Source organism: Vibrio wakamikoensis (genome assembly GCF_050337275.1).
In the GTDB taxonomy this organism is placed as follows: Bacteria; Pseudomonadota; Gammaproteobacteria; order Enterobacterales; family Vibrionaceae; genus Vibrio; species Vibrio chaetopteri.
Window position 1 is genome coordinate 1 of sequence record NZ_JAKJST010000014.1, and the last position, 57,671, is coordinate 57,671.

A 57,671-nucleotide genomic window follows, 5' to 3' on the forward strand; every position below is an offset into this window, starting at 1 on the left:
AGTCTCCTCGACCATTCCCCAATCAATTACCTCCGCTGGAATACCCTAGCGAACATGAAGTCAGAAAGGTGAAATGTGGCGGCTATATTAAACTTAACGGGCAAGCCATTTACGTCACGAGAAGACTATTAGGTGAGTACGTTAGTTTGGAATATATCGACAATCGATGTTGGTTGCTTCGATTTGGAGAAATGAGATTAGGGATTGTAGATGAAGTTGTTGGAAAAGTAATTCGGCCAACATAGGGTGTTACCTATGTGGCCGGTTTAAAGTGTTACCTATGTGACCATCAGTACATTTTGAAGATGGCTTGAAGCACAAAACGGGGCAAAAATAAGCTATCCTCGTTACTCAGTTTGGGGAGTTGACGATATGATTCAGTGGGCGCGGCCAGTAGATTCCTGCCTTCGCAGGAATGACCGGATTTGGATTTGGGTTATTGACACAGAAAGGGGAAAAGTCGTGTTTGCTATAGCCGGTTCACACAACGTCTACCAAGTGAACTGACAGAGGAAAAGTGACAAACTCTACTGTCTTCTGACAAGAGCCTACTTCACAGTCGGCTTTTTAGTGGCCTGTCTGCATCATTTCTTTTCTATCATTCCAAAACGTTATGAAAATCATAATATATGATAATTTCACGTACTTTCCCTTTTGTCGTAACCTAGCGCCAGTTGGAAATCACCATTTCGCTTATGTCGTCGACGCTCCTATGCTGGTGAGCGTCCGCATAAGATTCAGGCGAGGGTAAATATGAAAGTTTTGCACACAATGATTCGCGTAGTGGACTTAGATAAGTCCATTAAATTCTACTCAGAAGTTCTTGGTATGAAGGTGTTAGACCGTTTCGAGAATGAAGAGTATCGCTATTCACTCGTTTTTGTTGGCTACGAGGGTCAAGATGCAGGCTCTACCATCGAGCTGACTTATAACTGGGACACAGACCAGTACGACCAAGGCAATGCTTGGGGACATATTGCGATCGGTTGTGAGGACATTTATGCAGCATGTGAGCGTATTGAACAGCTTGGTGGCAACATCACTCGCGCGCCGGGTCCAATGAAAGGCGGCGTAACTCACATCGCGTTTGTGAAAGATCCTGATGGTTACTCTATTGAGCTAATTCAATCGAGCAAATAATAGAGAACAGATAGAGGTAAATGATTATGACAGATTCAATGTTTCAACCAATTCAACTTGGTTCGCTTACTCTAAAAAACCGTATCGTGATGCCGCCGATGACTCGCTCTCGTGCATCGCAGCCAGGCAACGTAGCCAACGACATGATGGCCGAGTATTATGCACAGCGCGCTCAAGCAGGTCTTATTGTTGCAGAAGGCACTCAGATTTCTCCAATGGGTCAAGGTTATGCTTGGACACCAGGCATCTACTCGCAAGAGCAGATTGCGGGCTGGAAAAAAGTAACAGATGCGGTACACGCTAAAGACGGCGCAATTTTCGCTCAGCTATGGCATGTAGGCCGTGTTACTCACCCAGATAACATCGGTGGTGAACAGCCAATTTCATCGTCTGCGCTCAAAGCAGAAAACGTGAAAGTGTTTGTTGATAATGGTAGCAATGAGCCAGGTTTTGTTGACGTTGTAGAGCCACGTGCAATGACCAAACAAGATATTGAAGAAGTGATTGGTCAATACCGTCAAGCGGCTTTAAACGCTGTTGAAGCGGGCTTTGATGGAATCGAATTGCACGGTGCAAACGGTTACCTCATTAACCAGTTTATCGACTCAGAAGCGAACAACCGTGATGATGAGTATGGTGGTTCAATCGAAAACCGTCTTCGCTTCCTAGATGAAGTGGTTGCGGCAGTTGTTGACGCGATTGGTGCGGACAAAGTGGGTGTGCGTCTAGCCCCATTTACTTCACTTAACGGGACAGTCGATAAAACACCAGTAGAGACGTACACTGCAGCTGCACGCGTACTGGACAAACACAATGTGGTTTACATGCATATCGCTGAAGTGGATTGGGATGATGCGCCAGACACACCTGCTGAGTTTAAAACAGCAGTGCGTGAAGCGTACCAAGGTACCATTATTTATGCTGGTCGCTACAACCAAGAGAAAGCTGAGCAAGCGATCCTTGGCGGTCTTGCGGACATGGTAGGCTTCGGTCGTCCATTTATCGCAAACCCAGATCTGCCGAGTCGTATTCAGCACGGTTACCCGCTAGCACCGCACAACCCAGAGACTCTGTTCGGTGGCAACGAGGTTGGTCTTTTAGACTACCCGGAATACCAGGCGTAATTGACTATCTAACGCAAATTAACAAGATTAGGCTCGAGGCGAGGGGGCATCCTATTTATGGGAATGGCGTCTCGGGCTTCCTCTTTCTTGTTATCTCTAATACACTCTTCGTACCTTCACTTCTCTTTTCGGCTGCAATGAGCTTTACCGATATCCAAGACAAACTGGCCACTTTCTCTGCTCTTGAGCAGGTCTTCGACTATTTTGAAGTCGACTATGACCGCAAGTTTCTCGATGAATATCGTCTGCCACTTCTCAAGCGCTTTAATGGTTATCTGTTAATGCAAAAACCAGATGATTGGTTCGCTGCGAGGCGAGTTTTGCGTAACGCGTATTGCAAAATCCAGCGAGGCCGTCTCGATCCAGCAACACGCTCTGCATGCCGGGGATGTACGTCTTGTATTAGACGCTAACAAAAGCCGTAAACAGAAAAAGGCTCATAACCTAGTGGTTATGAGCCTTTATTTTATATCGTGTTTTGGATATTTAGCCGCTTCGCTTATTTGTCGTCAACGTTCACAAACATCATGGTTAGCGTGAAGGCCAGTGCAAATACACCGACAACGCCCAGTACTGCTTGAATGAAGTTCTGAGTACCGCTCGCCAAGTACGCTGGAAGGCTGAACACAGAAGACAGAATGTAGCTGGTTAGGTGAGTATCAATGGTCACTGAAATCGCACCTACGATACCTGCTGCTAGGCTCGCCATAAACAGAGCTTTTGTGTACTTAGTCAGTACGCCAAATAGCGCTGGCTCTGTGATACCAAGGATAGCGGTGATACCTGAACCTACTGTTACTGAAGATTGCTCCTTTGAAACGCGGCTGCGTTGTTTGTACCATACCGCCATGGTTGCACCAGCAATTGCTAGGTTACCTAGACACATAATTGGCATCAGTAAATCTTTTCCGTACAACGCAAAGTTGTTTAGGCTGATTGGTGTCATGCTGTGGTGGATACCAAACACAATCGTAATAGGACGAGTGATACCGAACACAAAACCAGTAAGCGTTGGTGAAATCTCTAGTAGTGAGCTCACTACCCAACCTGCGCCATTACTTAGCCACATACCTGCTGGAGCAACCAATGACAGTACAATGGTCGACGTCACTGTGAAGGCCAGTAGGGGGGTAAATACAGGCTTCGCAGAAGATGGCACAAAACGGTCAACGAACGGTGTCACTTTAGACAATACCCAAACCGCTAGGATTGCTGGCACGATAGCACCGCCATAGTTGAGCAGTTCGATAGGCACGAAGCCCAATACGGTAAGCTCAGGAGCGCTGCCCACTTCTTTTAACATTGCCGCTTTATCAACAAGCTTTGGAGCCAGCATCGCAGATGAAACCGCAAGAGCAATGTACTCGTTCACTTTAAATACTTTAGCGGCCGAGAAAGACACCAACATAGGAAGGAAGAAGAACACCGCGACTGAAATCGAGCGGAAGAAGAATACCGTGTCCGACGACTCTGAAATTACATTGGTTGCAATAAGGCCTGAAAGCAGGCCCATCAACATACCTGCGCCTGCAATCGCTGGAACGACAGGGCCAAAGATACCCGCGACGACTCGCATGGCATTTTGGAACAGTTTGCCTTTCTCTGCTTCTGAAATAGGCTCGTCAGTGGTCGTGCTTACGCCGGAAAGAGCGTTGTACCACTTCTCGACATCGACACCGATGACGATTTGAGTTTGACCTTGAGCAAGCACCACACCTTTGACACCTGGGATGGCTTCTAGTACGTCCTTGTTGGCTAGAGATTCATCGGCAAGCTTAAAGCGAAGGCGAGTCATACAGTGCGTGATGTTGATGATATTGTCATCCCCACCCAGCGCAGCGACAAGCGACTGTAGGCTGTCGTTGAAACGGCTTTGCTCGCTATTGGTATTAGTTTTTGAGTTCACGTCGTTTAGCGTTTCGGTTAGTTGCATAGTAGGATTTCCTATCTTCTACCGTTATTCGATGGGGCTATCATATCCAGCGATAAGATTTGTCCCAATCGAAAAAACAGAGAGATTCATCACATTAAATGCGTGAATTTACTAATTTTAAGCTATTTTTGGCGATTGGTTCGTTTTTCTTTAAAAAATCACATCGATAACGAACCAGTTAAAATTGGACATAAATTAGCGCTTGAATTTCATTATTTTTCGCTGTTAGATAGAATGAGATTTCATACTAAGAGCCCATATCGTGAAAGAAAACATCATTACAAATGTCCAGTGCATCATTACGAAACCGGACAGACATAATCTTATTACTGTTATCGTTGAAACAGAATCAGGCGTTACTGGCTATGGCTGTGCAACCTTTCAGCAGCGTCCACTTGCTGTAAAAACTATGGTTGATGAATATATTAAGCCTTTAGTTGTTGGTCGAAATGCAAATAATATTGAAGATCTGTGGCAAATGATGATGGTGAATTCATATTGGCGCAATGGCCCGGTTATTAATAATGCAATCTCTGGTGTTGATATGGCACTTTGGGATATTAAAGCTAAGCTTGCAAATATGCCTCTGCATCAATTGTTTGGCGGTAAATCTCGCGATGCTATTCAGGTTTACACTCACGCGACCAGCGACACAATGGAAGGTTTATACCAGCAAGTCGAAGAGTTCTTGGAGCAAGGCTACAAGCATATTCGCTGTCAGTTAGGATTCTATGGTGGCGTTCCAGAAAACATGCACACGACTGAACAGCCAACGGCAGGATCGTATTACGATCAAGACCAGTACATGGCGAACACCATCGATATGTTTAAAAAGCTTCGCGAGAAGTACGGTAATCAGTTCCACATTCTTCACGATGTGCATGAACGACTGTTTCCAAATCAAGCGTTGCAGTTTGCCAAGCAAGTTGAGCAGTACTATCCGTACTTCATCGAAGATATTCTGCCACCCAATCAAACGGAATGGTTGACGAACCTGCGCAGCCAAACATCTGTGTCGCTGGCACTTGGTGAGCTGTTCAATAATCCAGAAGAGTGGAAGTCGGTGATCATTAATCGCCAGATTGACTTCATCCGTTGTCACGTCTCGCAAATCGGTGGTATTACACCAGCACTTAAGCTGGGTCACTTATGTGAAAGCTTTGGCGTGCGCATTGCGTGGCACTGTCCACCAGATATGACACCGATTGGCGCAGCGGTGAACACGCACCTGAATGTGCATCTGCATAATGCCGCTATTCAAGAGCACGTGCATTACAAAGAGAATACTCGCCGCGTATTCCCGAATGCAGCAGAGCCGCGACAAGGTTTCTTGTATGCCAGCGAAAAGCCGGGTATCGGCGTGGAAATGGATGTTGAGGCAGCAGCGGACTTCCCGGTGGAGTATCGCGCTCATGAATGGACACAAAGCCGACTGCCGGACGGTTCAATTCATACGCCTTAATAGTTGGCAAATAAGAAATAAATCAAAACGACCGCTAATTTAGCGGTCGTTTTGATCTCGGTACTGTAAACTTTCGTTATTAAATTTGGTGTGATAAGTGCACTGGTAGTTAATATCGATAATGTCGCTGACAATAAACGCTTCACCAGAGGTTAAAAAACCTCGGTTGGTAATATTCATTGCAGAGGTTGAACGCTTGCACTGTAATATTTTTGCATCTTCTGATGATACGCTAACCGCCTTGTAACTAGTCAGGTAGCTGTCTATTCCTAACCCAAGCGAAAGCGCTAACTTTTGCAGCGAGCTTTCCACCAGGGTATCGTTCATCTTTGGGAATAAATGCACGGGTAAAATAGTCTCTTCAATTTGGGTGATTTTATCTTGCACTAGCCTTAAGCGTTTGATGTGCCAAAGATAATCATCTTCTCCGATAGAAAATACTTGCATCTCATGATGAGTGGGTACACGTTTATTGAGCTGAACTTTCTTATAAGAAATATGCTCAAAACTGTTTTCTGTGATGGAGTTATAAATTAATGGCGTGCCAATAATAGCAGTATTAACGTAATAACCGGATCCTGTTTTAGGCTTTACCACACCAATCGCTTCGAGTTTTGCTAGTGCCTTTCTAATTGAGAACCTCGACAACTGATACTTGTCGGCTAGCTCCCTTTCTGAAGGGAGTTTTTGGGTGATCACGCCTTGGCAGATTTTGCTGATTAGATCTTGAACCAGCTGTTCGTGCTTTTTCATTGAGGAGGGCAACAGTTGCAACAGATAAGGTTAATGATAGCGATGAAGGGGCTAAGTTGGCAAACGTATTCGCGGGATGAGATCGACGTTTTAGAACAAAGGCTGGATGCCAAGCGAGCAGTGCTCGCTCAGCACTAGAGATTTATTGGCATTGGTTAAGACTAACAGCAATAGGGTTCGCTTTTTCGTCAAATTTCACAGACCAAACGTATTTGCCAGTTGCTTCAATGGTTGACTTGGTATCTTTCCCGTAGCCACCCCATTTCAGTACTTTCGTTTCGCCAACGTTAAGGACTCGACCGTCTGCGGTGAACTGCGGTTTCCAGTCAGCAGCTGCATACTGCATTGAGTATTTACCTGGTTGCTCTTCGACTACGGCTTGATATAGGCCATCGCCTTTGTGTTCAAATGCGCGAGCGTCGATGTGTTTCCAGCTTGCACCAGGAAAGGTGCCAACGACATAAAGCTTTTTACGTACAGGGCCTGCTTCCGAAACTGTCGGGTTGTCACAGGCAGCCATCATGGCTGTGTCAACACCTGCTGGAGCTGCAGCTACTGCCGCCGTTGTTGCGGTTGCCGTCTCATTCGCTGAAGAAGTCGCTGGATCTGACGCACAGCCAAACATAAGTGCACTCATCACTGCCATAGACAGAGCAGATTTTATTGATGTCATGGGTTGTCCTTTTTTATTTTTGGTTAGGGCATCACCAATTTAATGTGCGCAATATCTAAGCAGCTCATCCTTTTGATTGAAGAGAAGGGGATGAGACTCAAGGATGAGAGTAGTAGGTCACAAAGCGTGCAACTATCTACTGGTGGATTTTTATGGCTTTCAGAATGATAGGTTGAAACTTGTTGGTATTACTATATTTGTCGAGATTTTACTCCTTTGGAAGTGTTGTTGTTAGAGATAAAAACCATTCGTATCAGATTGATAACAAGATCGGTTTTGGTGCATGTTAAGCAAAGGGGGGTTCTTGTTGGTCTCACAGCAATGATAAAGCAGGCTGGGTGAACAGAATGGCTCTTATTGCGTAGATAACAGAGCAAGTGACTGAAAAGGAGAACATCATGCGTCTACCAATTTTACTATTTGTGTTCGCTTTATCTTCGTTTGGAGCGTGGTCCGCGGGTTCCAGCTCTAGTTATAACTCGTTGAACAAAGCCGAGCGCACTTACAATCAAGGCGTGGAACTTATGAAAGACAAACAATTTCTCGATGCTGAGAAAAAGTTTCGAGCTGCCCTCAAACGAGATAAAAACTGGGCGCAAGCACACAACAACCTCGCTTATACCCTACGTAAACAGGGGGCAGATCATTACAACACTGCGCTATTTCATTACAACAAAGCGATTTCTATCGCACCGTCGCTCCCTGAGCCATACATGTACCGAGGTGTACTTCATGTGCAAATGGGGAATCCATCACTTGCCAATGACGACCTCACCAAGCTGCGTGCACTCAAATCGCAACTGGCTGATGAACTTGAGTTTGTGATTGAAAACGGCGAAGAGAAAGCGCCAGAGCGGTTTTTTGGCGTCTCTGAGAAAGTTAAGGGTTAACCTTTGAATCAAGCAAGATGCCTTCGTCCTGGGTACATATTGATGTATTGAACGATTCTTGGGCGCACTCCTAAATTGGGACGGCTGCCGTGAGGGAGATGATGGTGCCAGATAATCATATCTCCAGCGTTGGCGCCAATTGGGACTGAACCTAAAGCGTGTAGGTCTTGTTGGTTAGGATCGGTATCTGTGGGCAAGCTTTGTAACCAGTTTGACAGTTTATGATGAAACCCCGGAATTAGGGTCTGGGCACCTTGTTCTGGTGGGGTATCGGTGAGGTAGAGTATTCCCTGTGTCGCGAAATCGAGTGGCTGATCAAAGTCGACATCCCAGTGTAGATCTGGCCCCGGAAATGGGTGACTTTCTCGCTGCGGGGCATGGAATCCGCATCGATCTGCTGTCACCCAAAGAGCGGGCGTATCCCAGAGCTGAGAGAAGGCTTTATGAATTCGCAAAGAACGGCGATTGGCTTCTAGCGCTTCGCTTTGTATCAGTTCTACCATGATCCCGGATGCTGTCTTTTGATACCAAGAACAGTGGTCATCAGACTTTGCGCCAACCGCTTTGTAAATCACCTTCTCAGCCTCTTGGCAGGCATTCAAATCCACAGCGTTTCTGATAATTACATAGCCATTTCTCTGCCAAAATGCGAGATCTTGCTGTGACAATACAGGTGGAGCGTTGTCAATCGCACTCAGCCAATCGTGAGTCTCTCTACTGTATGCTGAACCTGCTATATCGGCGTTAAGTCGCTCAATGCGACTTTTGCTTGGTTTGCCTGCCGTTGCGACAACCCAATCTTCAAATTCATCGAGTGAGGGCTTTTGAGCGTATAGAAACTGATAAGCTTGATTCAGCCCAATGCCAAGAGCATCTAAGACTAATCGATCAAGGTGTACATCTTGAGGGAAAGACTGGGTTTGTTGGTACCGCTTAGCGAACGTTGATGACCAGAGTCGCTTTAGGTGATAGACCCCAATTGGTGAAAGTTCGTTTGATGATGCGAGGGTAATGGGTAGTTCCATAGGTTTTAACTGTGTACTCAGAAGCTATTTGATGTCTATTTTAGGCGGTATTTTCATACTTATCTTATAGGTAAACGATAACCTAAGGTCCGGTCACAAAATGTCTAAATTGTAGATGGTGAATTTCACACTCTCTGTGTCAAATTCGCCATGTCAGAGAAGGTGTTAAAAATCTCAATGCTTTAACTTATTGATTTTTATTAATCTAAAAGTTGGCACCACATGTGCAACAGGGAATGGGCAAGTAAGGTAGTCTGCACATTTACCAATAACCAATCCCAAAGGGGCATATTATGAAAAGCTTACTCGTATCTACTCTTGGTGTAATCGCTATCACGTCTTCGGCTTTTGCCGCCGCTAACACGCTTGATAAACAGGAATGGAGCGAGGATTTGCATCATGATATGACGGCAATGAAGCATGAGGCAGTCGCCGATATTTCACAACTGAATCTGACAGAGATAGAAGCGCGCGACGAACGAATTGTAAAGCGCATCAAAGCTGAGCAATCTCAGCTGGTCAATAGTCATTGCCAAGGTGACGATGCCCCAAAGTCGTAATTGTGCCTTACTCGACGTTACCTAAGAATGTTTAACAAGCCAAAAGGTCTTAAGTAATGATCGTCTTATCGATGTTGTAGCTATCGCAGTGATTGAATGAGGCAAAGGAAGACAGCTCTTTTGCTAGGGCATGTTTGAACTCATCATGTCGCGATACTTGTGGCTCGATATAGAGTTTGGACACTTGAAGATGAGCACGATTTCGATGAGTCTTGCAATCCACTCGAGCGACTAATCGACCGTCCCATAAAATCGGCAGCACAAAATAGCCAAACTGTCTTTTGGCTGCCGGAACGTAACACTCGAGCAAGTAATCGAAGTTAAAAAACTTCCGCAGTCTATCGCGCTGGATGATGAAGCTATCGAAGGGTGAAAGCAGCTTCGCTTGACGACGGTTTAATCGCTTGTCGAGCAGTTCAAGGGATTCGGGAAGCACAAAATAGGCTTCACCGTTGACGGTCACTTGCTTGATTTTGCCCATCTCTTCTAGTTCTAGCAGCGCTTTTTTTACTAACGGTTTGGTCCCTTTTCGTAAATAACTCATCTCCAATATGGTGGCGATACCATGGATTTTAAGTGTGTTTAATACCAAAAATTGAGCGTATTCATCATCGGTGGGCATCCGTGTATCTACCCCATTTACGAGGACTCTCTCGGTCAAATCATACACTTTGTGAAACTTTCGACGCTCGGTGATCATCAGATCACCTTGCATGTACAGTGTTTCCAGAGCTTGCTTTGTGGGTTTATTTTCCCAGCCTTGCTTCTTTATGGTATTGACGTTAACCGCATCTTGAGCAAAGTCTTTAGCCATCAAAGGGCCATCAATGGTGATTTTACTCAGTACTTCTGCCATCAGCTTGGGATTCTTCTTAAACCAATGGTTTTGCTTACCCGACTTGAGCGCATGTTTTTGAGGTAAAGAGAAGCGATAGTTTTGCATATCGAGGTATGAAGCCGCGTGAGACCAATATTCATAAGCCACTTTATCTCGCACCATGCGATCAAGATGATCGGGTGAATAGCGGTGGTTTCGACTCCAAAGTGTATGGTGATGGGCACGCTGCACCACCGAAATAGTATCAATCTGAACATACCCCAAGCCTCTCATCGCTTGCACTGACTGCTGATAGGCTGTTCCAGAAACCGGCTGAGAAGGAAGGCCTTGTGACAGCAGCGCTAATTTTTGAGCTTGATTGAGAGACAAAGACTGCATGAACACCTCATTTATGACTGGTTGAACACGGGACGCTTTTTGTTGCTGAAGTAAAAGAACACGCTGAGCCCGATAAACAACGCGGTAAAGTAATAGAAAAACGATGACAGTGACGCTAAAAAGTCGAGGTGTTGCGCGATTTCTTGATCGCTATAACGTTGAGAAACCATCTTGTAGTAGTACGCATAGAGCATACCAATCATGCCGTATCCAAGGTTGAACATTAAGCCTTTGAAGCTGAGTGCGGTGGCTCTGTTGTGTGATTCGGTCTTTCTATTGAGATGATAGCTAATGAAGATATTTACCGTCATGGTAATGAACACCAATAACAGAGCCGGAATCACGCCATAAATTGGCCAGCCACGACTTATCCAGAAATAGGTTGCCATGGCGGCAAGCCCCATTAGCGTAATGAAGGACTTAGGTTCCACGCGCTCGGCCAGTCTGCGACTTTGTCCAGCCAATAAGATTTGGAATAGGCTAATGCCAGCGCCAATAAAACCGATATAGATGATCGGGATCTCAATGGCGCGGTAGTATTGACTGTTCATGGTCAAAAACATGCGTGAGGTGTGCTCAAATAAGCTGTAATAGAGCAAGATGAACATCACGTAAGGTGTTGATATTACCCATTTAGCCGTATCCATTGTTAGCCTTAGGCTGGCCATCGTCGATGCGACTTTTCCATCGGCATGTGGCGCGACTTTACGCTCTTCCTGCATGCTAGTGGCGGCATAGATGGCAACGAGCGCAACGAGTAAGGTGGCGTAGACTGGAATACGCATGATGTCTTGGGTGCTTTCTGGTCTTGCGAGACCAAACCATTCAGCGATACTACCCATCACGTTCACATCGTACATAGCAGCGCCAACTAAGGTGACAACGATGCCAACACTGGATGCGATGCGCAGCTGTATTTGAAGAACCTGCGGCCAAATTTCTTCCTTGCCCTGTTCTTTTAGCGTGTCGTAGGCGAGCGCTTCATCGGCGCCGCTGGCTAGCGACATAGCTAACCCACTTAACACCCGATTGACCAAAAATACCGCGAAGACCAAGTTAGCGTTCCCGGTGGGAACAAAGGCAATCATGGCGATCTCTACAAACATGACGATCGATGACAGCACCACGAGTTTTTTGCGACCCAAAGTATCTGCGAACGCGCCAGAAGGAACTTCAGAAATGACGATGGTCGCTGCCCAAACCACATTAAGCATGGCAAATTGAGAGAGGGTTAGGCCGTAGTCCAGATAAAGTAGAGTAAAAACCGGGTAGTAGAAGCGTGCAAAATAGCTGCTGCGAAACATCAAAAAGTAACGTACGTTTTTTATCTGAAGTATTTCTTTGACTGTCATTGAGTCTTCCGCTGTGAAGTTGGTATCTGAATGCGATATGGGTATAGGTATAGCCTGTTTTGGATGAGGATTAAAGTTTCTGCCTTTAAAATCAGTTAATTGCCTAATTTAATCTATAAAACGTGTCAGATAATCCGCTAGACTTCATTGCTTTAGTTGATAAAATAGACAACCTAAATTCAACCGAAAAGACAAGGAGGTAACCCATGAACCAGTGTGCATTATATTTTGCATACGTTTTTGCTTTTCAAGCTCGCTCAAGTTTTACCAGTATCGTGCTGCGATAACTGAGCTTGAGCGAGGACGCAATTTATACAGACTAACGAGAATCTCTTCTCTCTAGCTTACAGAGTTATTGTCAGCCCATTTTGACAATAGGTGCTTTGCGCCTTGAAAAACTTGAGTAAGCCATGAATACATTACTATCTGCACAATCCATTCATTTTCATACATCTTCAACACCGCTGTTTGAAGCAATCTCTTTCACCCTAAAGCAAGGTGATCGTATTGGCCTTGTCGGCCACAACGGTTGCGGAAAAAGTACCTTACTTCAACTGCTTTGTGGAAACAAAGAACCGCGTTCAGGGGAAGTTACGCTAGCGAATCATTGCCTCATGGAACAGGTAGAGCAGCATCTTCCACATGAGCTTGAACACGTTACCATGCTTGATGCTGTCGTTGCCAAACTACCAAAGGATGATCGCCAACAAGAGCTGTGGCGCGCGGAACTTATTTTGTCCGATATGGGGTTTACGGCAGCGCAATGGACGCTAACGGCGGGCACATTGAGCGGCGGTCAACATACTCGCTTGCTGTTAGCAAGAGCACTCATTAATAAGCCGGACTTGTTGCTTCTTGATGAGCCGAGTAACCACTTGGATTTGCCAACACTGCTTTGGCTTGAGCGGTTCTTAATTAACTGGAAGGGCAGTTTTGTTCTTGTGTCTCACGATAAGCGCCTGCTGGATAAGGTTACGAACTGCACCTGGATTTTAAGAGACAAATCTCTACATTACTTTCAACTGCCGTGTTCCGCTGCGCTGGTGGAACTCGCAGCCGACGATGAAACGGCCAAGCTGCGAAATCAGGCAGAGCAAAAGGAAATTGATCGGATCGAGAAAAGTGCTAAGCGACTGTCAGTTTGGGGGCGGGTTTACGACAATGAAGATCTTGCCAGAAAAGCCAAACATATGGAAAAGCGAGCTGAAAAGCTCAAAGATGCGCAAACGGAACTAACAGAAGGCACGCCTTGGAGGTTAATGCTAAACGGAGAAGCGATGAAAGCGAATCGCTTACTTGGTCTCTCAAATTTGGCGGTTAGACCGACGAATGACGCACAGACTTTATTTTCCGTGGACGAGCAAAGTGTCAAAAGTGGCGATCGTATTGCCATTATTGGCTGCAACGGTAGCGGTAAATCTTCGATGCTCAAGATGCTTTGGCAAACATACTCGCAAGCTATGAGTCTTTCTGACAGTGTTCAGTTTCACTCTCGCTGTCGATTAGGCTTTTATGATCAGAGCCTTAAACAGCTAAGTGACAACGAGACTTTAATCGACGCACTTGATGTGTTTACCGATGAGAATGAAGAGCGGCGAAAAATGGCACTGATTAGTGCGGGTTTTGCATTCAACCGTCATTCTCAACGTGTAAACGAGCTCAGTGGAGGGGAGCGCTCCCGACTCTTGATGCTTGGTTTGTCGCTGGCAAATTACCACCTCCTAATGCTTGATGAGCCGACCAACCACTTGGATTTGGATGGTAAAGAGGAGTTGGCCTCAACGCTTGGAACATTCGATGGTGCAGTACTTTTGGTGACCCATGACAGGGAACTGATTGAAAAAAGCTGTAATCGCTATTGGTTGATTAAAGACGGGGCGTTGACACAGTGGCATGACTTACAGAGGTTGTATGACGAGATTGACAGTGGTGAAACAGAGAGTACCAGTGACAACTCAACTCAATTGAGTTCTTCAGATTCTAGTACTCTTTGTGCAGCTTCAAAAATCATCGATGAAGATTGGTTGCTGGATAAACTATTTCAGCTCGAAAGCTTGTTAGAGGCCGATGTACAACGTAAGCCAAAACATCAGAAACCAGCGTTACAGCAGCAATGGCGAGATGAAATTGAACAAATTACGTTGAGACTGCATTTGTAGCATCGTCTGCTCTTAATTAGACCGATAAGCTAGAGTCCTAACCAAGGTGCATCAGGTGAAAGCCTTGATGCACTTTTTGTATGTCGAGGAGCCTGAAATAAGCGGATGAAAATAACTATGTGTAACCCCCATTCATGTTTGGCTCGTTTGTGGTTTAATAGCGTCTCTTAGTCACGCTTTTAACAGCAGTAGGTAGATATGAAAGCAGTAACTATTTTAGATGGTGGTATGGGGCGAGAGCTAGAGCGTATCGGTGCGCCGTTTTCTCAGCCTTTGTGGAGTGCCCAAGCGCTGATTGAGTCGCCACAGTTGGTTAAACTGGCGCATCATGCTTTTATCGATGCGGGCTCCGAGATCATTACAGTGAATAGCTACGCTTGCGTGCCGTTTCACCTTGGCGATGAGGGATACGCTCAGCAAGGTGCAGCGCTTGCCAATAAAGCCGCAAAACTGGCTCGTGAAGCGGTTTCTGAATCGACGCACAACGTGCTTGTTGCAGGATCGCTGCCGCCGGTATTTGGCTCCTATCGACCAGAGCTGTTTCAATATGAGCGAGCGAAAGCGATCACTTCCGAGCTGATGCAAGCGCAAGATGAGTATGTTGATTTGTGGCTAGCTGAAACCGTTGCCAGTGTTGCAGAAGCGAAAATGTATCTAGAGCTGTTTAACGCAACTCAAAAAACCGCCTACCTTTGCTTTACCTTGCAAGATGAATTAGACCAGCCTGCATTGCTTCGTTCCGGAGAAACAGTGGAAGAGGCCGTCGAGCAATTATTAGAGGCTGGTGGGAAAGGGCTATTCTTCAACTGCTCTATCCCAGAAGTGATTGCCCAGGCGATTGAAGTCGTGAATAGCATCACCAAGCGTAACAACAAGAGCTTGGAAATTGGCGTGTTTGCCAACAGTTTTACGCCGATTAAATCGGGACATCAAGCCAACGAAGCGATACAAACCGTTCGTCACTTTTCTCCTGAAGAGTATCTCGATTTTGCCAAACGTTGGCATGAATTAGGGGCGACTATTATTGGTGGTTGCTGCGGTATTGAACCGAGGCATATTGCGCTGTTATCCACTTGGAAGCAAGAAAGCTAGGCAAGGTTAGAGTGATAAAGACACTTGCCAAATTACGCTTCTAGCTGCTTTACCCTATGCGGTGTGGTGCTGTTGCCATTGCACCACTTTTGCAGCATGTCGACGAGCTTGGCTTTATCCGCTGGCTTATGGATATAGTCATCCATAAGCGTCGCAATGGACTGGCGAGCATCCGATCCGCATTCGCCTGATAGTGACACAATTGGCGTTGATGCAGTGAATTTTCGAATTTCTTTGCATGCTTCAAAGCCATTCATGTTGGGCATGCGGATATCCATGAAAATGAGGTCGAACTTTGTCTTTTTCGCCTTTTCAATGGCTTCAATGCCGGAGGCCGCTTGCTCAACTTTTACCCCCTCTGTCACTAGATAACTTTGTACCAGTAGACGATTAACGTGGGTATCGTCGACAACCAATACTTTCTTACCCATGAGGGATTCTTTTTTCTTCAACGCGCCAGCTTGTTCGGCTTTAACGAAAGTGCTCCAAAAGCTGTACTTACTGAACGTCAGCAATGTTGCTTGAAATGCATCAACATAGCTCAATTCTTCTTCTGTACGAGTGGTACAGAAAAGTGTCGGGATAGTACCTTGCTGATTGGCGTCATGGATGGCATTTGCAGTTTCACTGGCCGCTGAAGGCTCGAGGTCGGCAACCAGCACAAAATCAACGTCAGTATTGGCCAAGTAGCCCAGTGCTTGTTGCTGCGCAGAAACATAATGAACCGAAAGTGCAAACTCGTCATCGAGACATTGTCGTAGCCATGCCTGTGAGGTGTGCGGGGCGATCACCAACGCCTTTTTGTTTGTTAAGATGGATTTTAGCTGAGTATGCAGTCTGGCTTCGTATGCGGATTCATCGATGACAGGAAAAGTAAGCTCAAACGTTGTGAATTTGCCTAGCTGCGACCGACATTGGATATCACCACCAAACGCTGCCATGACGCGTTTACAATACGAAAGTCCAAGTCCGGTGCCGGTTCCTTTGCCTTGAGTAAACAAGTCATCGAAGATTTGATCGAGGTGGGTCTCCGCGATGCCGGGGCCAAAATCGGTAAATGACAACGTATTGATGTTCTCTCGTCGCTGAAAACCGATGTCTATTTTACTGTGTGAATATTGCTCAAAGTAATAAGTGGCATTTTTAAGTAGGTTGTAAATAACAAAGCTGAATAGGGTATCGTCACCCCAGAATGCGAAGTCTTCAATATTCACATTGACCCGTTGACGATCCTCAGGTTTGTTAAAGCTGAAGTCATTGATAGCAGCCAACGTTAACTCGCCAGCAGAATGGGATGAGAAGCGATCGGTTTTGAGCGATTCACCTCTTAACTCCGACAACATAGCATCGATAAACCGTGTGCCAGATTGAACGGCACGCTTACTCTCATGCAACGCTTGGTGCAGCTGTTTGATTTCTTCTGAGTTGTGGTTGCCTAAATCTGTGGGATCATTACCCAAGACTTTGGTGTCAATTTGCTCGAATTGATATTTGAGCTTGCTAAACGGATTACGTATTTCATGGGCAATGGAGCCCGCCAGAATTTGGCTTTTTCGCACTTTATCTTCGGCGATGATCCAACGACTGGCCTCTTTAAACAGTAAGAGCAGCCCAACCACTTGATCCGCGGTGATTAGCGGATGCTGCTCTGACTGGTTGGCAAGGTATAGGTGGGATATTCGCTTTCTATTATCAAAAATAGGCACGATAAGTGATATCTTGTTGGCGACCATATAGTCGATGATATCGCCCATGCTCTCTTTAGCGTCAATATGATGATTGAGGATATAGATAAGCTCATCTTTCACGAGAATGCGCTCGCCTTTTTGCAGAAATTCCAATACCTGAGCATCTTTCTCGGCGATGGTTTGGCGCACATAACCGTTCGAGACACCTAATATGTGGTTGAGTCGCTCTATCGCTTCAGTACATGAAAATCGAAACTCTGAATCAAGACTGCAGATCTGATCGATGCTGTTACCAGCGCTTCCGTACAACAAACGATTGAAGAACCAATAGACCTTTTTGAGAGATTTTTGATAGAAAAGGCCAGTAAAGACAACCCACCCAAGTAAAGTAATGTTTTGATAGCTACCGGTGGATGCGAGAAGCACGGCGGGAATGATGAACAGAGCGATATTGGTCAGTGAGCTGATGCCTACTAGAGCAATATACCGCCCGCTGTAAAAGCGGTTAAATAGCAGAGCATAGCCGATTATCATCAGCTCAAGCACCGATAGCGTGGGCGCTACCCATACCAGTGAAAAGTCATTTAAGAAATAAGGAATGACGATCATTACAACTAAGGTGGATGCCATAAAGACAATCACACCAGCCATCATATAGCCGGACTTGAGCTGTGTTAGCCTGAGATCACTTTTCCATGCGCGAACAAAGTTGAGAAAGGTTAGTGCGATGATAAACGGAGCGGTGAGGAAAAATATTTTGTTGTACTCACCAAAGAGAATTAGGAATTTACCAGATGAATACACTTCAACATCGATGACCGTCATGTCAGGAACTAAGTTAACGATCAGAGAATGAACTGACAATCCTATTAATATAATGGATTGTAATCTAGAGATATTTCTATTTTTAGCTTTAGAGATAAGCTTACAAGAAAACCAATATGCCGACAAAATAGCAAGAGCACAGAAAATATTTGCCCCTATAGCCATTGCTAGGGCGACATCAGGATCATAATAAGTGATTAAATCCGATTGGAAATAAGCATTGGTATAAATCCAACATGCGATGAAAAATGCATAAAGACAGTAAGGAAGGTAGATCGATTGATCTACCTTAAACTGGTTCTTCACCATCTTGTATGACATGTAAATCGCCCAGACCAATACACCAGTACCGATCATAAACATGATAAGTCCTGGTGTATCAGAGCAAGCTAATTTTAGAATTTCAGGCATGATGCAAAATGAGTCGTGCTCTTCTTCCTTGCTGACAACACTTGCTTATAGTACTGCTTATAATTGCATTCTCCAATAGCTTTAACCATTGGAACACTTAAAATTAATCCTTTATATGTGTAAGGTTTTGTCGGGGTTATTTGCTGATACGTCATTGGAACGTAACAATCTGGATCATCACTATATAAGTTGACTGATTGAAAGAAGTACAACAGAGCAGGCTGTTCCGTGATGACATACACACCTTTCATGCCTACCAGTTTCATGAACAGAGCGATGTGTTTAATAGATAGGTATAGAATTGTATTCAAACGACTTGTGGAACCACTTACAGCCATCCTAATTAGCTCACAGCAATCATCACCAAGTGCCAAGCTTTGTGAAAACGACTGATCGAGATGTTGCGGTGTTGAAAGCTTGAGGCGGTTGGATAAAGAGCCATCAAACATTCCAGAAGCCTCTAACGTTCTGATATTTCTATCACTCAATGAGACCTTCCAACTATCCGATTGGAAAAATGGTGCAAACGCTAACCAATCGTCTTTTATGTTCCAGCGCTGAATCTTCGCAGACGAAAGTAAGGTCTTTCTGCCATGCTCATCGCATTGATAAAGGATAAAATGTTCACCTTGAGCGGATAAATCCAGTTCGAATAGCATTTCATACCAGTGCTGTTGCTTCACGAAAGTTTCCAAGTTCATCAGTGCATTGGCGTTTGAGAGCCTTAGAGGTTGGTCGGAGAAGTACGTCAGAAATTTCCTGCAATCTGCTTCGATGTTCTGCACAAGCTCAGCGTGAAATCCATTTTCCAATTCAACCTTGGCCAAGATTTTCAATTCTTCACTAGGTAATTCTTCACAAGGTATAGTTTCCTTAATCCTAGGCATAGCTTTCTCAACTGCGTCAGCGTCTAGCATGAGTACGAAGCGTTGATACTCGGCCCAAAAGGGCAACAGCCCTCCAAACAGTGACTGGGACTGCTGCTCTATATAACGATAGAAATTTGGCACACCAAATAGCTCAGTGTTATTTATCAAAATTGCCATGCTTTCAGATTGATACTGGCTATCTAAATTACCACTAGAACAAGAAGATAGCTGAGAATTTACAATCTGCTCGCTTCTCTTATTGATAATGCACTCAAATATTTCCCGATCACCAGTAGTCTCAATATAATTGTGGACTTCACGTAATAAGGCGTCCTTATTATCGATAGTGGATGTTAAGTGATCGTACTGTGTATCAATGATATAAAAATCAGACATGTTACTTCCTCTTTTGTGATTAACAGAGGAAAGTGTATGAAATTGGTGGGAAGTCTATTGAGAGGATGGTTTTTAATATGGCTATTGGAAGAGGTTTTTTTGCTGGTAATTATGATGGGCAATACATATTGTTGTGGTGTTGGCGTAATTTGTGATTTAAAAAGGTGAGCTAGCACTGATGAAAAAAGCGAACCATTGGCGGTTCGCTTAATCAACTATCTGATGTGTATTGATTAAATCTCAATCACAAGCGCTTGATACGGTTTGAGTTCTATATTGTGAATCGAGCTCAGTGAACCAGGGTAATTGTTGATCACTATTTGCTTCACACTGTATGGGTAGGTTCTCTGAACGGTTTGAGAGCTGAAGTTCGCGATAGTGAGTAGCGATTTGCCATCGATTGAGCGAATGTAGGCGTACACTTCACTATCTTGAGGGTCGAGCAAAGTGTGGTCGCCGTACACAATCACTTTGCCAAACTCGTCACTTTTACGCAGGGCGATCAGTTGGCGGTAATGATGATATATCGACGATTCATCGTTTATGGCTTGCTCAGCATTGATATCGGCGTAGTTCTGGTTCACGGGCAGCCAAGGTGTACCGGTGGTGAAGCCAGCATGCTCGCTGTTATCCCATTGAACGGGTACTCGAGCATGGTCGCGAGAAAAATCGTTCAGAAAGGCGATAGCGTCCTCATCGGAGATGCCGCGCTGCAACATTTTTTGGTAATGAAATTTCGCCATTAAGTCGTTAAACTCTTCAATGTTGTTGAAGTGTTTGTTTGTCATTCCGATCTCTTCACCCTGATAGATATACGGAGTACCACTCATCATATGTAGAACGGTGCCGAGCATTTTGGCACTGATCACTCGGTATTCAGGCGAGTCTGAACCATAGCGCGACACGGTTCTAGGCTGGTCGTGATTGCTCCAGTAGAGGCTATTCCAACCTTTCTGATACAAGTCTTCTTGCCAGCGAGACATGATCTCTTTGTACTGAACTAAATCAAAGTCTTTCTTAACCGCGTTATGCTCTTCACGGTCAATGCTCACGTGTTCGAACTGAAAGATCATGCTGATTTCATTACGAGCGGGATGTGAATAGTAGCGGCCATCAAGTGTGGTGGTAAATGGCGTTTCACCAACGGTTAGCACGTCGTAGTGTTTCAATACCTTCTCATGCATTTCTCTAAGGTATTGGTGAGCCAATAGGTTGTTTGACCAATGCTCCCAACCGGCAACACCGGAGTCAAAAATAGTGGCATCTGGAAAATCAGATGGCTTGCCAATCATGTTGATGACGTCCATTCGAAAGCCACCCAAGCCCTTTTTAAGCCAGAAGTGCATCATGTCGTAGATAGCTTCTCTGACCTCTGGGTTTGCCCAGTTTAAGTCTGGCTGTTTGTTACTAAACAGGTGCAGGTAATATTGACCCGTTGCTTCATCCAGAGTCCATGCTTTAGGTTTGAAGAAGGACTCCCAATTGTTGGGCTCACTGCCATCCTCTTTAGGATCTTTCCAGATGTACCAATCGCGTTTTGGATTGTCTTTGCTGCTTTTGGATTCAATGAACCAAGGGTGTTCATCAGAGGTGTGATTGACGACTAAATCCATGACAATCTTAATGCCTCGTCTATCAGCCTCTTTTAAAAGCACTTCCATATCGGCCATGGTTCCAAACTCTGGGGCAATCTCTCGATAACCAGAAATGTCGTAGCCGTTGTCATCCATGGGCGATTTGTAAACAGGACTCAGCCAAATCACATTGGCGCCTAGTCCTTGGATATAATCTAGCTTTTCGATTATGCCAGGAATATCTCCGATACCGTCGCCATTGACGTCATTGAAACTTCTCGGATAAATTTGATAAACCACGGCGTCATGCCACCAACGTTGCTCCAGTTGTTCCGTACTCATGGAAGTGTTCTCCTTAGCAAGTGAAGTAAATTCTAACTGCTGCTGCGAATGATAAGCTCCGTATCCAGCTGAATAGATTCGTAGGGTAGTTGACCAAGCGCCATCTGCGCAGCGATTTGGCCTTTTTTAGCAATAGGTTGTTGAACAGTAGTTAGCCCGGATTCGGCGGCTTGTGGAATGCCATCGAAGCCAACAATTCGAATCGATAGATTAAGCTCTTGTGATACTGCGAGCGCGGCAAGGGCGATTTTGTCACTCATGCAAAGCAGAACATCGACTTTTTTTGGCGCTGTTAGCGTGCCTCGTAGCATGGTCTTTAGACTGGTTTCTTCTAGATCGTGGATTTGCCAAATATTTTCATTCGACAGTGCAATGTGGTTTTCTTCTAACGCTTGTTTGTAACCTTCAAAGCGGCAGCGTGAAACCGATTCTTCGCTGGAGTAAAGGTTGTCAAGGTTCGCCAGTGAAAGAGATGTCGACGGTTCTAGCCTGAGCCCCAAAATCAACACATTGTCGCTGGGGTTGTGAATGGCGTGTTTAGCAATATCGTAACTCGCCTTATGGTTGTCGATATTGATAGACGGAGTATCCGGTATTGAAAAATCGACTGCGACGACAGGCTTATGCTGCCTCAGTATGAGATCAACAATGCTGGTATCTACGGGCTTGCCATAGACGATAAAGCTATCGGGAATCGTCTCAACTTGGGTGTTTTGATAGTTCTCTTTGCTAGGAGGAAGCAGCAACATATTGACATGCGCTTCGTCCAACGTTTTTGATACGCCAGCCAAAAACTCGGTTGCCACAGGGTCAGTGAAGTTGTACGCCAAGTTATCCGCCAGCAACACGCCAATCACGCCCGTTTTTCCCGTGCGCAGGCTACGTGCTGTGCTGCTTGGGCCAGTGTAGCCAAGCTTTTCACACTCTAGCAGGATGTTTTCTCTCAGCCCCTTGGAAAGTTGACTAGGACGATTGAAGGCATTTGAGACCGTTGCCGTTGAGACACCCAGGCGGGCTGCGGCGATTCGTCCGTGGTTGTTCTTAGGTCCAGCATTGGCCTTCTTAGTGCTTTACCTCATCTACCCGGTTTTTGAGTCTTTGTATCTATCGCTGCATGACCGAAACGGGGATAAATTCGTTGGTGTGAGCAATTACACCTGGCTGTTTAAGGATCCTGAGTTTAGAGAGTCTCTGTTCAATAACTTATTATGGTTACTTGTGGTACCCGCCGCATCGACGTTTTTCGGATTAGTTATAGCAGCTCTGACTGACAGGGTGAGCTGGGGAAACATTGCTAAGAGTCTGGTCTTCATGCCGATGGCAATCTCCTTTATTGGTGCGTCGATCATTTGGAAGTTTGTCTATGACTATCGTGCGCCAGGCTCAGAGCAGATTGGCATTCTAAACGCCGTTGTCGAAGCGTTTGGTGGGACGGCACAGGCCTGGATAACCATTCCTTTTTGGAACAACTTTTTTTTAATGGTGATCCTGATTTGGATTCAAACTGGCTTTGCAATGGTAATCCTTGCCGCAGCACTTCGCGGCGTGCCGGAGGAAACCGTGGAAGCCGCCATTCTTGATGGTGCAAATGGTGTGCAGATCTTCTTTAAGATTTTGATCCCGCAAATATGGGGAACCATTGCCGTGGTATGGACGACGATCACCATCTTGGTACTTAAGGTTTTCGATATTGTGCTAGCAATGACAAATGGTCAGTGGAGTACTCAGGTGCTTGCAAACATGATGTTTGACTGGATGTTTAGAGGCGGCGGTGACTTTGGGCGTGGAGCGGCTATTGCCGTTATCATCATGGTCGCGGTGATTCCAGTTATGGTTTGGAACATGCGTCAAGCCAGTGCGCAGATGGAGGATCGATAATGACGACCAAAGTTGCAACTCCTTCATCGTCAGAGCCACAAAACGCTAAGTTTAGTATCAGCCGACTTCGTCGCTCTCCGTTAACGATTCTGGTGCATTTGTCTGTATTGTTGATAGTCATTCTCTGGACGCTACCAACAGCGGGTCTACTTATTTCGTCCTTTAGAGATAAAGACCAGTTAGCTTTATCAGGCTGGTGGACTTCTCTAACGGCATCAAAGCAAAACCTTGTAGCTCGTACGGATAACCCGGATACGCAAGTAAAGTTAGGTGACGTTTATGTGCTTTCGGGGCAGTTATTGGTAAACGACACACAGACAGAGATCATGGCATTTGGTTTTTCATCTCGAGAGCCGACTAAGTTTTTACCAAGCGAAGTCGCAGAAATGCGGAAAGGCGGAAAACTGACGGTTAGCGAAGACGGTCACTACAAGATGACTTCGCCTGAGCCATTTACTGGCAAACGTGGCAAACGAATTTTCTACACTGCGGTTGTCCCGCCAAAGTTTGGCTTAGACAACTACCGTGAGGTATTAACGGCAGAAGGGATAGGGCGTTCGTTTATTAATTCACTGACGGTCACCATTCCTGCCACCATCATACCGATCCTTATTGCGGCTTATGCGGCCTACGCTTTGTCGTGGATGAAGATGCCGGGGCGCAATCTATTGATCGCGCTGGTCGTTGGCCTACTCGTGGTGCCATTGCAGATGTCATTGATCCCACTGCTAAGGCTCTACAACGATATCGGTGCCTTCTTTGGTGTCGGGGCGAAAACCTACCTTGGAATATGGCTTGCACACACGGGCTTTGGTTTGCCGTTGGCAATTTACTTGCTGCGGAACTATATCTCCAGCCTACCTAGAGAAATCATTGAATCGGCCAAAGTCGATGGTGCGACGGACTTTGAGATCTTCATGCGAATCGTTCTGCCGCTGTCGTTTCCCGCTTTGGCGTCGTTTGCCATTTTCCAGTTCCTATGGGTGTGGAATGACTTGCTCGTGGCTACGGTGTTCTTAGGAACAGGAGAAGAGCATATGGTACTGACAGCGCGTTTGCGTGAGCTATTGGGATCTCGAGGTGGCAACTGGGAAATTTTGACAGCATCGGCGTTCGTTTCAATCGCGGTGCCGTTATTTGTGTTCTTTGTGCTGCAAAGATACTTAGTTCGTGGGCTACTTTCTGGTTCTGTTAAATAAACAGTACCTGATTCAACGATGTGACTGATTCTAAGAAGAGATGAGTGAAATGACAGGATTATCTTTAACAAACGTCAAAAAATCATACGGTGAAACTCAGGTACTGCAAGGGATTGACCTCGATATTCAGCAAGGGGAGTTTATTGTGTTCGTTGGCCCATCGGGCTGCGGAAAATCGACACTATTGCGAATGATTGCAGGGCTTGAAGATATTACTTCTGGAGAAGTCTGTATCGAAGGCGCCAGGGTTAATGAACTGCCTGCAGCGATGCGCGGTATTGCCATGGTGTTCCAAACTTATGCGCTGTACCCACATATGACCGTGTACGACAACATGGCATTTGCGATGCGTATTGCGAAAGAGTCCAAGGAGGCCATTCACGAACGAGTGATGGAAGCGGCACGTATGCTCCAGCTTGAACCTTATTTGGATCGTCTGCCAAAAGCACTCTCTGGTGGTCAAAGGCAGCGTGTTGCGATTGGCCGAGCCATTGTAAGGCAGCCAAAGGTGTTCTTATTTGATGAGCCATTGTCTAACTTAGATGCGGCGCTGCGTGTTCAGACCCGAATTGAAATCGCTAATCTCAAGGAGGCGCTCACTGAGACAACGATGATCTACGTGACGCACGATCAGGTTGAAGCGATGACATTAGCAGACCGAATTGTTGTGCTCTCTTCTGGTCGTATCGAGCAAGTTGGTACGCCGCTAGAACTCTATACCGACCCTGCCAATGTTTTTGTTGCGCAGTTCATCGGCTCTCCAGCAATGAACATCAGCAAAGCTCGAATGGAGAAAGCGGGTGAAGCGTCACTCGTGACCGCAGAAAGTGGCCTTAATATTGAAGTTCCTGTGTGCTCTGAGGATTCTTTAGCAGGCACCGAGCTGCAACTAGGTATTCGCCCTGAAGATTTTCTTGTTGCCGAACCCGCGGATGCGCTGATGTCGGGTAAGGTGCTGTTTGTTGAGTCTTTGGGTGAAGTCACGTTACTTCACATCAAAGTAGAAGGGCATGAAGAAGCTGTTGTAGCCAAGCTTCCAGGTATATTAGATTTCCATAAGGGCGAAGAAATTTATCTAAAAGCAGAGCCAGAGAAGATCCACTTGTTTAATCGCGAGGGGATTTCGCTCAAACACCTGTAAGCCTGTTTTCCTCCACAATAAAGCTCTCGCATTCCCGAGAGCTTTTTGGTTACAGGCTGAGAACTGAATATTGCTAACATCTTGGCGGTAAATAGCATAAGATACACGCCCTTTACCCAGCACTGAGCCACTCATTGTAATGACAGATAACACACAGCAAACGACATTTGCCGAACTTGGTTTGATTCCAACCTTAGTCGAGCGCCTAGAAGCGTTAGAGTATAGCCAACCGACTCCAATTCAATCTCATACCATTCCTCATGTACTTGAAGGTCGAGATATTGTTGGTGGAGCCAATACCGGTTCTGGTAAAACTGCTGCTTTTGCGTTGCCGATCCTTCAAAAGGTTTATCAACAAGAAAATTCAGCGAGTCGTCGTGGCAACTATGTGTCGCATCTGATTTTAGTGCCAACACGCGAGCTGGCCTCACAGGTGGCTTACAATGTGAAATCTTACTCTTATCATCTAAGAGACAAGATTAAAACGGTTGCTGTGTTTGGTGGCGTATCGGTTAACCCTCAAATGCTGGCACTTCGTGGTGGCGCGGATGTGATTGTGGCAACGCCTGGCCGTCTTCTGGATCTCGTCTCTAGCAATGCCATCAAGCTAGACCAAGTACAAACATTGGTTTTGGATGAAGCGGATCGTATGCTAAGCCTTGGTTTTACCGAAGAGCTCAACAAGATCCTAGCGCTACTTCCAGAGCAAAAGCAGACATTATTGTTCTCTGCGACTTTCCCTGACAAAGTGACAAACCTTTCTCAAGGTTTATTGAACAACCCTGTTGAGGTTCAGTTGCAAAGTGCTGAAGCCAGCACTTTGGTGCAACGCGTGTTCAGTGTGAACAAAGGTCAAAAGACAGCGGTACTGGCTCATTTGATTAAGCAACACCAGTGGCGCCAGACGCTAATATTTGTGAATGCAAAGAACGCCTGTAATCACTTGGCTCAAAAACTGTCAAAACGCGGTATCACTGTGGAGGTTTTCCATGGTGACAAAGGGCAAGGCGCTCGTACTCGCGTTTTGGAAGGCTTCAAGTCGGGCGAGATTCAAGTGCTGATCGCAACTGATATTGCTGCTCGCGGGCTAGATATCGAAAAACTGCCAGTTGTGATTAACTTCGATCTTCCGCGCAGTCCTGCTGATTACATGCACCGTATCGGCCGAAGCGGCCGTGCTGGTGAGGTAGGTTTGGGTTTATCACTGATTGATTTTGATGACTATCACCACTTCAAAGTGATCGAGAAGAAGAATAAATTCCAGCTTGAGCGTGAGCAAGTTAAAGGCTTTGAAGTCGAAGACGACCAAAGCGAAGCCTACTTTGCACCGATGAAGCCACGCGCAAAACCAGCGGGCACTGGCAAAAAGAAAAAAAAGCGCAATCAATAGAGTCACGCTCGTGGCGGGTAGCGAGTTCACTTTGCAATCTGCCGCTTCTATCAAAAAATAAAAAAGCCTTACTTGAGCGTCAAGTAAGGCTTTTTTATTTTTGAGTGTTTAGCTATGCATTATCGACGTGGTGGACGTCCGCGCCCTGAACGTTCCTTAAATGCTGTAGCCGCTTTAGCTTGTGATTTAAGAATCGACTCAACAGTGAGCGCCATCGGCTCTTTCGGTTTAATCCCGTGCGGGAAGGTGCGTGCTCTTGGTGGGATGTTGTATTCTTCTGCGCTCGCTCTTGGCATGCGTTTGAAGCGATAAAGGTAAAAGTTCTCTAACTTTTCTCTCGCCCACTCAGTTTTTTTCAGATACTTCACGCTACTCGCAATCGTAGGCTTTGTGTTAAAGCAGTTGAAACGCATTGCGGTATCGAGAATGTCCCAGCCATAAAAATCCACTAACTCTTGCAACATGGTTTCAAGCTTTAGCCCATGTAGTGGGTTGTTTTGTTGCAGTTCAATTCTTTCTTCGTCAGTCATCATTTTAAGGGTCTCACTTATCAATGGGCGGAGTGTAGCAAACTGGGCCGCGCAGAGATATCTATAAGAAGGATAGGGTAGCTATAACGAGTATAGTGGTTTAAACCGTTTTCACTGTTAAACGGTTTTTATTGTCTCGATTGGCGATAACTTGTTGATGGTCATCGATCGTGCCCATGGTTTTCGCTAGGCGGTCATACAAAACCACATTCACCGTCGCAGCAAGGTTCATGCAGCCGTTAGTCGGTACGTAAACCACGTGATGAGCTTTATCGACGATCTCTTGTGGCAACGAGCCATCCTCGGGGCCAAATATATAGATGGCTTTCTCAGGATGTTCAAAGTGAGGCAGAGAGCTCGCACCAACAGCAAACTCAATACAAACGATTTCAACATCATCCGCCAAATCCGCAGTGAGATCTTCTTTTTCCACCAAAGCAATTCGTTCATGACTGTTTTGGGTATCGGTTTGAAATTTAACGGCTCGGCTATAGCGTGTACCGCTATAACGCACTTCACCTGCCTCGTAACACCCAGCAGCGCGCATTACTGCACCCACATTGGTTGGGCTCTTCGGGTTATTTAGGCCGATAACGACTTTGGGCTTTGTTGTCATGGTTGTTGCACTACTTACTGTGTTTGGTGGCGAAGTAACTCTTAGGGTGGGGGATTATGGATCTATTAGGGTGAAAATTCTATGGCTGGGTGTAGGTATTTTTGATTTGGTATTTTTGGGTGCTCTGGTGTCTGGATTTGTTAATAGTTTACCCGTGAGCAATGTACGGAGAAAAGTATGAACATTCATGATCAGGATGACATATATGGTCGACTTTTATTGCTCTTGCGTCGAAAACAGACGAAGGTGCCCAGAAATTGAAATTAAGGAGATCTATTAAATGACAAGATGGTTGGTGGTTTTCTGCAGTATCTTCCTACCTTTGAGCAGTTGGGGCTACTCGATTGGCAACTGTGAAGCTACAGAAGTGAGTGCTCATCTCATGTATGTAAATAGGATATCGAAAAGTGAAGCGCTTGGTGAAGTAATAGAGCAGCGTGTCATGGGGTTGAATGATGTCCTTTCGAAGTCTGCTTTTAAAGACGCATACATAGTCAGTCATAGTGTGAGCATATTAGATGACTATGAGAGCTCTTCCCAACAGGATGTAGTATCAACGTTCCAGGTTCGATTTGCAGCCAGCTATGAGGCAGTAACGATGTTGCATCAAAGCAAAGATTTTCTGAGTCTTGAGCTCTCAAGCAGTTGTAAAGGTAACAGTTAATTCGAATTGCATGGCTTGTTGAATCAAAATTGCTAAAGAAAAGTGGCATTAGCATATACAATGTGAAAGCTACGACGTCGCGCACTAAGTAGCCTCTTACACAAAATATCACATCAAAGAAACTACATATGCCCAACAACAAAGAATTCACAGCAGAATACACCCTCAACAAAGCCTTTTTTGCTGAGTGTTACGATCAAACCAGTACCCCAACTGAGTTCCCGAAATCCTACTACAAAGCTGCGCTGTTTCTGCTCTTTGGCTCGGTTTTAGTTAAGTTTGAGTTATTGCCTAACGGCTATTTGGGTTGGTTCTTTATTGTTTTGAGTTTTATCGAGGCTTTAAGCGTCTACTTTAAAAGAGGCTGGTGGGTGTGGCGTCAGAACATTGGTTCGAGTGCTGGCAGTAAAGTGGAGCTTACCATCGGCACCAAAGGCGTGACTTATAAAAGTGGCAAGGTCAATAATACCATTGCATGGGGTGATATCGACCAACTACAACAAAGTGATTTGGGAGTCATTCTTCACATGGGTAAACAGCGCCAATACGTCAGCAAATCTTGCTTAAGTGATGAAATGCTTGCCTTTATGGTCGAACAACACGCCGCAGCAAAAACGAGTTAATTTTAGTGTGTGAGACCTTGAGACCTTGATAACTTGAAACGAAAAAGCGAACCCATAGTGGTTCGCTTTTTCATATTTGCAACTGAGACTGCCAATCCGATCGTAACTTCCTGATTCCGTTCCATCCAAATACGTAAGACCCAAACTAGTAGTGGGACTCTACGACTAATGTCTAACTGTCTGAGACTATTTGTTTTTTTTGGTTTGGTATATGGTACTAGCGACTGTATTTCAAGGTTTCATAGCGAAAAGTCATCCAGCTCTTTGCAGTAAAAAAGAGTGAGAAACGATTCGCTAAACCTTTGTGCAGTGAACCAATAACGTTTGCTGGAACAACACACCATAGAGTGTGAACGAAAGGAATCACAATGAGCAGTACTTTAGAGTCCATACATGTAACAACTGACAAGCCTCAAGCCAATGAGGATGAACTCAACTATGAACAGCAGCATAAACCAAGATCAGAATTTGCTTCCCGAGAACAATATTTAGAACACGAATTGCAAATCATGGCGCCCAAACGCTGGCGTCCCAATTTGCCGTTTAAAGACTATCGATTTGAGATAGAAGACACTATCCCTGCGATGGCGGCGACCATTGGTAAAGTGGTTATGGTGGGTGCCATTGCCGCAACGTTTGCCGGCGCTCTAGGGCTTAATGAAGGCTTTGTTTTAGAAAACGTGCGTTATGAACTACTCATAGCCTCTGTTTTCATTATTCTTTTCTCTGGCTTTTTATTGCCGACCGCCAACCTCGCCGGTACACATGGTCCACTCATTCCTTTAATTCCCATTGTTGTCGCTGCTGGCGGACACCCTATGGCTTTTGGGTTGTTGATTGGTGCGTTTGGTTTAGTCTTAGCCATCAGTAAAGGTGGCAGCATGTTAGCCAACCTCACCAGCAAAGGGGTGTGTGGCGGGCTATTGCTCTACTTAGGCTTTGTTGGAACCGCATCTCAAGTTAAAAAGCTATTCGCTTGGGCCGAAGGAATCGGCATGAGTCACATTGCTTTTGTTGTGATCTTTTGCACCATTATTCTGTACGCCTTATTGGAGCATTTTCGTAAGCGCTGGCTAGCCGTACCGCTTAGCTGCCTACTCGGTGGGACGTTAGCGTTTGCCATGGGTGCTCCGTTCTCTTTTCAAACCGAGCCAGGTTTGCCCAACATGAACCCTATGTATTGGTGGGGAGAGGACACTGGCTGGATGCTAGGCCTACCAACGCTTGAGCACTTCATGGTGGTATTACCGTTTGCTATCTTAGCAGTGGCGATGTGGTCACCGGACTTTTTAGGCCATCAAGTGTTCCAGAAAATTAGCTATCCAGAGCGTACAGAAAAAGTACACATGAACATCGACGACACCATGACTACGGCCTCGATTCGTCAAACGTTCGGTTCTTTGCTTGGCGGTACTAACTTTACTTCGTCGTGGGGCACTTATATCGTGCCAGCAGCGATTGCTAAACGTCCTATACCAGCTGGTGCGTTGCTAACGGCACTGTTCTGTATTATCGCTGCTGTTTGGGGCTACCCAATGGATCTTGCGATATGGCAACCTGTCCTTTGTGTTGCGCTCATTGTTGGGGTATTCGTACCATTGCTAGAGGCTGGAATGGAAATGACGCGTGAAGGGAAAACCACACAATCGGCAGCGATTGTTGTGTTTTCTTCGGTGCTCGTTAACCCAGCATTTGGCTGGTCCCTCACCATGCTGTTGGACAATTTAGGCTTGGTTGGCTGCAAAGAACGCAGCGGTGAACTCAGTAAAATGAGCCGTTGGGTACTGCCTGGAATCATGTTTATCGTGCTAAGTAGTGTGATGGCGTTGGTGGGTTTGCTGCCTGGGATTCCGGCGATTATTCCGAGTTTTCGTTAGAGAGCCTGAAAGACGAGGCTGTTGCTTGAGTGTATTTTTCTAGCTTGATAGAAACGGTTTAGTGGAGTAGGTCTAAACCGTTTTTGCCCCAAATTGTGCTTTATTCTTTCATTACCTTAAAACCAAAGTCGAATTTTTGACTTACTTTATGTAATGTGGAAGCCTCGATACGCCAACGTTGAATGGAAAGGTGATTTGTTAGCATGGGGAGTAATGTAAGGAACATCAGTCAGGGGTATTGGACCAGCCAACTGACACCCTATCTGACGGTACGGACAACTCGAGATAGTACCCAGGGCTACAAAGCACATTACCATCCGGAGCTCTCTATTGGAATCATGCTTGCTGGTCAAACATGTTTGTCTCTACGCAATACAAATGTACTGCTAAATAAAGGTGACATCATTCTTATTGAGCCTAATTTGGTTCATGCCTGCAGTCCTGTAGACAACAACTCTAGAAGCTACCACATGCTTTACATAGATCATCAATGGTGTTGTAGTGCGTTATCGAAGCTGTTTAGTGTCGAAGTAAAAAATTTCAAAGTTGATCATATTTTTCTCTCCGATAAAGCTAGTGAGTTGGGACTTGGAAGTTCAATCTCTATGCTCATTGAGCGTGAATCGCACCATATCGCGTCATCAATCGAAAACTCTATACTCCATCTGTTAAGTCGATACTGTACACCTTGCATGAGTGACAATAATGATGACCTAGCATACAAAGTCAGAGAGTTACTGCTAAAAGATATTGAAAATGCTCCGCAGCTTGATGCTATCGCCAACCAGCTAACGTATAGCCCTGAAACCTTAATTAGAAAGTTCAAAAGACAGTTTGGGATTACGCCTAAATCATTTCTCAGCAATTATAGGGTCGAGAAGGCTAAGGTGCTTCTGAAAGGGGGTATGGACATTACCGATGTCGCTAATGAACTCGGTTTTTTTGATCAGAGTCAGTTACACCGGGCTTTTGTGACCTATACAGCCTCAACGCCTAAGCAATATCAACAGATAAAGTCAATTTTCGACAATAATGATTAAACGGAGTACAGCATAGTACTTGGGTGTTTTAATTGGATACTCAAATATGTCTTACTCTACCTTTTTCCCTGCTGCATTTCCTGCATTAGCTATTGCTCATTTTTTAGCGCTGTTGAGTCCTGGCCAAGACTTTTTCTTGATCGTTGCTCACTCCATACGTCATAAATTACGGGGGAGCCGCTTCATTTGTTTGGGTGTTGCTCTTGGGAATGCGTTCTATATTGGAGTCGCAATATTTGGTTGGACGATTATTCGTGATAATCAGGCTATCTATCAGATGGTTGAAGCTATTGGTGGGCTTTGGCTCCTTTTGTTTGGGGCTGAGTTGCTAAGAAGTAAAAAACGAAATACTGATTTGGATTTTGAGCAAATACAAGTACCGTCAGTACCAAAACAGTTAGTTCTAGGTTTCAACTCAGCGGTACTCAATCCTAAGAATGCGCTTTTCTATATGAGTTTAATGACAGTGATTCTGGGTAACGAGGTTACATTGACACAGCAAGTGTCATGCGGCTTGTGGATGTTTTTCGCGGTTCTAACTTGGGATTTACTTGTTGCATCAATTATTAGCCAACCCAGCGTGCAAAGACCGTTATCGAACTATATACACGTAGTCGAAAGAGTGGCCGGGGTAGTGTTGTTCTTTTTTGGGCTCTCATTGTTTGTTGGCTACTTGCGTTAGAACTGTCCCAAAGTGTGGCAGCAACACTCAATCTCACAAACCACAACGTGGTTGTTTGACCTACTTATTCTTATCTGCGCAATGTCCAGATTATCGGGGGCTTACCAATACTTCGCTAACTAGTTCGAATAGGCAGTGTTATCTCCATTTTTAACCTACCTAAGAAACGTGTTCTCTGTTAGAGTCACCGTCAACTACGCTATTGAATAAAGACACCCACAAATCGCATGTAATTGATGGATTTTTATTCACCCTTAGAACTCATTTTAGGAATCCCTAGTGACTAACAACGAAATTTTACGTCGTATCCAACACGCGTTAAACCTTAAAAATGCACAGATAATGAAAGCTTTCGAGCAGGCAGAAGTCACTGTGGCTCACGATAAAGTGGCAAACTGGTTAAAAGATGAAAGCGACAAATCTTGCGTTAAGATGAAGGATCAAGAGTTAGCGGTATTCTTAAATGGCTTTATTAACCTCAAGCGAGGCAAAAAAGACGGCGAGCAACCTAAGCCAGAAGTCGCGTTGACCAACAACATGATTCTCATGAAGCTGCGCATTGCGCTAGATATGAAAGCAGAAGATGTGTTGGACGTATTAGAAGTGGTTGGTATTAGTTTAAGTAAATACGAAATTGGTGCGTATTTCCGCAAGCCAAACAACAAAAACTACAAACAGTGTGAAGACCAACTGCTGTGCGACTTCTTAAATGGTGTGCAGTTTACCAATCGTCCCGATTCTGAAGAGTTTACTGGGTAATTTTTATCTCGAATCAAACGTGGTAATTGATTAAAAAAGCGAACCGCTAAGGTTCGCTTTTCAATTTCTAGAAGTTAACCAACTCCATTAATCTTCATAGTTCTCAATCGAAGGACAAGAACAAATTAGATTACGGTCACCATAAACGTTGTCGACACGGTTAACCGTTGGCCAGTACTTCCAAGTTCTCTGGTGAGCAGATGGGAAGCAGCCTAGTTCGCGAGAGTATGGGCGATCCCATGCATCTTTTGAAAGGTCAACTTGGGTGTGTGGTGCGTTCACTAGTGGGTTGTTGTCTAGTGGCCATACGCCGTCTTTCACTTGTGTCATTTCTTCGCGGATAGCGATCATCGCTTCGCAGAAACGGTCTAGCTCTTCAAGATCTTCTGACTCGGTAGGCTCAACCATGAGTGTGCCCGCAACAGGGAACGACATAGTTGGCGCGTGGAAGCCGTAGTCCATTAGACGCTTAGCGATGTCTTCTTCGCTGATGCCTGTTTCTTCTTTCAGCGGACGAATGTCGATAATACATTCGTGTGCTACGCGGCCGTTGGTGCCACGGTAAAGAACAGGATAGTGTGGAAGTAGACGCTCCATCACGTAGTTTGCATTTAAGATAGCGACTTTCGTTGCATCCGTTAGACCAGTTTCACCCATCATCGCGATGTATGCCCACGAGATTGGTAGAATTGAAGCGCTGCCAAGATCGGCTGCAGACACTGCGTAGTCTTCGCCTTCAACACCGTTTTCGATGTGACCTGGTAGGAATGGTGCTAGATGTGATTTAACACCGATAGGACCCATACCTGGACCGCCACCACCGTGCGGGATGCAGAAGGTTTTGTGTAGGTTTAGGTGCGATACGTCTGAACCGATGAAGCCTGGGTTCGTTAGACCAACCTGAGCGTTCATGTTAGCGCCATCTAGGTAGACCTGACCGCCAGCTCCATGAACCATCTCGCACACTTCTTTTACATGCTCTTCGTATACGCCGTGCGTAGAAGGGTAGGTGATCATGATGCTTGATAGGTTGTCGCGATGCTTCTCGATCTTCGCTGCTAGGTCATCAGTATCGATGTTGCCGTTGTCGTCACATTTAACAACCACAACCTTCATTGACACCATAGACGCTGTTGCAGGGTTAGTACCGTGCGCAGAGCTTGGGATCAGACACACGTTACGGTGACCTTCGCCACGGCTCTCGTGGTAGCGCTGGATTGCGATTAGACCTGCGTACTCACCGGATGCGCCTGAGTTAGGCTGAAGTGAGAAATCATCGTAGCCTGTAATTTCACATAGCTTCTTCTTAAGGTCATCAGCTAGGGCTGTGTAGCCTGCTGCTTGCTCTAGTGGCGCGAATGGGTGGATAGAGCCAAACTCTGGCCACGTCACAGGGATCATTTCTGCGGCTGCGTTTAGCTTCATGGTGCAGCTGCCAAGTGGGATCATACCGTGTGTTAGTGAGAAGTCTTTGTTCTCTAGCTGTTTTAGGTAACGCATCATCTGTGTTTCACTGTGGTGAGTGTTAAACACAGGGTGGGTTAGGTAGCGAGAGGTACGACGGCAGTTTTCAGGAATCGCTGCCAACTCGTTGCCAGCAATCTCTGTAGATAGTGCTTCAACGCTTTCTTTTACTTCAAATACAGTAAATAGAGCATTGATGTCTTCGATAGTGGTGGTTTCATCGAAGCTGATACCAATTTGACCTTCAAGCTGACGAAGGTTGACGTCAGACGCCAGTGCTTTTTGAACCAGCTTGTCTGTATTCTCACCGGTGTTAACCGTGATGGTATCGAAGAAGCTGTTGTGCGCCAATTCATAGCCAGCTTTAGTTAGACCAGCCGCTAGGATTGCCGTCATGTGGTGCGTACGGCGAGCGATAGTCTTTAGACCTTCTTCACCGTGGTAAACCGCGTAGAACGCTGCCATGTTAGCTAGCAGTGCTTGGGCAGTACAAATGTTCGATGTCGCTTTCTCGCGGCGGATATGTTGCTCACGAGTTTGCATTGCCATACGTAGAGCTTGGTTGCCGTTAGTATCGATAGACACACCGATTACACGACCAGGCATGGTACGTTTGTGCTTATCTTTGGTTGCCATGAACGCAGCGTGTGGACCGCCGTAGCCCATAGGAACGCCAAAGCGTTGAGCTGAGCCGATAACCACGTCTGCACCCATCTCACCCGCTGGCTTAAGCAGTGCAGAAGCAAGTAGGTCTGTCGCTACAGTGACTAGCGTCTTGTTTGCTTGCGCGGCAGCGATGATGTCAGTTAGGTCGCGAACTTCACCTGTTGTGCCAGGGTATTGAACGAGCGCGCCAAATACGTCTTGCTCTGGTAGAGATTCTAAAGAACCCACTTGAACTTCAAAGCCGATGAACTCAGCACGAGTTTTCACCACTTCTAGTGTTTGTGGATGGACATCGTCTGCCACGAAGAACACTTTGCTCTTGCTCTTACCAGCGCGCTTACACAGCGTCATCGCTTCTGCTGCTGCGGTCGCTTCGTCAAGCAAAGATGCGTTCGCAATTTCCATGCCTGTTAGATCCATGACCATTTGCTGATAGTTCAGCAATGACTCAAGACGACCCTGTGAAATCTCTGGCTGATATGGCGTGTACGCCGTGTACCAACCTGGATTCTCTAGTACGTTGCGCAGAATCACATTTGGTGTGAAGGTGTTGTAGTAACCCTGACCGATGAATGTGCGTTTTACTTGGTTCAAATCCGCGAATTTTTTCATTTCTACCAGCATGTCCGCTTCGCTCATTGGAGCGTCTAGCGTCATTGGTTGTTCTAGGCGGATTTGTGCTGGGACAGTCTCGTCGATAAGCGTGTCTAGGTTTAGAACGTTAATCGCGTCCAGCATTTTCTGTTGGTCAGATTTGTTTGGCCCATTGTGGCGAGCAACAAATTCATTTTGTGTGCTTAGGCTGTTGAGTAATTCAGTCATGGTTCCCTTACCTTCTCAAAGATCTTCTGCGAGACCTTTAAAATCGTAGCCCGAATTTTTTACGTGTTTCCACTTTGTACGTCATTCCTGCGCAGGCAGGAATCTACTAAAAGCGAGTACCCAACTTAAACAAGATCCCTGCCTGCGCAGGGATGACGACATGCTTAGCAATGCTAAAATGACGACGTTTTTGTTGATGACTCGCTTATTCGGTACATTCGGGCAACGGTTACGTTTTGCTTATTCGTCTTCGATAGACGCTAGGTATTCTTCAGCGCTCTTAAGGTTGTCTAGCTCAGAAGCATCAGACATTTTTACCTTAACAATCCAGCCACCTTCGTATGACTCTTCGTTGATAAGCTCTGGGCTGTCTTCTAGTTCTTCGTTGATTTCAACGATTTCACCAGTGATTGGTGCGTAGATGTCAGACGCTGCTTTTACAGACTCAACGAGAGAAAAGCTTTCGCCTGCTTCGATTTCGTCTTCTACTTCTGGTAGGTCAACGAACACTACGTCACCTAGCATTTCTTGAGCGTGCTCTGAAATACCGATAGTCACAGTACCGTCGCCGTTGTCGCGTACCCATTCGTGGCTGTCAGAAAACTTCAAAGTGTTGTCCATTGCTATATCTCCAAAAATTAAGGATGTTTTGTTCTTTAAGTGTAGAGTGGGAAGCGAGCGCACAGCGCCTTGACTTCTTTACGTACGCGTTTCTCGACCTCTGGATTACCTTCTGGGCTTTCTACGAGGCCGTCTAACACGTCACCAATCCACTCACCAATGAGTTTAAATTCTTCGGTGCCAAAACCACGGGTGGTTCCAGCTGGCGTCCCTAAACGAATACCAGATGTAATCATAGGTTTTTCTGTGTCGAACGGGATGCCGTTTTTGTTACATGTGATACCAGCACGCTCTAAGGCTTCTTCAGCTTTATTGCCTTTAAGTCCTTTTGGACGTAGGTCAACCAGCATAAGGTGAGTATCAGTGCCGCCAGTCACGATGTCGCAACCGCGAGTTTGCAATACTTCAGAAAGTACTTTTGCGTTCGCGATCACTGAATCGATATAAGTTGAGAATTGTGGGCCAAGAGCCTCGCCGAACGCGACAGCTTTGGCTGCAATCACGTGCATCAGCGGACCGCCTTGAAGGCCAGGGAATACCGCTGAGTTGATTTTCTTAATGATGTCTTCGTGATTGGTTAGGATCATGCCACCACGAGGGCCGCGCAGAGTTTTGTGCGTTGTCGTGGTGACAACATGTGCCTGTGGCAGTGGGCTAGGGTGCGCGCCTGTTGCAATCAGACCTGCGATGTGCGCCATGTCGACCATTAGGATAGCGCCAACTTCGTCCGCGATTTCACGGAATTTAGCAAAGTCGATAACGCGTGGAATTGCACTACCGCCAGCGATGATCATTTTCGGTTTGTGTTCAACAGCTAGAGCACGTACGTCGTCGTAGTTAATCTCTAGGGTTTCTTTGTCCACACCGTATTGAACGGCATTAAACCATTTACCAGAAAGCGCAGGGCGAGCGCCGTGAGTAAGGTGACCACCTGCATCAAGAGACATGCCCATGATGGTGTCGCCAGGTTGAAGTAGCGCCAGTTTTACTGCGCCATTCGCTTGAGCGCCGGAGTGAGGTTGAACGTTTGCGTATTCGCACTTAAAAAGAGACTTTGCACGTTCGATAGCAATAGCTTCTACAGTATCAACATGCTCACAACCACCGTAGTAGCGACGGTTAGGATAGCCTTCTGCGTATTTATTGGTTAGGCAAGTGCCTTGTGCTTGCATAACTGCTTTGGAAACGATGTTTTCAGAAGCAATCAGCTCGATTTGGTCATTCTGGCGAGCGAACTCTGCTTGGATTCCTGTGAACACAGCATCGTCTGTCGCAGACAAGTTGGTTGAGAAGAAGTTTTCTAGGCTGTGATTTGGATAGCTTTTTGAGTACTGAGCATTCATGGCGGTAAACCTTCCATTGTTCAATCGACGTTTGTGTTTTTCATGGTGTCGATTGCGTCGTGTCTTAGTACTGTAAGAACAGGCAAACTGTTCAAAACAGCGGCGCGAATTAGTCCCAATAAGTAGGACAAAAATCATTCAGTAAACGTGCTGTCGAGTAGGGGACTTCCGTTGACTCACCAGCGCGTAAGTGCATCTCTTCATCTAACAAGCCGATAACATACCTCTGTCGGCTCAAACAATCAATCAGAAATTTCCTATAGGAAACACAGTTTCCGAAAATGTTACCGAGAGCACGCTTTATTTTTATACTTGGTCTTTAATATAGAAGTCGCTTCATGCAACAATGAATTTGCAAAACAGGAAGTCATGAAAAAGAAGGATCGCATGTCAGAAGACATCTATGATGAGTATCCGTCCTTAACTCTCGCTCGTGAGTCAGTGGATGAAAATATAGAGCCTCTTAAACTGGGTGAACGCATCAAGGACATTCGTTCTAAGATGGGACTCACGCTTGAAGAAGCGAGCCAGCGAACAGGGCTTGCGCGCTCGACACTGAGCAAAATCGAAAACGAGCAGATTTCACCAACCTTTCAGGCGATGCAAAAACTGGCGTCCGGCCTGCACATCGATATGCCGCAACTCTTTGAACCACCAAAGAAAAAGGTTGCTACAGGTCGTCGTGATTTTACCAAGCGTGGAGAAGGGAAACCACATCCTACGCCAACCTATGAACATGAGCTGCTCGCAACGCAATTATCGAACAAAAAGATGATGCCATTCAAAAGCACAGTGAGAGCTCGCGCTTTTGAAGAATACAGCGATTGGGTAAGGCATGATGGCGAAGAGTTTTTGCTGATTCTATCGGGTCAAGTCACCTTCTTTTCCGAGTTCTATGAACCGATGATAATGAGCGAAGGGGACAGTGTTTACTACGATGCAAACATGGGGCACATGCTCATATCAACCAGTGAAGAAGACGCCCATATTCTTTGGGTTACGGCGAAATAATCATCAGTTGATTAGGTTTCGTATAATGAAGGCAAACGTTTGCTTTGTGGCGAAAATGCTCTGAATTGGCGCGGTTTTGACGGTAAGCTCGTCGAAATGGCGCTTTTTTATTGACTTTAATTCTGTGAATAAGATGTTAAATGTCACATTTTGCGGTGTTTGTATCTTGTTAAATGAGAAAAATACCCGCATCCTTGTTCACTATAGGAAACATGGTTTCCCGTTGGCATGGCTTTTAGTCAACTTGGTTTTTTAGTTGACTAAGTTATCGTCACTTACCCTATAACAGGAGCAGGTTCCACAGACTGTGGTACAACCCAATGGAGATTACAATGGCTCAAGAACAAGCAACCCAAGATCTATTGAAAACACCTCTACACGCATTGCACGTAAGCGTTGGCGCTAAGATGGTGCCATTTGCCGGCTACGATATGCCAGTTCAATACCCGTTGGGTGTAAAGAAGGAGCACCTTCATTGTCGCGATGCAGCGGGATTGTTTGACGTGTCGCATATGGGGCAAATTCGCCTGCACGGTGCAAACGCCGCTAAAATTCTCGAAACATTGGTTCCTGTAGATATTATTGACCTGCCAGCGGGTAAACAGCGTTATGCGTTCTTTACTAATGAGCAAGGCGGCATCATGGATGATCTTATGGTGGCAAACCTAGGCGATCATCTGTTTGTTGTCGTCAACGCTGCGTGTAAAGAGCAGGATATTGCACACCTTCAAGCGCACCTTGATGAAGGTGTCGAGATGGAAGTGATCGAAGATCGCGCTCTGCTTGCACTGCAAGGCCCTAAAGCGGCTGAGGTTTTGGCTCGTATTCAGCCTGAAGTTGCTGAGATGCTGTTTATGGATGTCCGTAAACTTGATATCAACGGCGTTGAGTGCATTGTTAGTCGCTCTGGTTACACTGGTGAAGATGGTTACGAAATCTCAGCACCGTCTGAAAATGCCGAAGCATTGGCTCAAGCGCTTACAGAATATGAAGAAGTAGAGTGGATTGGTCTAGGTGCTCGTGACTCGCTTCGCCTTGAATGTGGTCTGTGCTTGTACGGGCACGACCTAGACACAACGACAACCCCTGTTGAAGCAAGCTTACTTTGGGGCATTCAAAAAGTACGTCGTAATGAAGGTGAGCGTGCGGGTGGCTTCCCTGGTGCAGATATCGTTCTGAACCAAATCGAAACTAAAGATGTGGCTCGCAAGCGTATTGGTCTGATTGGTCAAACTAAAGCGCCAGTGCGTGAAGGCGCGAAGCTGTTTGATGCCGACGACAACGAGATTGGTGTCGTAACCAGTGGTACAGCCGGTCCAACTGCTGGAAAACCGGTCTCTATGGGTTACGTTGAGACTGGGTTTGCGGCAATTGGTACAGAAGTGTTTGCAGAAGTACGCGGTAAAAAGCTTGCTATGACGGTCGAAAAAATGCCGTTCGTGCCACAGCGTTATTACCGAGGCTAAATGAGCTTCAGCTCAGATTGACGGCTAGGTTTAGTTTCTAAACCTGATGTCACTACAAAGCACTACTGTCACCCAGTGGTGCTTTTTTGTATGAATTTTGTCATGCTGTGAGAAGTGCAAAAAAACGGGGTAAACAAGGACGTTACTATTGCACCTAAATATAGAATGCTGCTTTACATGCAGCGTCACGACACACACAACAAGGAGTAGCGTTTCGTGTTTCGACGTTTTTTTAACCGTAGTGCAATCGCAGTTGCGGTTTTATCAACCAGTTTTATTTCACTCCATGCTAACGCTGACCAAGTTCTTGCTTCTGACAATAGTAAGTCGGTTTCACCATACATTGTGAACGGTAACGTAGCTGATATTGAAGATTATCGCTCTTTTGTATCTTTATTTTCGGATCCGGAGGCCTATACAGATTACTCGCTTGAGGGGCCGATTTGTGGTGGCACGTTGCTCAGTCAAGACTATGTATTGACGGCAGCACACTGCTTTTATGGTGACAGCAACTCCGCTCAATGGAATCAATTATTTACCGTCGCGATAACCAAGTTACAAAATACTGATGAGGCAGGTAGTGCCGAGCGCTTGCGTATCGCAGAGATATATTTACATCCAGATTACAGGGATGGAGAGGATTATCTTTGGCGCAATGACATTGCTATTTTGAAGTTAGAAAAGTCGGCACAATTGGGAGAGCCAGTTAGCTACGGATTCTCAAAAGCGTATCGTTACCAGCCAGCAAGCTTTATAGCAGTCGGGCATGGTGATACTCGCTCAAATGTCGATGATTCTGAGCAACTACTTGAGGTGCCTCTTAACTATGTCAGCAATAGCCAATGTATGGCTTTTGGGTTAAGTGGTGTGCGAGATGACTATATCTGTTTTTCTGGCGATTATAGTAACGTGACTGGATTAAATGGTGGAACCTGCCAAGGTGATTCGGGAGGTCCGGTATATTGGGAGAACAATGGCAGTTTGGTGCAAATTGGTATCACCAGTTTCGGTCCAGCAGAATGCGGTGATACAAGCATTCCAGTGACATCGGTTTTTACTGAGGTAGCTCACCATTACGACTGGATAGTAGGTGTACTAGCAGGGCACGAAACTCCAACCTATACACCGACTGAACAAGAGCGCGTAAATTTTGGAGAACGCGTGTCACCAAATTCCAATAAGTCAACTGGAAGCGACGGTGGTGGTGGGAGCTTCCCTTGGATATTCACAGCGCTACTTGTCTATGCTGGTTGGTCGAGAAGAAAGCTCACTGATGGTTAGATTGATTTAAACCCCTTCAGTTGCGACGCCGAGCTATTTGCTCGGCGTTTTTGATCATCTTTGACTCATTGTTAAGACATACCTAATCGAACCTACGAGATCGTTCGTAACACTCTATACTGAAAGTGAGAGCTAAATCACGTTAACTCCCACAGATTATTCAGAAAAGGAGATTCCGAATGAATCTAAACGTGAAACGATGGTTGTTTGCATCATTGGTTCTGCCGCTAGGTTTGGTGGCAGGGTTAGTGCATGCCGAAAGTGATGTTACTCCTGAAGGTGAGGTAGTCCCAAAGGTTGATATCGCCCCAATGATTGTGAATGGCACCAATGCATCGATTTTAGACTTTCCATCTTTCGTTAGCCTTTTTATTGATTCGTTGGAGTATGACGGACGTTATTCGTCGGGTGCATACTGTGCGGGTACGTTACTCGATAGCCGCCATGTGATGACTGCGGGACACTGTTTATCGAGTTTTAATAGTTATGATGAAGGTGCCGTGTTCTTTACCAGCGCTGTTGTCGGTCTGGAAAACGAGAACCAATTTCTTAACGCTGAAAAACAGCGTGCTGAAGCAGTGTTCTTCCACCCGAACTTTGAAAACAACATTACCAAACTGCTCCCCAATGACATTGCAATTATTCGTCTAGAGAGCTCTGTGTCGGGGGGGAGCTTAGTTTCACGCGCTACGTCCACAGAGTCGAGTCAATATAGAAGCCGCCTCGCTGCGTTCGTTGCGCTAGGGCATGGTGACGTGGAAACCGGAGTGAATGGTACCAATATTCTGCAACGTGCAGATCTATTCTGGGTCTCCAATGCTACCTGCGCTAACAATTTTACTAACGGCAACTTCCTGACAGATAAACAAATTTGTTTTAGTGGAGCGACTTCAATTGCTAATGGTCTTAAAGCGGGAACATGCCAAGGTGATTCTGGAGGACCTATCTACTGGAATGATAATGGCGTGTTCAAGCAAGTCGGAATCACCAGTTTTGGCCCTGCCGAGTGCGGTGATGCGACTTCAGCAGTGACCGCGGCATATACTGAAATTGCGGATTACGCAGGCTGGATTGATAGTGTGCTGAGTGGTCAGCAAGTACCCACTCTGATAGTGACTGAGCAAGATCGCATCGAATATTTAGAAGCGAACGGCCGCGTTATTTTTCAGGGTGGAACAGTGAACTCTGGCGGTGGTGACGGAGGCGGTGGTGGCGCTTGGTCTTGGCTGCTGTCGTTGAGTCTGATAAGCCTTGGTTGGCTACGCAGACGAGTGTTTGCATGAGATTAAAAAAGCGCTGCTAGTGCAGCGCTATTCGAAATGCCTTATTTAGGGGGTGGCATCGTTTAAATCATAGATCTCTTAAGCCGCAGCTAGCGTCTTCTTATCCGAGCTGCGTTTTAGGAAGGCATACGTAAAGCCTGTTACCGCAGTACCCGCCGCAATCGCTACTAGGTACATCAGTACTGGTGAGATTGCACCAGGAATAAGCAGAACGAACAGACCGCCGTGAGGTGCCATTAGTTTCGCGCCAATTAGCATAGATAGTGCACCCGTTAACGCACCACCAATCATGCATGAAGGGATAACGCGTACAGGATCTTTCGCTGCAAATGGAATAGCACCTTCAGAAATAAAGCACATACCAAGTACGAATGACGCTTTGCCTGCTTCACGTTCACCAGCTTCAAACTTATCTTTCGCTAGGAATGTGGCTAGACCCATACCAAGCGCTGGTACCATACCCGCTGCCATGATAGCTGCCATAGGTGCGTACGTTTGAGAAGCCAAAAGACCAACACCGAAGGTGTAAGCGGCTTTGTTCACCGGTCCGCCCAAATCGAAACACATCATTGCGCCTAGAAGTACGCCTAGTAGAACCGCATTGGCGCTACCCATGTTGTTTAGGAAATCAGTCAGACCCGCCATAATGCCAGATACTGGGCCGCCAACGATGTAAATCATCACAAGGCCTGTGAACAAGCTAGCTACAAACGGAATGATTAAGATAGGTTTCAACGCCTCCATTGACTGTGGAAGGCTGACTTTATCGGCAATCAATTTCGCTGAGTAACCTGCTAGGAAACCCGCCACAATACCACCAAGGAAGCCCGCACCTGTAGAGCTTGCTAGCATGCCGCCAATAAGACCTGGAGCTAGACCTGGGCGATCTGCAATTGAGAACGCAATGTAGCCTGCTAGTACTGGGATCATCAGAGCAAATGCACTGCCACCACCAATGGTCATAAGTGCTGCTGCAAGCGTGCCCTCTTCTTTAAACGCTTCGATACCGAATACAAACGACAGCGCGATGATAAGGCCACCAGCAACAACCACAGGAAGCATGTGAGATACACCGGTCATTAGGTGCTTATACACGCCTTTCTTCTCTTCGGCTGCACCAGACTGACTTGCGCCAGCGGTATGTTTGTAAGGAGACGCGTCAACAAACGCTTTATTGATCTCTTGTTCGGTCTTTTTAAGAGCAAGGCCAGTACTGGTTTTGTACATTGGTTTGCCGTCAAAACGATCCAGTGGAACTTCAATATCCGCAGCGATAATAACCAAATCCGCATCGGCAATTTCTTGTGCGGTCAGTTGGTTTTTCGCACCTACAGAACCACGAGTCTCCACTTTAATGGTGTGACCCATGCGCTTAGCTTCGTCTTCAAGCGCTTCTGCCGCCATGAAGGTGTGCGCCACGCCAGTAGGGCAGGCTGTAATAGCTACGATTTTTTTCGCGCTGCTTGATGTGTCTGCTGTCGCTGCAACAGTCACACCTTGCTCTAGTTCGGTCGCTTTTTCGATGGCATCAGCAAGGAATGCTTTTGGATCCGATGTGCAGTCGGAGATGCTCGCTTGATAGACTTTTTTGCCTACAAAGCGCTGAGTATCTACTGGCGCGTTAGCGGCCACAACAATGACATCAGACTCGTTGATTTGAGCCTCTGTTAGAGTTTGTGTTTCCACCACACTAGAATGACACTCGACATTCGCTTCGTGTTCAAGTGCTTTCGCCGCTTGGTCTAAAAGACCTGCTGCGATAATGCTGTTTGCTACGCCACTAGGGCAAGCGGTAATAATTGAAATTTTCATAGGTTCGACCTTCGTGTCCATTTGCCACAAGAATCTAAGTCAAAGACTTAGGTAAATTAGTGGCTAAGCTTTTGTAACTCTATTTTTTGTTGTAGGGATAAAACTTCTTCCACACTCGCAACACCGACGCCAACTTGGCTCACTGCTAGCGCAGATAAGGCGGTTGCAAAAGAAAGTAATTCTGTTTTCGGCTTAGATTGCATATGGCCCCAACATAGGCCTGCAACGAGCGTGTCACCAGCACCAACAGTGCTCACGACTGACATTCTTGGCGGTTTTGCTTGTAGCCATTCACCGTTTTCTAACCACAGCACACCTTCGGCGCCCATTGACACTACAATGTTGGCAATACCTTTGTCAGAAAGTGATTCGGCGGCTTCTAAACATTGCGCTTGCGTGGTGAGGTGACGGCCAACAAACTGTGATAGCTCCTCATCATTTGGCTTAATTAGCCACGGTTTTGAGTCCAGTCCTTTAGCTAGTGCATCGCGACTGCTATCGAACAAGACACGCTTACCGTTTTGCTGCAGATGTGCAATCCAAATCGCACATTGCTCTGGTGTGATACCGCGTGGCAAACTGCCCGCGAAGACAAAGTAATCGTGCTCTGCCATTAGCTCATTAAGGGTTTGCTCAAATGCGGCGATAGCCTTCGCGTCAACCTCAACACCCGGGAAATTGATGTCACTAACGTCGCCGCTTTGTTCGACCAATTTGACGTTGATGCGAGTAGAACCCGCAACGCGAACAAATTTGTCTTGCGCGCCCATCTCAGCAAACAGCTGACAGAACAGCTCTTGATTATCGGTACCAAGAAAACCCGTAACCGTGACGTTAGCGCCTAAGTCGCTAAGTACTTTTGCGACGTTTACGCCTTTACCAGCTGCGTGCAAAGAACCTTGGTTCACTAGGCTGATGGAACCTTTATTCAAAGTCTCTAGACTGCCAGTGAGATCCAGTGCAGGGTTTAGCGTGATGGTGACGACTTTATTCGTAGTGGTCATAACAGATTCCTTAGCCTTCACCCAGACCCGATGCGATAGCTTTGCCAATCGCTTCTAATGCTTCTGCAGCATCTGCACCTTCAGCGCTAAACCGAAGCTCGTGGCCGTGTTTTACGCCAAGGGCGATCACTTTCATCAGGCTTTTCGCGTTCACTGCTTTGCCATCGCCATTTAGGTTAGACACCTTGATAGACGATTCGAATTTCTTCGCTTCCGCCACTAACATGGCGCCAGGGCGAGCATGAAGGCCGTGAGCATTTTTGATTTTGAATACAGCAACGTTGCCATCTTCAGCGTCAGCCGCTTGAACATCTTCGCCAGTGAAGAAACCAAGCACTTGTTCGGTAGAGAGTGACATCAGTTTGTCTTGCTCTTGCTTGAATACCAGTTCAGTAATTTTGTCTAGCATCGGTTGGTGAGCATTGTTGCAAGCGGCAAAAGCAATCAGCGCTTGCACTGGTGTTCCATCTAATTCGCATTGGTTGATGGTAGAAACAAATGCCATGCCAGTGCGCGTAACCGCTTTATCACTGCTGACTAGCCATAGGCCTTTACCTAGGTGAGTCGGTGACTTGGTGACGAGATCAGCAACAAACTCGGCGCCAGTACCGCCAGTGTTTTTGAGAAGACCGCCCGCAACCGCTGCCATCTGCACCATGTCACTTGCTGGGAAGTTAAGTTGGATAAGTGAGGCATCAAAGTCAGCTTCTAGCTGAACGTCACCGTTTAGAAGGGCGATGATGTCTTTTTCGCTTTTCGCTTGCTTAAGTTTTTGCTCAACGCCATCAGCAGATAGGATTTTCGTAAGCTGCTTAAGGATACCTAAGTGTTCGTCAGATTTTGCCGCAATGCCAATCGCGACATAAGCGATATTGCCATCACCCCAATCTACGCCGTTAGGGAAGTGGTGAACGGCAACACCGGTTTGCTTAACCAGATCACGGGTATCGGTTGTGCCGTGCGGGATCGCAATGCCATTACCAAGAAACGTTGAGTTTTGGCCTTCGCGATTTAGCATGCCGTCAACGTAACCATATTGCACCAAACCTTTAGCGGTAAGGTCTGCGGCGATCGCTTTAATAGCATTCAGTTTATTATCGGAGGATTGATTCAGTGTAATCGTGTTCGTGTCGAGTTGAAGCATAGTTGCTCACCTGTTTAATTCTATTAAAGAACCGATTCATGTTGGCTTGATGCTTACTGCTTTAAGCGTAACTGAATCGATTCAGCAAAAATCTCAAAAAAAGTCAGCAAGTCCTTTGCTGTTGTTTTGGTGGACTTAATTACGGTGTTATTACCCGTAATGATGCGTGATTTGTAGCATCAGACTTAGCGCCACCCTTGGCTATGTTCACTTCCTGTCCATTCTCAGTATGGACTAAGTTTTAAATTTGTGAACTCTGCTGAATCCTTTCAGCTTTTATACTGAACCGATTCAGCTTATAATTCAATTCATCAGTTAGCTTGGAATTCATTTATATGATCCATCGCACAGAAAAGGATCGAAACATGACACTCGACGAGATCGCCAAACTGGCAGGGGTATCGAAAACCACCGCCAGCTACGTTATCAATGGCAAAGCGCAAAAATACAGAATTTCAGAGAAGACTCAGCGCAAAGTCATGGCCGTGGTAGAGGAGCACAACTACCGACCGGATCACGCCGCATCATCGCTACGTGCGGGACAGAGCCGTTCATTTGGTTTGATCATCCCAGACCTAGAAAACACCAGTTACGCCCGCATTGCCAAGTTGCTTGAGCAGAACTCTCGTAAGGCTGGATTTCAAATATTGATTGGATGTTCCGATGACGATCCGCAAACAGAGAAGCTGGTGGCCGATGCGTTGATTTCTCGTCGTATTGATGCGTTGTTTGTTGCCAGTGCTATTACCGATGCCAGCGACTACTATCTGCCAGTGCAGCAGCGCGGTACGCCGGTTATTGCGATAGACCGAAGCTTGGATGATGAACACTTTAGCTGCGTGATTAGTGAAGATCATGGTGCGGCTTATGAGCTGACTCAGTCGGTATTGGATAGCAAGGTTGATACCGTTGGCTTAATTGGCGCCTTACCAGAGCTGAATATCTCTCGAGAGCGCCAGTTGGGTTTTGAAACTGCAATCAAAGAAAAGCAGCTTAGCTCCGTTGTTGCGTATGGCGATCACTTTAATAGTGATGAAGGCAAGCGAGTTTTCATGGAGTGGATAGAGCAGGGCAACGTACCGGATGCATTGGTCACCACTTCTTACACCTTACTTGAAGGTGTGCTCGATGTCCTGATTGACAACCCGGATTTGATGGGGAAAGTTAAGATAGGGACTTTTGGTGACAATCGCCTACTCGATTTTTTACCACTGCGCGTTAATTCGCTTCCGCAGCAGTTTGAACTCATCTGCGATAGTGCGCTTGAGCTAGCACTTAATGCATCGGCTAAACGCTATAACCCTGGTGTTGAGCTGATTCCAAGAAAGATTAAGCTAAGAAATTAACCAAAAAAGGGAGCCTGTGCTCCCTTTCTACTATTCATTCGTTCTGACTAAAGCTGCTGCGCGCAGTTGATATCGCCTAATGCGGTACAAATCTCTTTTTCACGCTTAGCGTCTTCTTCCATTTTGGTACCAATTTCTTGGTTATTACGATATTCGTTCGACGGAGCACACCCTGCTAGCACTGCTGCTAACGCTATGCCCATGACCACTGCGATTTTCGAATTCATCGTGAACTCCTTGTTAATTTTTTCATAAATTTAACACTGAAGGCGCGCCGAAACTAGACATTTATTGAATGTTTGAGCGCGACTGATGATTTCTTTACCAGTTACAAAAAGCAGTTGGAACTAATCTGACAGTGACTGCCCGTTACTTGAAATAACACCTTGATACCAATAAAAACTCTTCTTGCGTTTGCGTTCTAGTGTGCCAGTACCATCGTCGTGACGATCGACATAGATGAAGCCGTAGCGCTTACTCATTTCCGCTGTTGAGTTAGCCACCAAATCAATCGGTCCCCAACTTGTGAAGCCCATTAACTCGACGCCGTCGGCTACGGCTTCGCGAGCCTGAACTAAGTGATCGTTCAAATAGGCAATACGGTAGTCATCCTGGATTTCCCCGTTTTCATCGACTTCATCACGTGCCCCTAGGCCATTCTCAACGATGAACAGTGGCTTTTGGTAACGGTCGTACAAGAAGTTAAGCAGTACACGAAGACCCTTAGGATCGATGAGCCATCCCCACTGACTTTTCTCAAGGTATGGGTTTGGCACACTATCAACAATGTTGCCAACTTCTTTCTGTTTTGGATCGGCACTCGCACAGCCGCTGGCGTAGTAGCTAAACGAAATAAAATCGACAGAAGCATTAGCGATGGTTTCCAAGTCTCCTTCTTCCATCACAACTTCAATCTCGTTTTCGCGGAAATAACGCAGCATATAGCCAGGGTACTTACCACGAGTTTGCACATCGCCAAAGAACAGCCATTTGTTGTTTTCGTGCATAGCGGCAATGACATCATCCGGATTACACGTGTAAGGGTAGTTTAATGCCCCTAATAGCATATTGCCTATTTTGCCATCTGGAATAATGCGCTTACATGTCTGTACCGCTTTGGCATTGGCGACCAGTTGATGGTGGATCGCTTGGTAGATCTCTTGCTCTGTTGCCCCTTCTTGCAAACCAACACCAGTGAAAGGGGCGTGCAAAGACATGTTGATCTCGTTGAACGTCAGCCAAAGTTTCACTTTGTTTTTGTAGCGTTCAAATACTGTTGTTACGTAGCGCTCAAACAGTTCAATTAACTTGCGGTCACCCCAACCGCCGTAGTTTTCTACCAAGGCGTAAGGCATTTCGTAATGCGATAGGGTGACAAATGGTGTCATGTTGTATTTTGCCAATTCATCGAAAATACGGTCATAGTAGGCAAGGCCAGCTTCGTTCGGCTCAGCATCATCGCCATTAGGGTAGATGCGTGTCCAGGCAATAGAGAGTCTTAAGCAGTTAAAACCCATCTCATCAAACAAGGCAATGTCTTCTGGATAGCGATTGTAAAAGTCGATAGCAATATCTTTGATACCCGGAGTGCGTGCCTCGCGAGTTTGGTGTGGGCTCAGAATACCAGAAGGCAACATATCTGACGTTGATAGTCCCTTACCATCGAGTGTGAATGAGCCTTCAACTTGGTTTGCGGCAATCGCGCCACCCCAAAGAAAATTGTCAGGAAATTGCGTCATAGAAGCCTCTAAATTGATGAGATTAGATGGCGAGCATAGTGAATGCGCGCTTGTTCAATATAGACCTAGTATCCGGCTTAAACAGGAAGATAAAAAGAGCTGGATTTGGTTTATAAATTTCCCCAAAAGTAAGCTCTCCTGCTTTGATGAGGTGTTATTGGTGTTTTTTAGTTATTATAAGGAAATTATAGTTTCAATAACTTCCCTATATTCTAATCTTATGAAAGATGAACGAGCACTGCATTACTACGAGAGGCTACTTAGTCTTGGTACTAAGCAATTGGCCTCCAAAGGCTCAGTCGCCAAAAATGAGTATCACCTGCCGTTATCTGCTGTGGCAGAAGTTTTATTTACGACAACACGGCACGCGAGAACCGTTTTGCAAGCACTCCAACAGCGAGGATGGCTAACTTGGACACCTAAAGTTGGCAGAAACCAGCGTTCGCATCTCATATTACACTTTGACCCCAAAGCCCTTCGCCAGTTATTGGGACGAGAACTGATTGAACAAGGTTATTACGAATCAGCATTCTCCATGCTGCATGGCGATCAAGAGCAGTTCTCACAGCTGTTGCAACAAACCTCTGGAACTATGGTTCGGGAAGGGCAGCTTCATATTCAGCTTACTTATCAGCGTGCGTTTCAACCTATCTTGCCTCATAAACCGCTAAGAAATAGTGAGCGTTTTTTGGTTCGCCAGGTTTATTCATGCTTGACGGCTTGCGACTATGAAGGGAAGGTAACGCCACAGCTTGCTCACCATTGGACGGCCAACGAAGATTATACTCAATGGCGCTTTTATTTAAGGCCAAGATTAGAGTTTCACTCAGGTTTAGCGCTCACCCCTGCAACTGTTGCTCAGCTGTTTTTAAAGCTCAAATCGTTACCTGAATATGACTCAGAACTGGCTCATGTGAGGGCGGTAAACTACGGACATCAAACGGTTACTTTTGAGTTAGGTCGCCCAGACTGCGGGTTTGATGCCTTGATATCGGATTTACGCTATTCGATTCAGCCGCAAACGCAACTTGATGGTTTGACGGAGAGAGTAGTGGATGGATGTGGTGCATTTCGAGTCATCGAACATTCAGATGAGCGGTTGCGGTTGGAAGCCAATGATCGGTTTTTCGATCTTCCCGCACTAACCGATACGGTTACGATTTGGCAGCTTGATAAAACCTCAACTGAACGGATAGAGCTTGAACACCCTCAATCGGAAGGGGGCTCAACACCAAGTGACACGCCTGATGAGTACGGGCAAACTCAAACCCGTATCGAGAACGGATGTCTGTATTTGCTGATGAATGCCAACAGTTCTTCACTCCCTTTAAACGCCTTGCAACGAGCCTACCTTTTCAGTGTTCTCTCCCCATACTTGATATTAGAGAACCCTGATCTCACCCCACTCTCAAGAGCCTCGATTCCTGCTTTTAACATTTTGCCAAGCTGGACCAAAATTAAACGACGTGTTGCGGATAGAGTCACTCTCCCAGAGAGACTAACCATAGCCGTGTACGATCACCAAGTAATACTAGACTGCGCTAATGGCATCAAAGCTCAGTTAGCCTTGTTAGGCGTTGAGTGCCAAATCAATGTATATACGCTTGAGACGCTGCACAGTAAAGCGAGCGAAGGAAAACTCTCAGAAGACATCACTATTGCCAGCTTTATTGTCGATGACAACCTTCCTGTATCTGTATTCCGCTGGCTTTGCTCTGATGCTGTATTAAGGCAAGGGCTTGATGCTCCTGTCTTAAAATGGCTGGATACCCAAATAACTGAAATCAGAGAGCAGCAAAGTCCACGTAACTATATTAAGGAACTAGAGTCTGTTGCTACGAATTTACTGATAGAAAACAGACTTCTACCACTGTTTCACCACAGACAAACACTGCGCTGGGGTAGTGTCTTACAAGGCGTGAGAATCACCGATTGGTCCTGGCCTGATTTTAGGAGTGTTTGGACGGATGAATCAAATGACATTGAAACGACATAAACCAGCCGATTCCTGAACATAAGAAATAGCGATGAAAAGCCCCAGCTATAGTGCTGGGGCTTTTCATTTATCATGTCATAAAGACTGAGGACTTATTTAAGAGGATCATTGTCTGGCAGTACGCTATGGAGCCAAAGTGCCAGTCGTTTTTTGATGTTTTGCCCATCTACTTTATCTTCTGGAAGCGGGACGATTTGGCGAACTTCCACTAAGAAGAGATACAGCGCCCTGGCTTTCATTGATTGACTCGCAGAAGGATCATGAATCGGGTAACCCTGCATTGCCGCCATTTTACACCCTACCTCAAGTGCCTTTTTAAACAACTTGTCTTCGTTTTCTAATTTCGCTGTCTTTGACATACATCGCCTAGATTGATCTATGGGTGAGATTAAACCCTAGCAGTTAAGAGTCGCGTTCGCCGTTAAGTCATTCACTTTTTGATAGAAATGACGTTACTGTTTGTAAAAACTCGAGGTATGTCGTGCAGGGGAAGAGAAAAATGAAAAGCCTCGCAGATACGAGGCTAGATAGGTTTAGTGACCCTTAATTTGATCTTTGATTGTCTTCTTAAGGTTTTGCATGAACTCTTTGAAATGAGGCATGAAATCTGCGAACAATGGGTGCTTTCTGTCTTGCATCATCATTGGCCCAAGCAGACGAATGCTTAGTCCTAGGCGCGTTGCGGACTGCTCATCGAGGCTGCTACCTTGCTTCATTTTCTCAATGATTTCGAACATGTCCTCACGATCTTCGATCTCGAACGTCAGCGTTTGAAGTTCACGATCTGCTTTGGTGTTTACTTCTTCGATAGTAATACGGTATTGATTGTGTTTACTGTTCATAGGGTTCTCCAAAAAAACGGTTACTGAATTAGCTTTTAAGAAACTTTTCAATCTTAGGTTTTATAGTCATCGACATAACAATCATGATTGTTAAGCCGATTGGGAGTGCGGCAATAAAGCCGTTAAACCATCCATTGGTAAAATCTGAAGCATCAGAAAATCCAACGGTGTTTGCTGCGGTTATAAACGCCAAAAGGGACTCCATAACCACGGCCATAATTAGACCTGTCACTAAGTTGCGAACATGTTCACCTTTCTCTGGAAGGAGTTTGCTTACGACTTTGGTCATCAGCGCCATCATTCCCATGCCGAGGGGCATCATTACTGTGGCGGCAAGAGCAAATGAAGAGAGCCACTGCTGAATAAATGTGTCGCCGAATCCGACGTTCATATACGTCATTACTGCAGTGAGCGAACCTCCGATTAGGCTCATCATGCTCACCAAAACGAGAACTTTTAGAAGGACAGGCGTTTTCTTGGTGGTCTCTAGAGAGGCGTTTGACTCCAATGGATTCAGTGTTGCTTGTGTCGTCATTTCGATTCCCCAGTCTTGAAATAAGTTCGATTTAAGTTGATAATGTCAACTATAAGTTCAATGGTTGATATTGTCAACTATATTTTAGAAAGGATCGGTCATGTCTGAAAACACGTCTTTAGAATCTGTCTTTCGTTTGGTTCACTCGCTTAAGCGCCAGATGGCCGAGCAGATAGAAAGTCTCGACTACGATATTGCTCCCATGCATATGCGAGTCATGAAGATCATCACCAAAAAATCACCTTGTACGTCTATCGATGTTGCGCATTATTTAAACAGGGATAAGGCGCAGGTGACTCGGTTGATCAATACGCTAATAGCACAGTCTCTATTGGTTAAAGCGCCCAATCCAAGTGATAAGCGAAGTCATTTTTTGGAGCTTACAGAAGCTGGGCAGAAGGTCATGGCCTGTTTGGCAGATATTGATAAACAGGTACTTGCGGCTATGGCTCAGGGGCTGAGCGAAGAAGAACTGGATAGCTTTAATGCCACCGCAGAGAAAATGGCGAAAAACCTCGAATCGAGCGAGTAAAATAAAGGCTCGAGCAGAAACCATCTAGTGTACTGTAAGCTTTGTACATGCTAAGTCAGTTGATGTCGGTGGCGATCACGGAATGAGTATTAATATCGCCCCGTTTCATTGGCTCTACTATGCTTTTGGTGTAACAGCTCTAAAAGCGATAAGGAGAATGACATGGACTGCAGCTCACTAGCCATCACAATGGATATAAACGGTAGTAAACTGGTTCTTGCCTGGGGACCTAACCAAACGACAGCTCAATGCATCAAGGACTATCACAACATCCAGGCTGACCTAAGTGCACAATCGTATATGCTTTCGGTAAATGACCATAAAAACGCGTCACTCGAAAAACCGATCAGCGCTGAAAAAGCCAGTTCGTTAATGGATCAATGGCAAGCCATCCAAAATGGTATTGATCAGGATTTGGATGTGCATTGGTAGATTCACGCCGATTAGTGCTAAGCCAAAGCGATTGCTTTGGTTTTTTTGTTCGCCTTTACTTCTAAGCTTTTGTTTTCTGTTCTCTTTATTCTATCTAAATTAGACGGTTATCACACAATCCTAGCTATACCTTGCAGTGTTAATCTTGATATCGTGATAGCCAAGCCGTTACTTTAGATGTCTAAGAGTAGTTATTTAAAAATGGATAATTAGGTATGGATAACCACGCAGAAAAATGGAAACGCTACTACGAAAAATCGCTCGCCAAACCTCATGCTAAGCGCACGGAGTTCGCGTTATCTCTGAATGAATCTGGACTTCAGATTGCGGTAGATTGTGGGTGCGGTACGGGTAGTGATATCGGCTATTTGTCTTCGCAGGGTTATCGAGTCTTCGGGTTCGATATTAATGCAGAAGCTGTCGCCATTTGTCGTGACCGATTTTCAGACGATAAGTTGGTTGAGGTATCACAAGATACCTTTGAGAATTTTTCCTACCCGAATGCTGGCGTTGTTATCGCAGGCGCGAGTCTGTTTTTTGCTAACCCCGCAGAGTTTAAACAAACATGGCAGCGTATCAGCGACTCTATTGCTGAAGGCGGCATTTTTGTGGGCGACTTTTTGGGGCAGAGTGACAGCTGGGCGTCTGAGTATCCTTCACAAACCACCCCCCTTACACAACTGGAAGTAGAATCCCTGTTTGAAGACTTTGATGTGATTCGATTTCACGAGCGGAATGAGCCAGGTATAACGGCGATTGGGATTGAGAAACATTGGCATATCTATTCGGTGATAGCAGTTAAGCGTGGTTAGAATAGAGGGCTCGATGGAAAAATTTGAATTATTGAAAGCCTTGGGCGCTGGCGACTTTCAGCACCTTAACGGTAGTTTAGAAGCGCATCTAAAGGGAACGGCTGATTTATTACAACAATGGCACTCAAGGGACGTGTTGGTTGATGCAGGTTTGTTTCATGCTGCGTACGGAACCGCAGGTTTTGATGACAACATGGTGTCATTGAGCCAGCGCCATGAGATTTCGGGTGTGATAGGGGATGAAGCAGAGTCTTTAGTTTACCTCTATTGTAGCTGTCACAGGGAAGAGGTTTTCGCGCAGTTCGGGCATAAAAAATCGATTCTGTTTCGAGACCGCTATACGGATGCGCAATTTGCGCTAACGGATAAGCAAGCCGCCGATTTTTGTGAGCTCACGGTAGCCAATGAACTAGAGCTTGTCTTGGCTGACGCATCATTTAGAGCTAAATATGGCGCTGAGTTATTCGAGCTGTTTCTTCGAATGGACAATTATTTAAGTGATTCCGCTCAGAGTGCTTATCGAGATGCTCTAGCAGAGTTTGATTAAGGTTTGCTTCTCTTGGAGTCCCTCAACCTGTATAAAATCTTCAAAGACCCGAGAATAAGGACGTTATGTTTAAACTTGATATCGATGACACGCTTTCACTAGCTTTGGTTCAACCTAGCTTTGCTGTTGATTACCTTGCGATTGTTTCACGAGACAGAGATTATCTTGCTCAGTGGTTGGTGTGGCCAGAGCATGGCAAGAACCAAGAGTTTTTCGCGCGCTTTATTGAGCAATCTTTACATGACTATGCGCTTGGTAAGTCGATGACTTGCGGAATCGTCTTTAAAGGTGAACTAGTGGGAAATATAAGCTTTAACACCATCAATCACTCACTGAAAAAAGTAGAAATAGGGTATTGGCTATCGCGGCCTCAGCAAGGCAAGGGTATTGTGACCAAAGCTGTGGCGAAAATGATAGAGATAGCCTTTACCCAGCTCAATATGGAAAAAGCACAAATCTCAGCAGCGGAACAAAATAGCCCAAGCCGCCGCGTATGTGAGCGGCTTGGATTTACTCTTGAAGGGATTATCACTCGAGCTGAAAATCTTAATGGGCGAGTGGTGGATCATGCCATTTATGGTTTATCCCGAGAGATATGGAGCGAGCAAAGTCGCTAGCTCGCAAGGTGTTTAAGCTGTAAGTCCACTAAGCGTCGATAAAGTTCACAGGTTTGCAGCAGCGCATGATGATTACCTTTGTCGACTAAACGGCCGTGATCCAATACAGCGATTTGATCCGCGTGCTGAATCGTAGAAAGTCGATGCGCGATGATGATGGTTGTTCTGCCTTGCATGAGTTCCTCTAGTGCTTGCTGAACATGGTGTTCGCTTTCACTATCAAGAGCGCTGGTGGCTTCATCGAGTAACAAGATCTTAGGATCTTTAAGTATCGCTCTCGCAATGGCAATGCGTTGTCGCTGACCGCCAGAGAGTCGCACGCCTCGCTCTCCCAGAAAGCTTTGATACCCTTCAGGTAAATTCATAATAAAATCGTGAGCGTGGGCTTTCTTCGCCGCTTCAATCACTTCAGCATCACTGGCGTTCGGATTGCCGTAGCGAATATTGTGGAACACGTCATTACTGAAAAGAGC

General features: G+C 45.7%; 54 protein-coding genes (1 of these 54 running past the window's edge). 30 read left to right on the forward strand and 24 right to left on the reverse strand.

Translation table 11 applies throughout. The features are described 5' to 3' along the window. The 4 genes from L4C42_RS04775 to L4C42_RS04790 form a co-directional block, all read left to right on the forward strand. Nucleotides 1–245 (forward strand): hypothetical protein (locus L4C42_RS04775; RefSeq protein ID WP_429759591.1); only part of this gene is annotated, 245 nt, incomplete at its 5' end. A gap of 508 nt (nucleotides 246–753) precedes the next feature. Further along, complete coding sequence (gloA, locus tag L4C42_RS04780) at nucleotides 754–1,140, forward strand: lactoylglutathione lyase (RefSeq protein ID WP_353499018.1); 387 nt, start codon at nucleotides 754–756, stop codon at nucleotides 1,138–1,140. A 26-nt stretch (nucleotides 1,141–1,166) separates the two neighbouring features. Continuing rightward, nucleotides 1,167–2,264 carry an alkene reductase gene (locus L4C42_RS04785; RefSeq protein WP_353499019.1) on the forward strand — a complete coding sequence of 366 codons (1,098 nt, stop codon included), beginning with the start codon at nucleotides 1,167–1,169 and terminating at the stop codon, nucleotides 2,262–2,264. Between the two features lie 137 nt (nucleotides 2,265–2,401). Further along, nucleotides 2,402–2,677: a nitrogenase-stabilizing/protective protein NifW gene (locus L4C42_RS04790; RefSeq protein ID WP_353499020.1), complete on the forward strand. Its 276-nt coding sequence runs from the start codon at nucleotides 2,402–2,404 to the stop codon at nucleotides 2,675–2,677. Between the two features lie 86 nt (nucleotides 2,678–2,763). Here the strand turns inward: L4C42_RS04790 and L4C42_RS04795 are convergent, their stop codons facing one another. Then, nucleotides 2,764–4,197 carry a PTS transporter subunit EIIC gene (locus tag L4C42_RS04795; protein ID WP_353499021.1) on the reverse strand — a complete coding sequence of 478 codons (1,434 nt, stop codon included), beginning with the start codon at nucleotides 4,195–4,197 and terminating at the stop codon, nucleotides 2,764–2,766. A gap of 262 nt (nucleotides 4,198–4,459) precedes the next feature. Between L4C42_RS04795 and L4C42_RS04800 the strand changes: the two genes are divergently transcribed. Then, nucleotides 4,460–5,659, forward strand: coding sequence for an enolase C-terminal domain-like protein (locus L4C42_RS04800; protein WP_353499022.1), 1,200 nt, complete (start codon nucleotides 4,460–4,462; stop codon nucleotides 5,657–5,659). A 39-nt stretch (nucleotides 5,660–5,698) separates the two neighbouring features. Here the strand turns inward: L4C42_RS04800 and L4C42_RS04805 are convergent, their stop codons facing one another. Continuing rightward, nucleotides 5,699–6,412: a GntR family transcriptional regulator gene (locus L4C42_RS04805; RefSeq protein WP_353499023.1), complete on the reverse strand. Its 714-nt coding sequence runs from the start codon at nucleotides 6,410–6,412 to the stop codon at nucleotides 5,699–5,701. A 142-nt stretch (nucleotides 6,413–6,554) separates the two neighbouring features. Next, nucleotides 6,555–7,085, reverse strand: a complete 531-nt coding sequence (locus L4C42_RS04810) for an early set domain-containing protein (RefSeq protein WP_353499024.1) — start codon at nucleotides 7,083–7,085, stop codon at nucleotides 6,555–6,557. A gap of 398 nt (nucleotides 7,086–7,483) precedes the next feature. Here L4C42_RS04810 and L4C42_RS04815 point away from each other — a divergent pair, with 398 nt between their 5' ends. Next, complete coding sequence (locus L4C42_RS04815; protein ID WP_418642456.1) at nucleotides 7,484–7,975, forward strand: tetratricopeptide repeat protein; 492 nt, start codon at nucleotides 7,484–7,486, stop codon at nucleotides 7,973–7,975. A gap of 8 nt (nucleotides 7,976–7,983) precedes the next feature. Here L4C42_RS04815 and L4C42_RS04820 read toward each other — a convergent pair whose 3' ends face one another. Further along, nucleotides 7,984–9,000 carry a phytanoyl-CoA dioxygenase family protein gene (locus L4C42_RS04820; protein WP_429759595.1) on the reverse strand — a complete coding sequence of 339 codons (1,017 nt, stop codon included), beginning with the start codon at nucleotides 8,998–9,000 and terminating at the stop codon, nucleotides 7,984–7,986. Nucleotides 9,001–9,293: 293 nt separating this feature from the next. Here L4C42_RS04820 and L4C42_RS04825 point away from each other — a divergent pair, with 293 nt between their 5' ends. Continuing rightward, complete coding sequence (locus L4C42_RS04825) at nucleotides 9,294–9,560, forward strand: hypothetical protein (protein WP_353499027.1); 267 nt, start codon at nucleotides 9,294–9,296, stop codon at nucleotides 9,558–9,560. Between the two features lie 49 nt (nucleotides 9,561–9,609). Here L4C42_RS04825 and L4C42_RS04830 read toward each other — a convergent pair whose 3' ends face one another. Then, complete coding sequence (locus L4C42_RS04830; protein WP_353499028.1) at nucleotides 9,610–10,776, reverse strand: winged helix-turn-helix domain-containing protein; 1,167 nt, start codon at nucleotides 10,774–10,776, stop codon at nucleotides 9,610–9,612. A gap of 11 nt (nucleotides 10,777–10,787) precedes the next feature. Then, nucleotides 10,788–12,128: an MFS transporter gene (locus L4C42_RS04835; protein WP_353499029.1), complete on the reverse strand. Its 1,341-nt coding sequence runs from the start codon at nucleotides 12,126–12,128 to the stop codon at nucleotides 10,788–10,790. 410 nt (nucleotides 12,129–12,538) lie between these two features. Here L4C42_RS04835 and L4C42_RS04840 point away from each other — a divergent pair, with 410 nt between their 5' ends. Both L4C42_RS04840 and L4C42_RS04845 read left to right on the forward strand, forming a co-directional pair. Next, nucleotides 12,539–14,287, forward strand: coding sequence for an ABC-F family ATP-binding cassette domain-containing protein (locus L4C42_RS04840; RefSeq protein ID WP_353499030.1), 1,749 nt, complete (start codon nucleotides 12,539–12,541; stop codon nucleotides 14,285–14,287). A gap of 198 nt (nucleotides 14,288–14,485) precedes the next feature. Continuing rightward, nucleotides 14,486–15,379 carry a homocysteine S-methyltransferase family protein gene (locus L4C42_RS04845; RefSeq protein WP_353499031.1) on the forward strand — a complete coding sequence of 298 codons (894 nt, stop codon included), beginning with the start codon at nucleotides 14,486–14,488 and terminating at the stop codon, nucleotides 15,377–15,379. A gap of 32 nt (nucleotides 15,380–15,411) precedes the next feature. Here L4C42_RS04845 and L4C42_RS04850 read toward each other — a convergent pair whose 3' ends face one another. The 4 genes from L4C42_RS04850 to L4C42_RS04865 all read right to left on the reverse strand — a co-directional run bounded on the left by L4C42_RS04850 (nucleotide 15,412) and on the right by L4C42_RS04865 (nucleotide 22,341). Then, nucleotides 15,412–18,255 carry a response regulator gene (locus L4C42_RS04850; RefSeq protein ID WP_418642455.1) on the reverse strand — a complete coding sequence of 948 codons (2,844 nt, stop codon included), beginning with the start codon at nucleotides 18,253–18,255 and terminating at the stop codon, nucleotides 15,412–15,414. Nucleotides 18,256–18,287: 32 nt separating this feature from the next. Beyond that, entirely contained in the window at nucleotides 18,288–19,568 is a 1,281-nt protein-coding gene (locus L4C42_RS04855) for an acyl-homoserine-lactone synthase (protein WP_353499033.1), read from the reverse strand. Between the two features lie 233 nt (nucleotides 19,569–19,801). Then, nucleotides 19,802–21,484 carry a glycoside hydrolase family 13 protein gene (locus L4C42_RS04860; protein ID WP_353499034.1) on the reverse strand — a complete coding sequence of 561 codons (1,683 nt, stop codon included), beginning with the start codon at nucleotides 21,482–21,484 and terminating at the stop codon, nucleotides 19,802–19,804. A 32-nt stretch (nucleotides 21,485–21,516) separates the two neighbouring features. Next, entirely contained in the window at nucleotides 21,517–22,341 is an 825-nt protein-coding gene (locus tag L4C42_RS04865) for a substrate-binding domain-containing protein (protein ID WP_429759600.1), read from the reverse strand. A gap of 115 nt (nucleotides 22,342–22,456) precedes the next feature. Between L4C42_RS04865 and L4C42_RS04870 the strand changes: the two genes are divergently transcribed. The 4 genes from L4C42_RS04870 to L4C42_RS04885 all read left to right on the forward strand — a co-directional run bounded on the left by L4C42_RS04870 (nucleotide 22,457) and on the right by L4C42_RS04885 (nucleotide 27,092). Further along, nucleotides 22,457–23,362 (forward strand): carbohydrate ABC transporter permease, encoded by a 906-nt coding sequence (locus L4C42_RS04870; RefSeq protein WP_429759602.1) that lies wholly within the window; start codon nucleotides 22,457–22,459, stop codon nucleotides 23,360–23,362. Then, entirely contained in the window at nucleotides 23,362–24,561 is a 1,200-nt protein-coding gene (locus L4C42_RS04875; protein WP_353499038.1) for a carbohydrate ABC transporter permease, read from the forward strand. Before L4C42_RS04870 ends, L4C42_RS04875 begins: the two co-directional genes overlap by 1 nt. 49 nt (nucleotides 24,562–24,610) lie before the next feature. Further along, nucleotides 24,611–25,702 carry an ABC transporter ATP-binding protein gene (locus L4C42_RS04880; RefSeq protein WP_353499039.1) on the forward strand — a complete coding sequence of 364 codons (1,092 nt, stop codon included), beginning with the start codon at nucleotides 24,611–24,613 and terminating at the stop codon, nucleotides 25,700–25,702. 139 nt (nucleotides 25,703–25,841) lie between these two features. Beyond that, on the forward strand, nucleotides 25,842–27,092 hold the full coding sequence (locus L4C42_RS04885; RefSeq protein ID WP_353499040.1) for a DEAD/DEAH box helicase: 1,251 nt from the start codon (nucleotides 25,842–25,844) through the stop codon (nucleotides 27,090–27,092). Nucleotides 27,093–27,211: 119 nt separating this feature from the next. Here L4C42_RS04885 and L4C42_RS04890 read toward each other — a convergent pair whose 3' ends face one another. Next, nucleotides 27,212–27,625 (reverse strand): VF530 family protein, encoded by a 414-nt coding sequence (locus tag L4C42_RS04890; RefSeq protein ID WP_353499041.1) that lies wholly within the window; start codon nucleotides 27,623–27,625, stop codon nucleotides 27,212–27,214. A gap of 97 nt (nucleotides 27,626–27,722) precedes the next feature. Beyond that, complete coding sequence (locus tag L4C42_RS04895) at nucleotides 27,723–28,238, reverse strand: RNA methyltransferase (protein ID WP_353499042.1); 516 nt, start codon at nucleotides 28,236–28,238, stop codon at nucleotides 27,723–27,725. Between the two features lie 280 nt (nucleotides 28,239–28,518). Here L4C42_RS04895 and L4C42_RS04900 point away from each other — a divergent pair, with 280 nt between their 5' ends. The 6 genes from L4C42_RS04900 to L4C42_RS04925 all read left to right on the forward strand — a co-directional run bounded on the left by L4C42_RS04900 (nucleotide 28,519) and on the right by L4C42_RS04925 (nucleotide 33,883). After that, entirely contained in the window at nucleotides 28,519–28,902 is a 384-nt protein-coding gene (locus L4C42_RS04900) for a hypothetical protein (protein ID WP_353499043.1), read from the forward strand. A 128-nt stretch (nucleotides 28,903–29,030) separates the two neighbouring features. Further along, nucleotides 29,031–29,525, forward strand: a complete 495-nt coding sequence (locus L4C42_RS04905; protein WP_353499044.1) for a YcxB family protein — start codon at nucleotides 29,031–29,033, stop codon at nucleotides 29,523–29,525. A gap of 368 nt (nucleotides 29,526–29,893) precedes the next feature. Further along, nucleotides 29,894–31,402 (forward strand): DUF3360 domain-containing protein, encoded by a 1,509-nt coding sequence (locus L4C42_RS04910; RefSeq protein WP_418642452.1) that lies wholly within the window; start codon nucleotides 29,894–29,896, stop codon nucleotides 31,400–31,402. Nucleotides 31,403–31,605: 203 nt separating this feature from the next. Continuing rightward, entirely contained in the window at nucleotides 31,606–32,442 is an 837-nt protein-coding gene (locus L4C42_RS04915; protein WP_353499046.1) for an AraC family transcriptional regulator, read from the forward strand. A 19-nt stretch (nucleotides 32,443–32,461) separates the two neighbouring features. Further along, the gene (locus L4C42_RS04920) at nucleotides 32,462–33,124 is read left to right on the forward strand and encodes a LysE family translocator (RefSeq protein WP_353499047.1); all 663 of its coding nucleotides are present in this window, start codon (nucleotides 32,462–32,464) and stop codon (nucleotides 33,122–33,124) included. Between the two features lie 279 nt (nucleotides 33,125–33,403). Continuing rightward, complete coding sequence (locus tag L4C42_RS04925) at nucleotides 33,404–33,883, forward strand: YehS family protein (protein WP_221070201.1); 480 nt, start codon at nucleotides 33,404–33,406, stop codon at nucleotides 33,881–33,883. Nucleotides 33,884–33,970: 87 nt separating this feature from the next. Here L4C42_RS04925 and gcvP read toward each other — a convergent pair whose 3' ends face one another. The 3 genes from gcvP to L4C42_RS04940 all read right to left on the reverse strand — a co-directional run bounded on the left by gcvP (nucleotide 33,971) and on the right by L4C42_RS04940 (nucleotide 38,799). Then, on the reverse strand, nucleotides 33,971–36,835 hold the full coding sequence (gene gcvP, locus L4C42_RS04930; RefSeq protein ID WP_353499048.1) for an aminomethyl-transferring glycine dehydrogenase: 2,865 nt from the start codon (nucleotides 36,833–36,835) through the stop codon (nucleotides 33,971–33,973). A 240-nt stretch (nucleotides 36,836–37,075) separates the two neighbouring features. Next, nucleotides 37,076–37,456 carry a glycine cleavage system protein GcvH gene (gene gcvH / locus L4C42_RS04935; protein WP_042497316.1) on the reverse strand — a complete coding sequence of 127 codons (381 nt, stop codon included), beginning with the start codon at nucleotides 37,454–37,456 and terminating at the stop codon, nucleotides 37,076–37,078. Nucleotides 37,457–37,491: 35 nt separating this feature from the next. Further along, nucleotides 37,492–38,799 (reverse strand): serine hydroxymethyltransferase, encoded by a 1,308-nt coding sequence (locus tag L4C42_RS04940; protein ID WP_429759609.1) that lies wholly within the window; start codon nucleotides 38,797–38,799, stop codon nucleotides 37,492–37,494. 387 nt (nucleotides 38,800–39,186) lie between these two features. Between L4C42_RS04940 and L4C42_RS04945 the strand changes: the two genes are divergently transcribed. The 4 genes from L4C42_RS04945 (at nucleotide 39,187) to L4C42_RS04960 (ending at nucleotide 43,840) form a co-directional block, all read left to right on the forward strand. Continuing rightward, on the forward strand, nucleotides 39,187–39,810 hold the full coding sequence (locus L4C42_RS04945; RefSeq protein WP_353500185.1) for a helix-turn-helix domain-containing protein: 624 nt from the start codon (nucleotides 39,187–39,189) through the stop codon (nucleotides 39,808–39,810). Nucleotides 39,811–40,142: 332 nt separating this feature from the next. Further along, a complete protein-coding gene (gene gcvT, locus L4C42_RS04950; protein WP_353499049.1) occupies nucleotides 40,143–41,276 on the forward strand; it encodes a glycine cleavage system aminomethyltransferase GcvT in 1,134 nt (377 codons plus the stop codon). A 216-nt stretch (nucleotides 41,277–41,492) separates the two neighbouring features. Continuing rightward, on the forward strand, nucleotides 41,493–42,557 hold the full coding sequence (locus L4C42_RS04955; protein WP_353499050.1) for a S1 family peptidase: 1,065 nt from the start codon (nucleotides 41,493–41,495) through the stop codon (nucleotides 42,555–42,557). A 179-nt stretch (nucleotides 42,558–42,736) separates the two neighbouring features. Further along, the gene (locus tag L4C42_RS04960) at nucleotides 42,737–43,840 is read left to right on the forward strand and encodes a S1 family peptidase (protein WP_429759612.1); all 1,104 of its coding nucleotides are present in this window, start codon (nucleotides 42,737–42,739) and stop codon (nucleotides 43,838–43,840) included. Between the two features lie 78 nt (nucleotides 43,841–43,918). Here the strand turns inward: L4C42_RS04960 and fruA are convergent, their stop codons facing one another. From fruA to fruB, 3 genes are read right to left on the reverse strand one after another with little or no spacing between them, the layout of a single operon-like run. Next, complete coding sequence (gene fruA / locus L4C42_RS04965; RefSeq protein ID WP_353499052.1) at nucleotides 43,919–45,652, reverse strand: PTS fructose transporter subunit IIBC; 1,734 nt, start codon at nucleotides 45,650–45,652, stop codon at nucleotides 43,919–43,921. 56 nt (nucleotides 45,653–45,708) lie between these two features. Continuing rightward, the gene (gene pfkB, locus L4C42_RS04970; RefSeq protein ID WP_353499053.1) at nucleotides 45,709–46,656 is read right to left on the reverse strand and encodes a 1-phosphofructokinase; all 948 of its coding nucleotides are present in this window, start codon (nucleotides 46,654–46,656) and stop codon (nucleotides 45,709–45,711) included. A 10-nt stretch (nucleotides 46,657–46,666) separates the two neighbouring features. Beyond that, complete coding sequence (gene fruB, locus L4C42_RS04975; protein WP_353499054.1) at nucleotides 46,667–47,800, reverse strand: fused PTS fructose transporter subunit IIA/HPr protein; 1,134 nt, start codon at nucleotides 47,798–47,800, stop codon at nucleotides 46,667–46,669. Nucleotides 47,801–48,165: 365 nt separating this feature from the next. Between fruB and cra the strand changes: the two genes are divergently transcribed. Next, nucleotides 48,166–49,146, forward strand: a complete 981-nt coding sequence (gene cra / locus L4C42_RS04980) for a catabolite repressor/activator (protein WP_353499055.1) — start codon at nucleotides 48,166–48,168, stop codon at nucleotides 49,144–49,146. Nucleotides 49,147–49,193: 47 nt separating this feature from the next. Here cra and L4C42_RS04985 read toward each other — a convergent pair whose 3' ends face one another. Beyond that, the gene (locus tag L4C42_RS04985) at nucleotides 49,194–49,373 is read right to left on the reverse strand and encodes a hypothetical protein (RefSeq protein WP_353499056.1); all 180 of its coding nucleotides are present in this window, start codon (nucleotides 49,371–49,373) and stop codon (nucleotides 49,194–49,196) included. A 120-nt stretch (nucleotides 49,374–49,493) separates the two neighbouring features. Beyond that, on the reverse strand, nucleotides 49,494–50,885 hold the full coding sequence (locus tag L4C42_RS04990) for a glycoside hydrolase family 1 protein (protein WP_353499057.1): 1,392 nt from the start codon (nucleotides 50,883–50,885) through the stop codon (nucleotides 49,494–49,496). A 220-nt stretch (nucleotides 50,886–51,105) separates the two neighbouring features. On the opposite strand from L4C42_RS04990, the gene L4C42_RS04995 reads away from it, so the two are divergent. Beyond that, nucleotides 51,106–52,881 (forward strand): SgrR family transcriptional regulator, encoded by a 1,776-nt coding sequence (locus tag L4C42_RS04995; protein WP_353499058.1) that lies wholly within the window; start codon nucleotides 51,106–51,108, stop codon nucleotides 52,879–52,881. A 92-nt stretch (nucleotides 52,882–52,973) separates the two neighbouring features. Here L4C42_RS04995 and L4C42_RS05000 read toward each other — a convergent pair whose 3' ends face one another. From L4C42_RS05000 to L4C42_RS05010, 3 genes are all read right to left on the reverse strand, one after another. Beyond that, on the reverse strand, nucleotides 52,974–53,240 hold the full coding sequence (locus tag L4C42_RS05000) for a DUF5062 family protein (protein ID WP_353499059.1): 267 nt from the start codon (nucleotides 53,238–53,240) through the stop codon (nucleotides 52,974–52,976). Nucleotides 53,241–53,414: 174 nt separating this feature from the next. Next, the gene (locus L4C42_RS05005) at nucleotides 53,415–53,723 is read right to left on the reverse strand and encodes a DUF3861 domain-containing protein (protein WP_353499060.1); all 309 of its coding nucleotides are present in this window, start codon (nucleotides 53,721–53,723) and stop codon (nucleotides 53,415–53,417) included. A 28-nt stretch (nucleotides 53,724–53,751) separates the two neighbouring features. Continuing rightward, nucleotides 53,752–54,258: a DUF2798 domain-containing protein gene (locus tag L4C42_RS05010; protein ID WP_353499061.1), complete on the reverse strand. Its 507-nt coding sequence runs from the start codon at nucleotides 54,256–54,258 to the stop codon at nucleotides 53,752–53,754. A gap of 100 nt (nucleotides 54,259–54,358) precedes the next feature. On the opposite strand from L4C42_RS05010, the gene L4C42_RS05015 reads away from it, so the two are divergent. The 5 genes from L4C42_RS05015 (at nucleotide 54,359) to L4C42_RS05035 (ending at nucleotide 57,198) form a co-directional block, all read left to right on the forward strand. Continuing rightward, the gene (locus tag L4C42_RS05015; protein WP_353499062.1) at nucleotides 54,359–54,790 is read left to right on the forward strand and encodes a MarR family winged helix-turn-helix transcriptional regulator; all 432 of its coding nucleotides are present in this window, start codon (nucleotides 54,359–54,361) and stop codon (nucleotides 54,788–54,790) included. Between the two features lie 162 nt (nucleotides 54,791–54,952). Further along, nucleotides 54,953–55,222: a hypothetical protein gene (locus tag L4C42_RS05020; protein WP_353499063.1), complete on the forward strand. Its 270-nt coding sequence runs from the start codon at nucleotides 54,953–54,955 to the stop codon at nucleotides 55,220–55,222. A 215-nt stretch (nucleotides 55,223–55,437) separates the two neighbouring features. Further along, nucleotides 55,438–56,034 (forward strand): class I SAM-dependent methyltransferase, encoded by a 597-nt coding sequence (locus tag L4C42_RS05025; protein ID WP_353499064.1) that lies wholly within the window; start codon nucleotides 55,438–55,440, stop codon nucleotides 56,032–56,034. A gap of 13 nt (nucleotides 56,035–56,047) precedes the next feature. Further along, nucleotides 56,048–56,581, forward strand: a complete 534-nt coding sequence (locus tag L4C42_RS05030; protein WP_353499065.1) for a DUF6817 domain-containing protein — start codon at nucleotides 56,048–56,050, stop codon at nucleotides 56,579–56,581. 65 nt (nucleotides 56,582–56,646) lie between these two features. After that, nucleotides 56,647–57,198 carry a GNAT family N-acetyltransferase gene (locus L4C42_RS05035; protein WP_353499066.1) on the forward strand — a complete coding sequence of 184 codons (552 nt, stop codon included), beginning with the start codon at nucleotides 56,647–56,649 and terminating at the stop codon, nucleotides 57,196–57,198. On the opposite strand, the gene L4C42_RS05040 is transcribed toward L4C42_RS05035, so the two are convergent. Continuing rightward, nucleotides 57,195–57,671, reverse strand: the 3' end of a protein-coding gene (locus L4C42_RS05040) for an ABC transporter ATP-binding protein/permease (RefSeq protein WP_429759619.1). Its footprint extends 1,302 nt past the window's final position; the window shows 477 of its 1,779 coding nt (coding positions 1,303–1,779); its start codon lies beyond the right edge, outside the window — the gene reads right to left on this strand; it ends in the stop codon at nucleotides 57,195–57,197. The two genes, L4C42_RS05035 and L4C42_RS05040, sit on opposite strands and share 4 nt — an antisense overlap.

Coding starts and splice junctions, on each gene's coding strand:
- gloA (WP_353499018.1), top strand. CDS start 754: ATGAAAGTTTTGCACACAATGATTCGCGTAGTGGACTTAGATAAGTCC.
- L4C42_RS04785 (WP_353499019.1), top strand. CDS start 1,167: ATGACAGATTCAATGTTTCAACCAATTCAACTTGGTTCGCTTACTCTA.
- L4C42_RS04790 (WP_353499020.1), top strand. CDS start 2,402: ATGAGCTTTACCGATATCCAAGACAAACTGGCCACTTTCTCTGCTCTT.
- L4C42_RS04795 (WP_353499021.1), bottom strand. CDS start 4,197: ATGCAACTAACCGAAACGCTAAACGACGTGAACTCAAAAACTAATACC.
- L4C42_RS04805 (WP_353499023.1), bottom strand. CDS start 6,412: ATGAAAAAGCACGAACAGCTGGTTCAAGATCTAATCAGCAAAATCTGC.
- L4C42_RS04810 (WP_353499024.1), bottom strand. CDS start 7,085: ATGACATCAATAAAATCTGCTCTGTCTATGGCAGTGATGAGTGCACTT.
- L4C42_RS04815 (WP_418642456.1), top strand. CDS start 7,484: ATGCGTCTACCAATTTTACTATTTGTGTTCGCTTTATCTTCGTTTGGA.
- L4C42_RS04820 (WP_429759595.1), bottom strand. CDS start 9,000: ATGGAACTACCCATTACCCTCGCATCATCAAACGAACTTTCACCAATT.
- L4C42_RS04825 (WP_353499027.1), top strand. CDS start 9,294: ATGAAAAGCTTACTCGTATCTACTCTTGGTGTAATCGCTATCACGTCT.
- L4C42_RS04830 (WP_353499028.1), bottom strand. CDS start 10,776: ATGCAGTCTTTGTCTCTCAATCAAGCTCAAAAATTAGCGCTGCTGTCA.
- L4C42_RS04835 (WP_353499029.1), bottom strand. CDS start 12,128: ATGACAGTCAAAGAAATACTTCAGATAAAAAACGTACGTTACTTTTTG.
- L4C42_RS04840 (WP_353499030.1), top strand. CDS start 12,539: ATGAATACATTACTATCTGCACAATCCATTCATTTTCATACATCTTCA.
- L4C42_RS04845 (WP_353499031.1), top strand. CDS start 14,486: ATGAAAGCAGTAACTATTTTAGATGGTGGTATGGGGCGAGAGCTAGAG.
- L4C42_RS04850 (WP_418642455.1), bottom strand. CDS start 18,255: ATGTTTATGATCGGTACTGGTGTATTGGTCTGGGCGATTTACATGTCA.
- L4C42_RS04855 (WP_353499033.1), bottom strand. CDS start 19,568: ATGTCTGATTTTTATATCATTGATACACAGTACGATCACTTAACATCC.
- L4C42_RS04860 (WP_353499034.1), bottom strand. CDS start 21,484: ATGAGTACGGAACAACTGGAGCAACGTTGGTGGCATGACGCCGTGGTT.
- L4C42_RS04875 (WP_353499038.1), top strand. CDS start 23,362: ATGACGACCAAAGTTGCAACTCCTTCATCGTCAGAGCCACAAAACGCT.
- L4C42_RS04880 (WP_353499039.1), top strand. CDS start 24,611: ATGACAGGATTATCTTTAACAAACGTCAAAAAATCATACGGTGAAACT.
- L4C42_RS04885 (WP_353499040.1), top strand. CDS start 25,842: ATGACAGATAACACACAGCAAACGACATTTGCCGAACTTGGTTTGATT.
- L4C42_RS04890 (WP_353499041.1), bottom strand. CDS start 27,625: ATGATGACTGACGAAGAAAGAATTGAACTGCAACAAAACAACCCACTA.
- L4C42_RS04895 (WP_353499042.1), bottom strand. CDS start 28,238: ATGACAACAAAGCCCAAAGTCGTTATCGGCCTAAATAACCCGAAGAGC.
- L4C42_RS04900 (WP_353499043.1), top strand. CDS start 28,519: ATGACAAGATGGTTGGTGGTTTTCTGCAGTATCTTCCTACCTTTGAGC.
- L4C42_RS04905 (WP_353499044.1), top strand. CDS start 29,031: ATGCCCAACAACAAAGAATTCACAGCAGAATACACCCTCAACAAAGCC.
- L4C42_RS04910 (WP_418642452.1), top strand. CDS start 29,894: ATGAGCAGTACTTTAGAGTCCATACATGTAACAACTGACAAGCCTCAA.
- L4C42_RS04915 (WP_353499046.1), top strand. CDS start 31,606: ATGGGGAGTAATGTAAGGAACATCAGTCAGGGGTATTGGACCAGCCAA.
- gcvP (WP_353499048.1), bottom strand. CDS start 36,835: ATGACTGAATTACTCAACAGCCTAAGCACACAAAATGAATTTGTTGCT.
- gcvH (WP_042497316.1), bottom strand. CDS start 37,456: ATGGACAACACTTTGAAGTTTTCTGACAGCCACGAATGGGTACGCGAC.
- L4C42_RS04940 (WP_429759609.1), bottom strand. CDS start 38,799: ATGAATGCTCAGTACTCAAAAAGCTATCCAAATCACAGCCTAGAAAAC.
- L4C42_RS04945 (WP_353500185.1), top strand. CDS start 39,187: ATGTCAGAAGACATCTATGATGAGTATCCGTCCTTAACTCTCGCTCGT.
- gcvT (WP_353499049.1), top strand. CDS start 40,143: ATGGCTCAAGAACAAGCAACCCAAGATCTATTGAAAACACCTCTACAC.
- L4C42_RS04960 (WP_429759612.1), top strand. CDS start 42,737: ATGAATCTAAACGTGAAACGATGGTTGTTTGCATCATTGGTTCTGCCG.
- fruA (WP_353499052.1), bottom strand. CDS start 45,652: ATGAAAATTTCAATTATTACCGCTTGCCCTAGTGGCGTAGCAAACAGC.
- pfkB (WP_353499053.1), bottom strand. CDS start 46,656: ATGACCACTACGAATAAAGTCGTCACCATCACGCTAAACCCTGCACTG.
- fruB (WP_353499054.1), bottom strand. CDS start 47,800: ATGCTTCAACTCGACACGAACACGATTACACTGAATCAATCCTCCGAT.
- cra (WP_353499055.1), top strand. CDS start 48,166: ATGACACTCGACGAGATCGCCAAACTGGCAGGGGTATCGAAAACCACC.
- L4C42_RS04985 (WP_353499056.1), bottom strand. CDS start 49,373: ATGAATTCGAAAATCGCAGTGGTCATGGGCATAGCGTTAGCAGCAGTG.
- L4C42_RS04990 (WP_353499057.1), bottom strand. CDS start 50,885: ATGACGCAATTTCCTGACAATTTTCTTTGGGGTGGCGCGATTGCCGCA.
- L4C42_RS04995 (WP_353499058.1), top strand. CDS start 51,106: ATGAAAGATGAACGAGCACTGCATTACTACGAGAGGCTACTTAGTCTT.
- L4C42_RS05000 (WP_353499059.1), bottom strand. CDS start 53,240: ATGTCAAAGACAGCGAAATTAGAAAACGAAGACAAGTTGTTTAAAAAG.
- L4C42_RS05005 (WP_353499060.1), bottom strand. CDS start 53,723: ATGAACAGTAAACACAATCAATACCGTATTACTATCGAAGAAGTAAAC.
- L4C42_RS05010 (WP_353499061.1), bottom strand. CDS start 54,258: ATGACGACACAAGCAACACTGAATCCATTGGAGTCAAACGCCTCTCTA.
- L4C42_RS05015 (WP_353499062.1), top strand. CDS start 54,359: ATGTCTGAAAACACGTCTTTAGAATCTGTCTTTCGTTTGGTTCACTCG.
- L4C42_RS05020 (WP_353499063.1), top strand. CDS start 54,953: ATGGACTGCAGCTCACTAGCCATCACAATGGATATAAACGGTAGTAAA.
- L4C42_RS05025 (WP_353499064.1), top strand. CDS start 55,438: ATGGATAACCACGCAGAAAAATGGAAACGCTACTACGAAAAATCGCTC.
- L4C42_RS05030 (WP_353499065.1), top strand. CDS start 56,048: ATGGAAAAATTTGAATTATTGAAAGCCTTGGGCGCTGGCGACTTTCAG.
- L4C42_RS05035 (WP_353499066.1), top strand. CDS start 56,647: ATGTTTAAACTTGATATCGATGACACGCTTTCACTAGCTTTGGTTCAA.